The following is a 57,671-nucleotide window of genomic DNA, read 5'->3' as shown; positions in this document are numbered from 1 at the left end:
CCTTTAACGACTAAAACGAATACGGTCAGCCTGATGAGCTCGCTGACTTACCACTATTGAGCTGTGGACACCCGGCTGCATCCCGGTTTCATTGCAAGAGGTGGCGCTGCCTGCAACGAAATCCTGGCCCCAACTTTAGCGATTAAAACCGGTAACGAATGCCAGCTGAAAATCCATCCATATTGAACTTCAAGTTTTTTTCTTTGGCAGTGCCAAAATGTTCCAGCTCCAGCGTCAGATCAAGATTCTTGGTGAGCTTATAAGCAGTTCCTAAAGCGGCATATAAATCTGCCTTGTCAGGGGAACTACTCAGTGCACGCAATCCGCCAGTTCCTGCAAAGCTGGTATTGGTATGGGTTGCACCCAGCTTGCCAAACAAGGACCAGTCCTCGCTCAACAACACGCTGCCCTTGACTGCGGCATACCAGGCATTCGCATGGCTGGTCAAGGTAGTACCTGATCCGGGTATAGGATCTATCGTGGTCCTGCCAAAATTCTTATAACCGAGCTCCACACCCAGATTCTGGTTAGCATCATATCCAACAAAAATCTTCATGGGTATAGCCTTGTCTTTACTCTTGAAATCATATTGCTTGCCAGCGTCAGTGAAATTAAGATTGCTGGAATAGCTACTGCTGACGGTGGCACCGACATAAACATCCTGAGCATGGCTGGCATTGCTCAAGGCAGCAGCAAAAACCAGGGATAAGCAGAAAATACGTTTCATTGTTGAATCCTCTAAGATGAAAAAAAGATTTTCGCCACGCTGGCGAAAATTTCTCTCACCAGGCATGATTGCAAAAACCAGGCTAGCTTAGGGGATGGACTTTGATATCAACAGTGCCAGAAGTCATGGTTGGACTGGCTGCTGTGAAATTTGAAATATTGATTTGCCGGGATTTTTTTGTATGTGGAGGGAGATGGAAAAATGACCAAGACAGTGCATCAAATAAATGATGTAGGAGCGGCTTGAGCCGCCAATGCCTTGCACAAACGGAAATAAGCGCTACGGCAAAACGATCGCGGCTAAAGCCGCTCCTACAAAATGAAGGGATTTGCCCAAATCCCTTATTTGAAAATGATGATGCTCACTTAAGCAAAGATGAGCTGTCGACTAATTCCTGATCTCCAAAGCACGGTTCAGGCTCAGTGCTGCTATTGAGCAGGCTGCTCCGGATAACAGGTAGAGACTGACATACTCCAGCCCGAAATGTGAAGACAGCCCGAGCGCTACCAGAGGGGCAAAACCGGCTCCGACCAGCCATGCCAGATCAGATGTCAGGGCAGCGCCAGTGTAACGGTATTGGGGAGCGAAATTAGAAGTCACAGCACCCGATGCCTGCCCATAGGACAAACCCAGGATGCCAAAGCCCAGCAGAATAAAGATATCCTGTCCCAGCTCACCGCCATCGAGCAAGGCGGGCACGAATCCACTCAGCACAGCAATCATCAGCGCCAGTATGAATAGCATTTTGCGACGGCCTATGCGGTCAGCAACCAGCCCTGAAATAATAATCCCCAGTACCATGAATACAGCGCCAAGCATCTGTATTTCCAGGAACTCGGTCAGAGACCGTTTGGAGTAAATCGTGATCCATGACAATGGGAACACCGTGACCAGATGGAACAGTGCATAACTCGCCAAAGCGGCCAGCGCACCGATGAGCAGGTTACGGCCTTGTGAACGGGTCATTTCAATAATACTGGTTGGTTCCAGTTCACGTTCATCCAGCAAATGCTTGTATTCATTAGTAGAAACCAGGCGCAAGCGGGCAAACAAGGCCACTACGTTGATCGCGAACGCGACATAGAAGGGGTAACGCCAGCCCCATTCCAGAAAGTCTTCAGTCGACAAATTGGCAAGCATATAGGCAAACAGGCCCGCCGCGATCATGAAACCTACTGGCGCGCCCAGTTGACCCAACATGGCATACCAGCCACGCTTGTTTTCCGGTGCATTCAAAGCCAGCAAGGACGGCAGACCATCCCAGGAACCGCCCAGCGCAAAGCCCTGTCCTATGCGCAACAAGGACAATAAGATAATGGAAGTGACACCCAGATGCGAATAGGTTGGCAGGAATGCAATGCCAGCGGTAGATACACCCAATAAAACCAGGGCGATGGTGAGTTTGGCTTCACGTCCCAGGTGTTTCTGGATTTCCATAAAGGCCACTGTGCCAAACGGACGTGCCAGAAAAGCAAAGGAAAAAATCACGAAGGCATACAGCGTACCCTCTAATCTTTGTTCAAATGGAAAGAAAACCTGGGGGAAAACCAGCACTGAAGCCAATGCATAGACAAAAAAGTCGAAATATTCCGAGGCCCGTCCTATGACGACGCCTATGGCGATTTCGCCGGGGGCAATTGAGGAATGATCGGAATGATTGTTTTTGATATTCCTGATTGCAGGATCTGCCATAGATCTGGAGGGCAGTTGATTTTCACTGGTGCTGATGCTAGCCATGATGGTCCCTCATATTGTCTCAAAAATTATAGTCTGGCTCCTGTGCGATCGTCATCGATGATGCTTATTTGAAAACTAGGACAAAACGTCCAATCGCCAAGGCCTTTTTGTAAGGGTACATTAGCACAAATTTCTATATTCATTGACCTATCTCAATATGATTCCCTTATTTGCTCGACGCGGATTTGCTGTTTTTTCTGCAATTTTGTTGGCGGGTTGCAACACGGTGGTAATGAATCCATCAGGCGATATCGCCTCCCAGCAAAGCCATTTGATCTGGGTATCTACCTTGCTCATGCTGCTGATCATCGTACCAGTGATCTTTCTGACCATACTGTTTGCCTGGCGTTACAGAAAAAACAACACCTCAGCAAAGTATGAACCAGACTGGGACCACTCCACTCAACTGGAGCTGGTGATCTGGGGTGCACCCTTGCTGATTATCATTGCTCTGGGCCTGATCACCTGGATCAGCACGCATACGCTGGACCCTTATCGCAAACTGTCACGCCTGGATGAAAACCGCCCTCTTCCTGCCGATGCGAAGGTCCTCAACGTCGAGGTTATAGCGCTGGACTGGAAATGGCTGTTCATCTATCCCGACCTTGGCATCGCCACGGTCAATGAGCTGGCAGCACCCGTCGATGTGCCTGTGCGCTTCAAGATTACGGCATCAAATGTCATGAATTCCTTCTTCATTCCTGCACTGGCTGGCCAGATCTATGCAATGCCAGGCATGCAGACGACGCTCAATGCCGTGATTAACAAGCCAGGTGAATTCGATGGCTTCTCTGCCAACTACAGTGGTGCCGGTTTCTCTGACATGCACTTTAAATTCCATGGCATGAGCACGCAGAATTTTGAACAATGGGTACAAGCTGCCAAAGCAAAAAACCAGACATTGGACCGCAAGACTTATCAGCAATTGGAAAAGCCCAGCCAGCGTGACCCGGTACGTCACTACGCCAGTGTCGATGCAGATTTATATCATGCCATCCTGAATCGTTGTGTAGCTGCTGGCGAAGTCTGTATGGACAAGATGATGATGAGCGATGCCAAGGCAAATGCCAGAGCCTATGCCGCATCTGAAGCAAAACGGGATTTCACCAATTTATTCACGCAACGCCTGGCACAAGACAACGCAGCACGCATAGCACGCTTGTCCGCCGCTCTGGACGCTGACATTTGCAAAACATCTCCAGAAGCATCTCCTCTTATCATCGGAAATAAATGATGCAAGACCATATCGATTTGACGAAGCTGATCTTCGGCCGTCTCTCATGGGAAGCGATTCCCTTTCATGAACCTATCCTGCTGGCGACCTTTGCCGCTGTCGCACTCGGTGGCATTGCGCTGCTTGGTGCACTGACGTATTTCCGTGTCTGGAGCACATTGTGGCGCGACTGGTTTACCAGTATCGATCACAAAAAGATAGGCATCATGTATGTGATTTTTGCCATAGTGATGTTGCTGCGCGGCTTTGCTGACGCCCTAATGATGCGACTGCAACAGGCATTGGCCTTTGGTGATGCAGCAGGTTTCTTGCCACCACATCACTATGACCAGATCTTTACCGCGCATGGCGTGATCATGATCTTTTTCGTGGCGATGCCGCTGGTGACTGGCTTGATGAACTACGTCGTACCTCTGCAAATCGGTGCACGCGACGTGGCTTTTCCTTTCCTGAATAATTTCAGCTTCTGGATGACTGCCTTTGGCGGCGGCCTGGTGATGGTCTCGCTGTTCGTGGGTGAATTTGCCCGTACTGGCTGGCTGGCATATCCACCGCTGTCTGGCATCATGTCCAGCCCGGATGTCGGGGTTGATTACTATATCTGGTCATTGCAGATCGCCGGTGTCGGTACCCTGCTATCGGGTATCAACCTGATCGCCACCATCATTAAAATGCGCGCGCCTGGCATGACGATGATGAAGATGCCAGTGTTTACCTGGACTGCACTGTGTACCAACGTACTCATCGTTGCGGCTTTCCCTGTCCTGACTGCGGTATTGGGCATGCTGTCACTCGATCGTATGTTTGGCACCAACTTCTTCACCAATGACCTGGGCGGCAACGCCATGATGTATGTGAACCTGATCTGGATCTGGGGTCATCCTGAAGTTTATATCCTGGTCTTGCCTGCGTTTGGTGTCTTCTCTGAAATCGTCTCGACTTTCTGTAGCAAGCGTTTGTTTGGCTACACCTCCATGGTATATGCAACCGTGGTGATCACGATTTTGTCTTACCTGGTATGGCTGCATCACTTCTTCACGATGGGGTCTGGCGCGAGTGTCAATTCCTTCTTCGGCATTACGACCATGATTATCTCCATCCCTACCGGAGCGAAGATATTCAACTGGCTGTTCACGATGTACCGTGGCCGTATCCGCTTTGAATTGCCGATGTTGTGGACCATAGGTTTCATGATCACTTTCGTCATCGGTGGTATGACAGGTGTCTTGCTGGCCGTGCCGCCTGCTGACTTCGTTTTGCATAACAGTTTGTTCCTGATTGCTCACTTCCATAACGTCATTATCGGTGGCGTGCTGTTCGGTATGTTCGCAGGTATCAACTACTGGTTCCCTAAAGCTTTTGGCTACAAGCTGGATGATTTCTGGGGCAAATGCTGCTTCTGGTTCTGGACCATAGGCTTCTATTTCGCTTTCATGCCTTTGTATGTTCTGGGCCTGATGGGTATCACAAGACGTTTGAGCCATTTTGAAGATCCATCCCTGCAGATCTGGTTCCAGATCGCGGCTTTCGGTGCCGTCCTGATTGCCCTGGGTATTGCTTCTTTCATCATCCAGTTATATGTCAGCTTCAAGCGCCGCGCATCCCTGCGTGACTTTACGGGTGACCCATGGGGTGGTCGTACGCTGGAATGGTCTACATCCTCGCCACCAGCGCCGTATAACTTTGCCTTTACACCCAAGGTGTATGACAACGATGCCTGGGCTGACATGAAGAGCAATCAATACGCCAGGCCAACGGATGGTTTTGTGCCTATACATATGCCCAAGAATACCGGTGCAGGCTTCATCATTGCCTTGCTGAGTGCGGCATGTGGCTTTGCCCTGATCTGGCAAATGTGGTTGCCAGCCATCCTCGGCTTTGTTGCCATGATGGCAGCCATCATCGTCCATACCTTTAATTACAAGCGCGATTACTACATCCCTGTTGCCGATGTGATCCGCACAGAAGATGAACGTACTCGCCTGCTAGGTGCCAGCCATGTCTAATACCGCAACTTTTCCCAACGAGGGCACGAACTTGAATACCAGTGCAGCTTCGCAGCCTGGCAAACTTGCCAGCAGCGATTTTTATGTCAAGGAACATCATCCGGAAAACGGCACCTTGCTCGGTTTCTGGCTCTACCTGATGAGCGACTGCCTGATCTTCGCCTGCCTGTTTGCCACCTATGCGGTACTGGGTCGCAACTATGCTGGTGGCCCTACAGGTGCAGAATTGTTTGACCTGCCGCTGGTTGCCATCAATACCTCCCTGCTGCTGTTATCTTCCATCACCTATGGCTTTGCCATGCTGGAAATGCAGCGCAAGCGCGTGAAAGCCACCTTGATCTGGCTGGCCATCACCGGCTTGCTGGGTGCCGGTTTTATCAGCCTGGAATTGTATGAATTTGCCCACCTGATACATGAAGGCGCGGGCCCACACCGCAGCGGCTTTTTGACCTCCTTCTTTGCGCTGGTTGGCACGCATGGTCTGCACGTGACTTTCGGTATTATCTGGCTGATTACCCTGATGTTCCAGATAGGCCGTCATGGCCTGACGCCTGAGAATGGCAGGCGACTGATGTGCCTGTCCATGTTCTGGCATTTCCTGGACGTGATCTGGATCGGTGTATTTACCTTTGTTTATTTGATGGGAGTCTTGCCATGAGCGCACACCAAGAACACATGGCGCATGGCCACCACGATGATCATCATGGCCACACACACGCCAATCATGGCAGCCTGAAAGACTATGCCACGGGATTTATCCTGGCTGTGATTTTGACCGCCATCCCCTTCTGGCTGGTGATGGACAAAGTCATGAACAAATCAAGTACCACAGGCATAGTCCTGCTGGTATTTGCAGCGATACAGATCGTCGTGCACATGGTGTATTTCCTGCACATGAACAGCAAATCAGAAGGTGGCTGGACCATGCTGGCCTTGCTGTTCACCGGCATGCTGGTATTTATCATGATGAGCGGATCATTGTGGGTGATGTATCACCTGAATCACAATATGATGCCTGGCATGATGCATGAGACGGAAACAAAGCCACAGTCCATCAATGCTGCGCCCATGTCTATGTCCAAGCCTGCCGCGCAATTGACGCCGGCAGCAACATCGGACGTAGTACCGGCAATAGCACCAGAGGTAGTACCAGCGTCCAGTCCCGCAGCGGACGCTAGCAAGCCCATGTCTTCCATGCAATGAATCAGCTGGAACCAGGAATGGCAAGCAAGGAGGCTGATCTGCCGTCAAACGCAGCTCAGCCTGAACACCCTTCTCGCCATTCCCGCTTATTCAGGCTAGCTTTCACTATCTGCATGCTGCTGATTTTTGCAGGTTTTATTTCACTGGGCACCTGGCAAGTAATACGGCTTCAGTGGAAGCTCGATTTGATAGAGCGGGTTGATCAGCGTGTGCACACAACGCCAGTGCCTGCGCCCGGCTTTCCAGCATGGTCACACATCACTGCAAGCACGGACGAGTATCGCCATGTACAGGCTAGCGGCGTTTTTTTGCATGAGAAAACTGTACTGGTACTAGCATCCACAGAATTGGGTGGCGGCTTTTGGGTCATAACGCCCCTGGCGCTAGCAGACCAGACGGTCATCCTGGTCAACCGTGGTTTTATCCCGGAAAAAATGGCGGCATCTTACAGAGCATCATCAGAAAAAGATCGCGCCCCATCCGACACCAGCACCATCCAGGTCACTGGCCTGTTGCGTATGACAGAGCCTGGTGGAGGGTTTTTGAGGAAAAATGATGCAGCTGGCAATCGCTGGTATTCACGCGATGTGAACGCCATTGCAACCGCAACTGGCTTGGCCAGGTCAGCTCCCTTCTTTATCGATGCTGATGCAAACCCGGCAAATAATCAAGCCCATGCGCAGCAAAATGAAGCTTCAGCCAGCTCGCCCGTTGCAGGCCTGACCGTGATTCATTTTCACAACAACCATTTAATTTATGCCCTGGTCTGGTTCTCGCTGGCAGCCATGACGGCAGCAGCCTGGGCCTATGTCATGCGGGATAGAAAGAATGTCAGCGCAGCCAATACAGGAAACACCGCATAAACCAGGCTGGAATTGCCAATTTAACATATAGCCCATGATCTGTTAGCATGCACTAAAAAGCACAATAACGGGACATGGCAAGCATGATAAGAAAAATACTTCTTCATCGTATCGGGCAAGGAATAGTGGCAAAAACCGCAACAAAAACACCAGAAAAACAGTCTGCCATTGCGATAGAGTATGAAAACTCAGCAGGCCACAAGAATATGCTGCAACTCATACAATTGCGCTGGCTCGCTGTGTTTGGTCAGTTATCCACCATACTCATCGTCATGTTTGGATTTGGCATACACCTGCCCTTATTCAAAATGCTGGTGGTGTTGATCTGTCTGATCGCTTTTAATATTGCCAGCCATTTACGCTGGCATGAGCGCGTCTATGTGACCAATGGCGAGCTGGTTTTTGCCTTGCTGATCGACGTATTCAGCCTGACCGCACAATTGTATTTCGGTGGCGGCACATCGAATCCCTTTGCTTTTCTGTATCTCCTGCAAGTGATCTTAAGCGCAGTCTTGCTGGAAACCTGGTCTACCTGGATCATCGTCATCATCACCAGTATCTGCCTGGCTGGACTATCACTGTTTTCTGAGCCTTTGCCGCTGCCACCTGGTGAAAACGGCGGGCTATCGCGTTTATATGTCAGTGGCTTTGTGATTTGCTTCATGCTCAATGCCGCACTGCTGGTTTTCTTTATCACCCGCATAGGTCACAACCTGCATGCACGGGATGCCCAACTGGCCGATCTGCACCAGCGCTCAGTCGAAGAAGATCATATCGTGCGCATGGGTTTGCTGGCTTCTGGCGCAGCGCATGAATTAGGTACGCCGTTAGCGACACTCTCGGTCATCCTGGGTGACTGGCGACGCATGCCTGAGTTCAAGAAAAACCCCGAGCTATTGGAAGAAATCAGCGAAATGGAAACGCAGTTGCAACGCTGTAAAAGCATAGTCAGCGGCATACTGCTATCTGCCGGTGAAGCACGTGGCGAATCTGCAGTCAAAACCACGATCAATACCTTCCTGAATGATCTGACCAAAGAATTCATGTCTACCCGAACCATCGTGTTCTTTGCTTTCGATAATCTGATCAAAGAAGATATTCCCATCGTCTTCGATACCGCGCTCAAGCAAATGGTCTGCAACGTACTTGATAATGCCCTGGAAGCCTCTCCGGACTGGCTGAGCATGGAAGCCCGGCATCAAGGCGAGTCATTGATATTTACCATCATCGATCGCGGGCCGGGCTTCGATCCAGACATCCTGGCGCGCATGGGAGAACCTTATCAGTCAACCAAGGGCCGGCCTGGCAGCGGACTGGGCTTGTTTTTTGTCGTCAACGTGGCACGCAAACTGGGTGGTCATATCACAGTATCCAATCGCGATGAGGGCGGGGCCATCGTTCAATTGAGCCTGCCACTGTCGGCGATCATGCTTTAGGAAGCTCTGATCAAGCTATGCGCGCCGCTATCTTGGACCTGCGATGCTCCTTGTACAGTCGTAGCAAGCGCGTCCGGGTTATCAATGCGTCAAACTAACAAAGACTTTACAATGTCACAAGAGCTATACAAAAGCTGCATAAGAGTTGAAATAGCAGCTCTGCTGCACCTCATCGAAATACAGTGTTAACTTCAGGAATTTGTTCACTATGCCAGAAAGTCGTCTGCTACTCATTATCGAAGACGATACTGCTTTTGCCCGTACGCTGGGCCGCTCGTTTGAGCGGCGCGGTTATACTGTCTTGCATGCAAGCAGCAAGGAAGATGCTGAAAAACTATTAGCAGATCATATGCCCGCTTACGCTGTGGTTGATTTGAAATTGAATGGCCACTCCTCCGGTCTGGCTTGCGTGCAGCTTTTACATCAGCACAATCCCGACATGCTGATCGTGGTACTCACAGGATTTGCCAGTATTGCAACTGCCGTGGAAGCGGTCAAACTGGGCGCTTGCCAATACTTGTCCAAACCGTCCAACACCGATGATATCGAAACCGCCTTTGGCCATATCGCCGGCACGGCAGATGTCGAAATCACCAATCGCTCCACTTCCATCAAAAATCTGGAATGGGAAAGAATCCACGAAGTACTGGCTGAAACCGACTTTAATATTTCCGAAACAGCACGCAGATTAGGCATGCATAGACGCACGCTGGCACGCAAGCTGGAGAAACAAAGAATTAAATAAATTACTGATCTGTTATTTTTGAGCAAAAAACAGTAAATACCAGCCTGAAGTAAATACCGCCCTCAAAGGGATTACTCTATAATCCGCCCTTCAACTGAAAGGAAACACCATGAAAATGCGCATCAAAAGACGCCATCTGAATTTTGGACGCTTGTACAATCACCAACTGGCTGCTGTTCTTGAAGCTGCATTTGAAGAATTCAAAAGCAATTTCAGCGAGCAAGGCGCATCCATCACTGAGTCCATAGATTCATTGCAAGACCTGGGCGCCAGCTATCGTCATTTCAAGAAGTTTGCCCTGCGTTTTGCCAAGGCACATTAATCTTCGCAGTCTCTGTAGGAACGGCTTCAGCCACGAACAGCCCGCGCAATAAAGCCCGTTCGCAGCTGAAGCTGCTGCTCCCTCTTTGCCTGTTACGCAAAAATCTGTATCCCTGCCGCCGTGCGTTTTGACCGTACAATTTCCTTCCCAGGCACACACAGAGTTCTCTCCATGAAACTGTATCCCTTATTCCTGCTGATGGCCACAGCCACCGTATTGAGCCCCGGTCCTGGCGTGGTCATGACACTGACGAATGCCTTGCGTTATGGCATGCGCGGTACTTTTGGCGGCATTCTGGGTATCGCCTTTGGCGCCCTGATCGTCGCCGCAATTTCTGCCACCAGCGTGGGTGTCGTCCTGGCTGCATCGGCTACTGCATTTACCGTGCTCAAGCTGCTGGGTGCGGCTTACCTGATTTTCCTGGGTATCAAACTCTGGCGCGCTCCTGCTTTTCGTTTCACGGAAGGAGATGTCCATGAAGCAAGTTTCAAGAAGCGTTTCATGGAAGGCCTGTCTTTGCAGATGACCAACCCCAAAGCGATATTCTTTTTCCTGTCAGTATTTCCGCAATTCATAGACCCCGTCATGAGCTATGGCCTGCAGTTCACCGTACTGGTCATGACCTATAGCTGCCTGATCGTCATCATTCATAGCAGCTATGCGATTTTTGCAGGACGCGCCAAGACCTGGCTGACGTCAGAAAAAGGTGGTTCATCCATGAACAAAATAGGCGCTGCCACTTTTATATTTTTTGGCTGCGCCCTGGCGGGTGCCAAACGTACGACATAAGCACGGCATTATTCCCAGGAGCACCACATTTTCCCAGACGTTCACAAGTTCACTGTGCAGTACACTTGTGCAAGTTTAACGCTGCAAAGCAGCAACGGATTCATCCATTCTTGACATTTAATAACAAGTACGGACAAAGAATTCTGCTAGGATAAATGCGTATTCAGGGTGCTCCGACAAGCTTCATTCCCCGCATCATTCACCGTCCGAGGTGTACATGTCAACCAGACGCATAGGGATGTCTGACATAGTCATAGGGCAAGCCTTGCCTTGGGACGTGTATGGCAGTGATGGCAGCTTATTATTGCGCAAGGGTTTTATTGTCACCAGCACCAGTCAAGTGTCAGCCCTGATAGAACGCGGCCTGTTTGCTGATACCGGCAAATCTGAAGCTAGTCAGCGCGATGGCAAAACTGTAGAAAAAGCCAGCGAAGCCCCCTCTGTCGTGCGCACCATCAATACTGTGCGTGCAGAATTACGCAGGCTGGTCTATAACCTGAGTACAGAAGCAGATGTGCCAGCCCAATTGATCTCCTTGACCAAGAAAATGGGAGCTGCGGTTTTCATGGCACCGGATGTGGCCCTGGGTTGCATACTGTTGAACCAGGATGATAATTACGGCCCAAGGCATTCTGTCGATACTGCAGTCGTTTCCTTGCTTATCGCCCGCTCCCTCAAAAAACCTGCCGATGAAATGCTCTTGCTGGCCGCTGCCGCTTTGACCATGAATGTCGCCATGCTGAGACAGCAAGAGAAACTGCAAGAAAAAAGCGAAACCCTGAATGCAGCAGAACAGGAACTGATTTCCCAGCACCCAGAAGCAGGCGTCAGCATGCTGCGTGCTGCCGGAGTGGATAATGAAGACTGGCTGTCCTGGGTTTTGCATCATCATGAAAGCGAAGATGGCAGTGGCTATCCCGCCAGGAAAACCAGTGCCGATATTCCGCAAAATGCCAAGATCATTTCACTGGCCGACCGTTATTGCGCGCGCGTCTGTGCCCGCAGCTACCGCAAGTCCATGCTGCCCAATGCCGCCTTGCGCGATATCCTGGTAGAAGGCAAGACCAAGATAGATCCTATGCTGGTCACGGTCTTCATCAAGGAACTGGGTACTTATCCTATAGGCACTTTCGTCAGACTGGAGAGTGGCGAAACTGCTGTGGTCACGGGTAAAGGTGATACTACAACCACCCCGTATGTGCATGCCCTGCTAGGTCCACGTGGCACCCCTCTGTCCACGCCGCTCAAGCGCGACACCCAAAAACCCTTGATGGCCATACGCGAGGTCTTGCACCGTGAGCAGGTACCAGTCAAGTTCACCATGCGCCATTTATGGGGTGATATTGCCAGACTATGAAAAGCGGACTGGCACCAGCATGGCTGGCCAGTCTCTCACTCACCTGGAACAAATAGCGATCATCATGAACAACGATATCCCTGACTCTGTCGAAACCGGCAGCGATGAAAGTTTTGAAGATTTGAACAAATCCGACTATCGCAGCCTGGTCTATTTATATTTTTCCGATGCTGATGCAGCACTACAATTGGCCGCAACATTGGAAATGTATCATCACGAAGTAGTCTGTTTTGAAGAGGCAGATGAATTGCAATCTGCCATTTTGGTCAGAATACCGCAAGCCCTGGTCGTTGATGTCGATAGCCCTGCGGGCCAGGCTACGAGAAAGAAAATGGGTAAGCGCATCATCAGTAATTTTCCCATTATTTACGTTTCAGCCATTGATGATTTCATGCAAAGGCTGGCGGCGGTCAGGGAAGGTGCCGCAGCTTATTTTCTAAAACCCCTGGATGTCGAAGCCCTGAGTGCCAAGATAGATGAAAAAATCGCCAAGAATGAAGTGCTGGCCTACCGCATCCTGGTCGTCGATGATGATGAAATGCTGGCCAGTTATTATGATGCCATACTCAGCAGTGCAGGCATGCATGTGAAGGTGATCAATGACCCCAGCGAAATTCTTGATGCCCTGAAAAAATTCAAGCCTGAACTGGTGCTGACAGACTTGAATATGCCAGTCTGCAATGGACTGGAAATGGCGCAGATCATACGACAAAACAATCGCTACCTCGATATCCCCATCGTCTTTTTATCGACAGAAATAGAAAAAGAAATGGCTGCCATAGAAACTGGTGCAGATGACTTTCTAGGCAAACCCATAGACCCGGAAAAACTCATTTCGACGATAGCTGGCAGGGCAGAACGTTACCGCAACCTGCGCAAGAAAAGATAGCCAAGTTCAAATTCATCAGTCTATCGGCAGCCCACTGACAGGTTTGATTTCTTCCATGCATATCATGGACCGCAAAGAGGCAACGCCCGGCACCTGCATCAGAGTATCCGTCAAAAATTGCGACAGGCTTTTCAAATCACTGGCAACGACCTTGAGTATGTAATCAAAGTCGCCGGAGATGGTGTGGCATTCTATGATTTCAGGGAAAGCCTTCAATTGTCGCTCTACTTCACGCACATTGCGGAACTGTTCCCGGTCCAGTGACAAGTTGACAAAAGCCATCACCCCCAGGCCCAGGGCTTCTGGTGCGACCTGCGCTACATAGGCGCGTATCACCCCTTTTTCTTCCAGTGTCCTGACCCTGCGCAAGGTTTGCGGCGCCGATAAATGTATGCGCTCGGCCAGGCTCAGATTGCTCATGCGCCCGTCTTGTTGCAAATGACGCAAGATGCTGCGGTCATACACGTCCATTTTTCATCTCCCGAATTCATCCTGATTTTTAGGATATTTTATCATTTTCATTAAATAAGAAATTTAAAAACATAATTTAATTAAATATGAAACTTAATTTCTATTTACATGAAATTTACATAGAATTTAGCAATCTAATTCTTTGCCCGGCTGGCTACAATGGTTAACAGAATACATAGCACAACAGGTGCGCAAGAGCCTGATGCGAAATGGGTCTGGTGGATTTCAGCAAGCTTTGCCCTTCTTGCAAGGAGCAACTTAGAAGTCTCGCAACATCAGGAAAACCAGGGTGATTTCGCAATAGCCTCTCAAATGTGTTCCCGCAAGTCCTTTTGGACTTACGCAAAATCGTCACTACAACGTACTTTTGCGCCAGTCCAACTTTAAAAACATACGGAGAACAACATGGTGACCTTCATCGGCACAAAAGAGCTGCAAAATCACTTGAAAAAGACTCGACTGGAAGATGCCATTGTGCGTCTGGCGGGCATGATCAAGGAAGATTATTTGCGCTGGCAATCATTCGACAAGTCAGCGCGGGTAGCCAATCATTCAGACGTGGGCGTCATAGAACTGATGCCCATCTCTGATGGCAGCCAATACTCATTCAAATACGTCAATGGCCACCCAAAAAACACCCAGGCTGGTTTGTTGACGGTGACTGCCTTTGGTGTGCTGGCGGATGTAAATACTGGTTACCCTCGCCTGCTGTCAGAACTGACCCTGACAACCGCGATACGCACTGCCGCCACCTCCGCCCTGGCAGCGACTTACATGGCCAGGCCAGACAGCCGTGTCATGGCCCTGATAGGCAATGGGGCACAAAGTGAATTCCAGGCCGTGGCCTTCCATGCCATGCTGGGCATCAAGGAGTTGCGCGTCTATGACATAGATCCTGCAGCAACTGACAAATTAATTCATAATTTGCGTATGTATCCAGAATTACGTGTGGTACGTGCCAGTTCAACTGCCGAGGCAGTCAAGGGCGCGGACATCGTGACCACGGTGACAGCAGACAAAACCAATGCCATCATACTGACCCCGGACATGATAGAACCCGGCATGCATATCAATGGCGTAGGTGGCGATTGCCCAGGCAAGACAGAATTGCATGCGGATATTTTGAACAATGCCTATGTGGTAGTGGAATATGAGCCGCAATCCCGCATAGAAGGTGAATTGCAGCAAATGCCAGCGGACTTCAAGGTAACCGAGTTGTGGACTATCCTGGCAGGCAATGCCACAGGCCGCAGCCATGCTGAGCAAGTCACGGTATTTGATTCTGTAGGATTTGCGCTGGAAGATTTTTCTGCCATGCGTTATCTGGAAAAATATGTCATGCAGGCCAACTCACCGGTACTGGATCTGATCCCTGAAATGATGAACCCGAAAGACCTGTTTGGTATGGGAATGGCAGCAACAAGCAGCAATGTTGCCAGCCCTGCCCGTAGCAATACAGAATGTGCAGTACCAATAAACGCTTGAAGTCAATGTTGACCCAGGCATCACACTAGAAACGAATGAAAACCATTTCCTTAATTGGAGCGCCTACCGATGTAGGCGCAAGCGTCAGAGGCGCGGGCATGGGGCCCGACGCATTACGTGTGGCAGGCCTGAACGAGGCTTTGACGGCACGCGGCTTGAAAGTCATCGACCACGGCAATTTGCATGGTCCGGCCAATCCCTGGGAACAACCAGTGAATGGCCTGCGCCACCTGAAAGAGGCGATAGACTGGAACCAGGCCGTGTACGATGCCGTCGATAAAGCCTTGCAGGATGGCCACATGCCGATGATGCTCGGTGGTGATCATTGCCTGGCGATAGGATCCATCAGTGCGGTGGCAGCACATTGCCGCCGCGTTGGCAAGAAATTGCGCGTTTTATGGTTTGATGCTCATGCCGACAGCAATCTGTCGACCATCAGCCCTACCGGCAATATCCATGGCATGCCTGTCGCCTGCCTCATGGGTCACGGTCCTAAAGAGCTGATCAACTACAGCGGCCAGACTCCGGCCATACAACCGGCTGACATACGCCTGATAGGCATACGCAGTGTCGATGATGGCGAACGCAAGTTCATCCATGAAATGGGTATGCAGGTATTTGACATGCGTTATATCGATGAATACGGCATGCGCAATGTCATGTCTTCGGTCCTGGCCAATCTCGATAGCAATACCCATTTGCATGTGAGTTTTGATCTGGATTGCCTGGACCCCGGCATTGCTCCTGGCGTTGGTACTGCAGTACTTGGCGGCCCCAGCTATCGCGAAGCACAATTGTGCATGGAAATGGTGGCTGACACTGGCTTGATGGCTTCACTCGATGTAGTAGAACTGAATCCAGCACTGGACGTGCGCAATCAAACTGCCGTGCTGGCGGTTGATTTGATAGAAAGCCTGTTTGGCAAATCGACGCTGGTCAGGATGTAGCCTCCTCACACCTCACACTGGCCGCTTAAAACATGGTGCACGAATGGTCTACATTCTGTGCACCATTTTCTTTAATTTGACTTGCGGGTAGCCATGGGGCCGGATTGTTTTGCTAAAAATCCCATACGTGCCTCAAAGGCTTCTTGCTGCAAGCGGTCTTGTTCCATTTTCTTCGCAACAACCTCAGTGGCAATGTAGTTTTCGGTTGCCAGCTTCCATACCATTTGGCGTTTATTGACATCCAGCGCCAGTTGTCCGGTGTCTTCTGCAATCTGCTTATAACGTGCATCCATCAGTATAACTGCTTGAGCCATTTCCTGATCGTTCATCAATCCACCGATTTCCTTGGGTATAGTCGCTCCGGCAGGTAAAGAGGCATTGAAATGGGTCACAAAGCGGTTATAGCATGCCTGCCAGTTATTTGCGGCTTCAGTCAGCTTATAGATCTCAGCCTTGGTTTTGGATACAGCAGGAAATTCAGGCTGAAGACAATTATAATTAGCCAGGCTTACATCACGACCATCAAAACTCTGGGTATAGTAAGCAATGTCCGCAGCATGCAATTTACGCTGGGTGATTACCTCAGTAAATTGTCGTGCCTTGGTATTGCCGCCACTGGCAGCTTTTGCAAACCATTTCTCAGCAGTATCTATATCAATCGCAACACCATCACCAAACCAGTACATTTCACCCAACGTGGCTTGGGCCTCCACACTGCCAGCATTTGCCAGCTTGGTGAAAAGAGGCAGCGCCCGTACATAATCCTTGTTGGCATGTAAGCGATTGGCGTCGCTCATATCGTCAGCATAAACGTTACCGGTAAATGCCATGATTATCAGCAGTCCTAATATTTTTTTCATGGTGCGTCTCCAGAATAATGATTTGACTTGGTATGACAAACTGCCATAAAAATCAGCAGCGAAATGTATCCTTACATAAAAACTAGAATTGTTGCAATATATAACAAGGTATGTTTTTTACAAGTAAAAGTCAACTTCCTGCGCCTCCTTTGCTGTCTTGCACACAAAATTAGCACTATAAAAACAAAAACCGCTGATAAAATCAGCGGTTTTTGTTGGAAAAAAGACTTTTACTCGACAGCCTTCACCATATCTTCAATGACTTTCTTGGCATCGCCAAACACCATCATGGTTTTATCCATATAGAACAATTCATTGTCCAGGCCAGCATAACCAGAAGCCATGGAGCGCTTGTTGACGATGACGGTCTTGGCTTTGTAGGCTTCCAGGATAGGCATGCCAGCGATAGGTGATTTGGGGTCTTTGGCCGCAGGGTTGACCACGTCATTTGCACCCAATACCAATACCACGTCTGCCTGGCCAAATTCGCTGTTGATGTCTTCCATCTCGAATACCTGATCGTAAGGCACTTCAGCTTCTGCCAGCAAAACATTCATGTGGCCAGGCATGCGCCCTGCCACAGGGTGAATTGCGTACTTCACGGTAATACCTTTGTGCGTCAGTTTTTCTGTCAGTTCTTTCAGGGCATGCTGGGCGCGTGCTACCGCCAGGCCATAGCCAGGAACGATGATGACAGTCTCGGCATTACCGAGCAGGAAAGCGACGTCATCAGCGGAGCCGGATTTAACGGTACGCTGGGCCTGGTCACCACTGGCAGCAGTAGCAGCTTCGCCACCAAAACCACCCAGTATCACATTGAAGAAAGAACGATTCATCGCCTTGCACATGATGTAAGACAGGATGGCACCGGATGAACCCACCAGCGAACCGGCAATGATGAGCATGGAGTTATTCAGCGAAAAACCGATACCCGCTGCCGCCCAGCCAGAATAGCTGTTCAGCATCGATACCACCACCGGCATGTCAGCACCACCAATAGGGATGATGATGAGCACACCCAGCACGAAGGCCAGGGCAGTCATGATGATGAACGGTGTCCAGCTTTGCGTGACGCAGAAGGCTATACCACAACCCAGCATGGCAATTGCCAATACCAGGTTCAACTGATGTTGGCCACTGAAGCTGACTGGCGCGCCCTGGAACAAACGGAACTTGTACTTGCCCGACAATTTACCAAAGGCGATGACAGAACCAGAGAAAGTAATCGCACCAACAAAAGTACCGATAAACAATTCCAGACGGTTACCGAAAGGTATGGGCTGGTCTCTTGCGACGATATTGAATACCCATGGTTCAGACACAACAGCCACGGCGATACACACCGCGGCCAGACCGATCAATGAGTGCATCGCTGCGACCAGTTCCGGCATCTTGGTCATTTCTACGCGTTTGGCCAGCGTTGCACCTATGCCGCCACCAACGATGACGCCAATGGCAACCAGGCCGTAACCCAGACCTGCACCAGCACTTTCGTTTTTCAGCTTGACGATCAGGGCGATGGTAGTCGCGACTGCGATTGCCATGCCTATCATGCCAAAGCTGTTACCACGACGTGCGGTGGAAGGATGGGACAAACCTTTGAGGGCCTGGATAAAGCAAACGGATGCGATCAGATACAGCATCGTTACCAGATTCATGCTCATTATTTGCCCTCCTTGTCAGCATGGGCAATGACTTTAGGCTCTTTTTTCTTGAACATTTCCAGCATCCTCTGGGTGACCAGAAAACCGCCGAATACATTCACTGCCGCCAGTGCCACAGCTGCCGTGCCCATGACCTGGGCCAGCACGCCTTCGGTCAAACCGGCGGCCAGCATGGCACCGACGATGATGATGGCAGAAATGGCATTCGTCACTGCCATCAAAGGCGTGTGCAGGGCTGGTGTTACTGTCCACACCACATGGTAGCCGACATAAATTGCCAGCACGAAGATGATGAGATTGGTAAGGGTATGACTAACTTCCATGATGTCCTCTCTTTAATTGGATTGAGACATGCAAATCGAGACATGAGCAAGCCGGACTTTACATACTGCCTGCTCTGGCTAGGTTATTTATACTCTTTGATGCTGGTGATCTGATTCTTGCCATTCACGAAAACGACATTCGGTTTATACGCTTTTGCTTCTTCTTCTGTCATAGGCGCATAGGTACAGATAATCATCAGATCGCCCAGTTGTACGCGGCGGGCTGCAGCGCCATTGAGTGAAATTTCACCGCTGCCACGTTTACCCTTGATGGCATAAGTGGAGAAGCGTTCACCGTTATTGACGTTATACAGCTCTATCTGTTCGTTTTCGATGATGTTGGCAGCGTCGAGCAGATCTTCATCTATACCGCACGATCCTTCGTAGTGCAGGTCACACTGGGTTACAGTTGCGCGATGAATTTTGGCGCGGAGCATATTTCTTTGCATGGTCTTTCTACTTTCTGATACTTAAAAAAATCTTAAATCTACTTCTTTATTTCTTCAGGACTTCGCCAGCCGAGCACACCAGGGTGGCAGCGACGATTTCATCTTCACGGTTAATCGCCAGCGCTGCATCCTTGTCAATGATGAGCTTCAAAAAGTCCAGCACATTACGTGCATACAGGGCCGAGGCATCAGCCGCCACCAGGGTTGCCAGGTTAGGCTCACCGATGATGTGTACGCCGTATTTGGTGACGGTCTTGTTGAGTTCAGACAGAGGGCAATTGCCGCCCTGCTCCACCGCCATATCGACGATGACTGAGCCTGGCTTCATGGCTTTTACTGTCTCTTCCGAGATCAGGATAGGTGCCTTGCGTCCTGGGATCAGGGCTGTCGTGATGATGATGTCAGCCTGCTTGGCACGTTCATGCACGAGAGCGGCCTGTCTTTCCATCCACGCTGCGGGCATGGGGCGGGCGTAACCACCCACTCCTTTGGCAATCTCGCGCTCTTCATCGGTTTCATAAGGTACATCAATGAATTTCGCCCCCAGGGATTCAACCTGTTCCTTGACGGGTGGGCGTACGTCCGACGCTTCAATCACGGCACCGAGGCGCTTGGCTGTGGCAATGGCTTGCAGACCGGCCACGCCCACACCCATGATCAATACGCGCGCGGCCTTGACCGTGCCTGCCGCGGTCATCAGCATGGGCATGAAGCGCTGGTAGGTATTGGCGGCCAGCATGACGGCCTTGTAACCGGCGATATTGGCTTGCGAAGACAAGACGTCGAGCGACTGCGCACGGGTAATGCGCGGTGCAGCTTCAAGTGCAAATGCAGACAGGCCGTGTGTGGCCATAGCCGCAATATTATCTGCGTCAAAAGGATTGAGCATGCCTACCAGCACCGTGCTTGACTTCATCAGGGCACGTTCTTCTGCATTGGGGGCACGTACTTTCAAGACCAGTTCAGCGCCCAGTGCATCAGCGGCTGTGCCGATTTGCGCACCGGCAGCCTGGTAGGCCTCGTCAGTAATACTGGAAGCCACGCCAGCACCAGACTGCACGATCACCTGGTGTTTGGCTGCAACATATTTTTTTATCGTTTCTGGGGTTGCCGCAACACGCGTCTCCCCCGGCCGTGACTCGGCGGGTATGCCGATTTTCATAGATTTGCTCCCTTTTTAGTGTGAATACTGGTGTAACAATTTCGCGCTGTCGCGGCCAAGGGTAAGCTCTGGCCGCTCCATTATTTTTTGCTGATACAGGTAAATCACTTTCTTACCCGAATCTTACATTTGATATTCGACAACGATATTACACGCAAAATGTTTTTTAGCACAACCGTTCACTTTTTTATGTTTTATGCAAATATCTGTGCGAAAATCAGCTTCACATACCCTGCACCCGCTTTAAAAAGTAAATTATTTCCTTTAAAAACAAATACTTGAAAATAAAGTCAGCATTCGCGCCAGTTTGGTGCAAATTAAAAATAGCAGGCATTCTCTAAAATTAGCAGGCATAGATAAATTACGCATTAGCTAATTCGCTCTCAAATTTGCTGGTTTGCCACACAAAATTTGACGGCAAAGTAAAATGTCGGACTTACTGAGAGAAGCCATGTCTGCCATTTGGAAACCATCCGTCACTGTAGCTGCAATCATAGAGCGCGACCAACAGTTTTTCATGATAGAAGAAGAAACTATTGAGGGCGTACGCATCAACCAGCCCGCCGGTCATCTGGACCCGGACGAAAGCCTGCTGCAAGCCGTCATCCGTGAAACCCTGGAAGAAACTGCCCACGACTTCACGCCAAGCGCATTAATAGGCACTTATCTGTCCCGTTTTATTTCACCCAAGACGGGTGAAGCAGTCACTTATCTGCGCTTTGCCTTTACTGGCGAACTGGGCCAGGCTTACGACCGTGCCCTTGACACCGGCATACTGCGTACAGTGTGGATGAGCTATGACGAACTCGTGGCAAGCCAGGACAGGCATCGTAGCCCTCTGGTCATGCAATGCATAGAAGATTATTTGCAGGGCAAGCGCGCGCCGCTGTCCCTGCTGTTTACCCATCCAAGCGCACTTGGAAACTTGGAACCGCAAAAATGAGCAAGAAAAAAGTAGTGATAGGCATGTCTGGTGGAGTTGACTCCTCTGTCTCAGCATGGCTACTGAAAGAACAGGGCTATGAAGTCATAGGCCTGTTCATGAAAAACTGGGAAGATGACGACGATTCAGAATACTGCTCTACCCGTGAAGACTGGATAGATGCGGTCAGCGTCGCCGATGTTGTCGGTGTTGATATCGAAGCCGTCAATTTCGCCAATGAATACAAGGACCGTGTCTTTGCCGAATTCCTGCGCGAATACCAGGCTGGCCGCACACCCAACCCGGATGTGCTGTGCAATGCTGAAATCAAATTCAAGGCCTTTCTTGATCACGCCATGAAGCTGGGTGCCGATTACATCGCCACTGGCCATTATGCCCGCGTGCGCGAAATGAATGGCCAGTTCCAGTTGATGAAGGCTATCGATGCCAGCAAGGACCAAAGCTATTTCCTGCACAGGCTGAACCAGAAACAACTGGCGAATACTTTGTTCCCGCTCGGTGAAATTCAGAAAACGGAAGTGCGCAAGATCGCCGAGCAATTGCAACTCCCGAATGCCAAGAAAAAAGATTCGACTGGCATCTGCTTTATTGGTGAGCGCCCTTTCCGTGAGTTCCTGAACCGTTACCTGTCGTATAAGCCAGGTAATATCCAGACGCCTGAAGGTGAAATCATAGGCCAGCACGTGGGCCTGAGTTTTTATACCCTGGGACAACGTAAGGGTATAGGCATAGGCGGTATCAAGTCGCACCAGAACGCCGATGGCAGCAGTGATGCCTGGTATGTCGCAAAAAAAGATGTAGAAGCCAATACCCTGTACGCCGTGCAAGGCCATGACCACCCCTGGTTATTATCTGCTGGTCTGGAAGCCGGCCAAGTCAGCTGGGTCGCGGGTGAAGCGCCGCAAGCCGGTGAGCTGTCTGCCAAGACCCGTTACCGCCAGCCTGACGTGGCTTGTCATTTCAGCGGCGATAACGAGCGTTTTCAACTGGACTTCCCGCAGGCGCAATGGGCAGTCACACCTGGCCAGTCTGCTGTCTTGTACGATGGCGATGTTTGCCTGGGTGGCGGGATTATCGACCTTGCCAGCCGCTCAGCCAGCTAAACTGGTCTGCTGAACTACTATCTACCTGGGAAACGGTATTTCCCTCAAATGCCCACAATGTTGTGGGCATTTTTATTTTGCAAACGGACAAGCGAGCGACCGCAGTGCACCTCGCAATTCATTTAATTTTAGCAATATTTCTTTAAGTGCATTCATTCACAAGCGTAAATCAAGGTAAATTCAAAACAAAATTTGATGTATTTTGTTTATTCTGACAAATCTCCCGAATAGACCAAATAGACCAAATTATCCAAAAATATGTACGGAGAGAGACATTCATCGATTTGACACGATTCATTTCTTTACAATTTAAATCGATGAAATTATATTTACATTTCTATTTCACCGGAAAAGCCAGTCGATATGAATCGTCCTGATACGCAATCCCTGGGTGGTACTGTCAATGCACGCATAGGCAAGGTCTATATGAACTTGTCCAAAGCGCACAGAAAAGCAGCAGATTATGTGCTGTCGAATGTATTTCGATCGGCAACCATGTCTATTGATGAGCTGGCCAATGCCGTTGGCATCTCGGTCGCCACGGCAAATCGCTTTGCCCGGGCACTGGGTTTTGAAGGTTACCCGCAATTCCGAGCTGAACTGGTGTATGGCTTTGAAGCCATGCTGGCACCAATAGATAATTTGCGCAGCGAAATCCAGCGCCCTGCCACCAGCACCGAAATCATTTCCGGCTCGCTCAATGAAGACATGGCCAATCTGGAAGCCACCCGTCGCGGACTATCTCCCGACTTGTGCAACCAGGCAGTCCGTCAAATCCTGAATGCAGAGAGAATTTACATCGTTGGCTATGGTGCCAGTGCCTTTCTGGCAGGCCTGATGGCGCATAGCCTGGACCCGTTTTGCAATACCGTGCAATCTACCCTGGGCTCAGGTGGCCCATCCAATGTTGCCAGACAGTTGTTCAAATACACAGAACGTGATCTGGTCATCGGTATCTCCTTCCCGCGTTATGCGGAAGATGTAGTGACTATTTTACAACAGTTGCGTGACAAGGATGTGCCCATACTGGCACTGACGGATGCACCCAGCTCCCCCCTGGCATCGCTGGCCAGCATCACCCTGTATGCGCAAACACGGCGCAATTTCTCCCCCAACTCCGAAGGTGCTGCACTGTGCCTGATAGAAGCCATTTGCAGTGCGGTCGCACACCAGGCAAAAGCGCCAGTACATGCAGCGTCTGAAATGACCAAGTTCATGTTGCCCTGGCTGTATCAGGAACCCAATGCCACCACTCGCAAGCACCAGGCGGCAGCAGCCAACAAGATCATCGACATGGACAGGCCAGCATAAGATGGGCGCACCTGCCGCTATCGCCATCCACGGTGGTGCTGGCACGATCTTACGCAGCAGCCTGACTGCTGAACAGGAAGCGCGCTATCTGGATGAGTTGCGGTCTGTCGTCACTGCAGGCAATGAAGTATTGGCACAAGGTGGTAGCGCGCTGGATGCTGTGAGTCTGGCCGTCAGCCTGCTGGAAGATTGCCCACTTTTCAACGCAGGCAAAGGTGCCGTATTCACCAACGCAGGCACGATGGAAATGGATGCATCCATCATGGATGGCAAAACCCGTCGTGCAGGTGGCGTGGCTTGTATACAGTATGTGCGCAATCCCGTTCGCGCTGCCAGAGCAGTCATGGAGCACAGCCCGCATGTCTTGATGGTAGGCAAAGGTGCAGAAGAATTCCTGCGCCAGCATGGCTTGGCATTTGAAGACAGCACTTACTTTTATACCGAAGAGCGTCATGCACAATTGCTGCGCGTACAGCAAGAATCCGGCATGTTGCTGGATCATGATGCAGCGAATTTGCTGACCATGGCATCAGAACAAGCAGCAGAACCTGCGCCACTTGATCCTGACAAAAAATTTGGCACAGTAGGAGCCGTAGCGCTGGATTTGCATGGCAACCTGGCTGCAGCCACCTCCACCGGTGGCATGACCAATAAACTGCCTGGTCGCGTGGGTGATACACCCATGCTTGGTGCTGGCTGCTATGCCGACAACCAGACTGCGGCCCTGTCTGCCACAGGAACGGGTGAAGCCTTCATGCGTAGCCTGGCACTACATGATATCGCTGCGCAGATGCAATATCTGGGGCTCAGCCTGGAACAAGCCGCCAGCAATGTTGTCACGAATAAACTGCCCTTGTATGAAGGCCAGGGAGGCATCATAGGCATAGACGCATCCGGCAATATCGTGCTGCCCTTCAATACCGAAGGCATGTACCGCGCGTATCAGCGTGTTGGTGAAGCTGCATTTGCAGCAATTTATGCAAGCTGAGTCTACGCAAAATAAGTGGTAGTTTTACCCTCCGATTACCGGGAATACTTACATAAAAAACACCTATACTGCGGGTGTTTTCATTCCCGGAGTTAAAAAATCATGCGTAATTTTCTCCCCAAATTTGCGGTCGGCCTGATCGTCTTGCTGGTCCTGTTCATCCTCAGTCCCTTTGCTACCATTCCCGCCGGTCATCGAGGCGTATTGACGACGTTTGGCAAACCCTCGGATGAGGTCTACAGTGAAGGCATACACTGGGTCTGGCCCATCGCCCAAAAAATGCAGAAAGTTTCCGTCGCCATACAAAAAGGCGAAGGTGACGGTGATGCTGCTTCCAAGGACTTACAAACCGTGCACACCAAGATCGCCATTAACTATCACGTCAGGCCAGATGCAGTAGTCTCGATCTTCCGCGATCTTGGCAACGAGCCTGGCGAGCGCATCATCATCCCCAGTGTGCAAGAAGCGGTCAAGGCCGTGACTGCCCGCTTCACAGCCGAAGAATTGATTTCGCGCCGCTCACAAGTACGCGATGAAATCATCCTGGCCCTGAAAGAACGCATGGCCAGACATGGCCTGGTGGTCGATGAGTTTTCCATCGTCAATTTCAACTTCAGCCGCACCTTCAATGAAGCGATTGAAGCCAAGACCACAGCAGATCAATTGAAGATGAAGGCTGAGCGTGACCTGCAAAGGATAGAAGTCGAAGCCAAGCAAAAAGTATCCCGCGCCCGCGCAGAAGCCGAGGCACTGGCCCTGCAAAGACAGCAAGTCACACCGGAACTGTTGCGTCTGCGTGAAACCGAGAACCAGGCCAAGGCCATAGAAAAATGGGATGGCCGCCTGCCAACCACGACTGGCGGCGCTATCCCTTTCATCAATGTCGGTAAATAATCAGCAACAAGCCAAGGATAAGCCAGCCATGTCAGATAAAAAAACATCCGCCCGCTTTACCGCGTTTTGCATACTCTTGCTAGTCATCTGGTATGTCATGGACAGCCCAGTCGATTTAAACCTGGACTGGAGTCCAGATGACTTTGACATCTTTTCTGACGCAGGCTTTACATTCGGTGGCATTGCAGTGGCGCTACTCGCCATCGTCTTCGCCATGGTCATGGCGGGCTTGGTAATTGCTGGCGTGTCATTCTTGCTGGTGGGTTTTGCGGTACTGATAGGTGGTTTGTTTTTGATGATTTTCTCGCCGTTTTTATTGCCTGTCTTACTATTGATTGTGGTGCTGGGAATTTTTAAGAGGAAGTCGCGGTAGGGATTTTAGTAATTTGAAATGTGGTTGAACTGGGGTTGGGGTGGTTGCTGTTGGGTCTGACTTTGGGTCTGACTTTGGGTTTGACTTTGGGTTTGTTTTTGACTTTTGCAGTTCCCATGTGTCGACGCCATTTGTGCAGTACAGAAAATGGAAAGAGAAGGACCGCTGTCTGAGCGTAGCGAGTTTCGGGACTTCCCATTTTTTGTACTGCACAAATGGGAACCCCGCAGGGGCGGCGATGCCTGGGTCGCCTTTCTTTGGCGACGCAAAGAAAGAATTTCGGCCGCCGGGCCGAGACCCGGCCTGGCTCTACGAAGGGCAATCGTTTTAATCAAAGTACGGCAATGCAACGAACGCCACTAGAGCTCCGGCTCAGCGCTCTCCAGCTTTCATATTAACGAATACGTGCTTGATAAGCCCAGTGTTGGGCTGATAAAGCGTAGCCCAACCTACGTGACGAGTTTGTGATTGCCGCTAATCGACAGAACCCCATCCTCATCCCAAGCTTCTCCACCGCATCGCTTGCAAGCGACTTAGAGATTCGTGGCACCAAGCTGCGCTTGGCGAATTCCTACGAATCTCCTTGAAGGAGAAGGGACCAAAAACGACCACCACCACTTGCACGCGACTTGAAAACTTTACACAGTCTCAGCAGAAATAACCTGCGCCGCCGCATTCACAACCGCCGCAATACGGCCAACATCGCGCAATTGCGTTGCCGACATGCCTTCCTTCTTCAGCAACTCAAAATGTGATTTCACACAGAAATGGCATTTACCGATGATGGAAGCCGATAAGGCGTACATCTCGAAACGGCGCTTATCCACACCACCATTGGTCGCATAGGCATTCATGCGCAACTGGGCCCCCTGGCTTTTCAGGTCAGCGTCGTCGGCCATTTCCACATACGGGTACCAGACATTGTTCATACCCATCAAAGCCGCTGCTGTCAGCGCTGCATTGATTTCTTCCGGCGTGATTGCGCCACTGGATTTGATGGCTTCAATGATTACCGTGCTTTTTGCTGCGAAGGCAGCAGCCAGTGCCACGCCTACCGCGTCATTGCCTTCCAGGCTGGAGCGGGCGATCGTGCCATCGATATTCAGACGGATATCCTTGGCGTAATCAGGAATACGACTTTTAATTAAATTCAAGAATTCCATAGTATTTACCTATCAAATAGTGGTTTTAAAACCCGCCGTAGCGGGTTTATTCTACATCTACAGCTATGCCTCTGAATTACAGAGTTGCGCCGCCTACTGTACGGTTGCATGGGCACAGTTCGTCTGTTTGCAGACCATCCAGAATACGTAGGATTTCTGTAGGGTTGCGGCCAACGTTGAGGTTGTTGACAGAAACGTGTTGGATGACGTTGTCTGGATCAACAATAAAAGTCGCGCGCAGTGCAACGCCAGCGCTAACATCACGTACGCCCAGCATGTCGACCAAAGAGCCTGTTGCATCGCCGAACGCATAGTGGTTCAGTTTGTCCAGGTCTTTGTGCTCACGACGCCATGCCAGTTTGCAGAATTCGTTATCGGTAGAACCACCCAACAAGATTGCATCGCGGTCAGCGAAGTCGTTAGTCAGTTTGGCAAATTCAACGATTTCAGTTGGGCATACAAATGTGAAATCTTTTGGATAGAAATAAATGATTTTCCATTTACCTGGGAAAGAAGCTTCGGTGATGTCTTCAAATGCGGAGACGCCGTTTTCTTCATGATGATTGAAGCCTGGCTTGGCTGCTGGAACTTTGAATGCGTCGAGTTTTTGACCTACAGTTTTCATTAAATTCTCCTGATGACGTAACAAGGTGGGCAATCTGCCCACAACGAAGCGAAGCATATCACTATGAATTTTAAATATCCAATAGATTTTAACTACCAAATACTTAGTTAAAAACTAGGCTCATGGGTCAGCCTGATCGTAAAAATTTATCGTAAGAATTCATAGTAAAAAGGCGACGTTGATAAGTGGCCAGTAGGCATGCTGGCAGTCTTAAGTTACCCTGTCATTACGCCGGTGCACGGCGGCCATGAGGGTAAACCAAAATGTGCTGCCCTTGCCTTCTTCGGTTTCAAAGCCTATCTCACCACCCATTTTTTCGACGAAGGTCTTGGTGATGTTCAGGCCCAGGCCTGTGCCACCTTGTTGCCGGGTATTAGTACCATCTGCCTGGGCAAATTTCTTGAAAATCTGCTCCCTGAAAGCCAGGGGTATGCCCTGGCCTTTGTCTTCCACTTCTATTTTGTAGATGCCGGAAATTTCAGTAATCCTGATTTGTACCTCTGCCCCATTCGGCGAAAACTTGGCGGCATTCGATAGCAGGTTGGCAAACACTTGCATGACACGCACGCTGTCACCCATAGCCCAGGCTTGCTCAGGATGACAGCTGATGCGATAACGCACATTTAATGCCTGGGCATAGCCGGCATTGGCTTCTATCGCCTGCCGGGTCACGGCCACCAGATCAAAACGTTCTATATTGATGACCATCTTGCCGGAAGCCAGTTTTTCCATGTCCAATATGTCATTCACCAGAACCCCCAGGCGCTGGCAATTCTTGTGCGCGACCTTGATCAGTTGCATGACCTTGGGTGCCAGCTCACCGACTACACCACTTTCCAGCAAGCCCAGGGCGCCGCGTATTGAGGTCAGAGGCGTGCGCAATTCATGACTGACGACAGAGATGAATTCCGACTTGATGCGGTCAGCCTTGCGCTGCTCGGTCAAGTCCAGTACGAAACCCACCCATTCGTCAAAAGAGCCCTCCAGTTGAGCCAGGCCGACCATGACGGGGATGTGAGCACCATCCTTGCGTATCAGTTCACCTTCATAAGGCTTGGCTTGTCCATGCCAGCGCAATTCTTCCATGGCATTCTGGTGAGCAGCATGGCTTTCTGCTGAAGTTCGTTCCAGCCAGCTCATGCCAAATTCAGCAAATTCCAGTCTCTGCACGCCAGCCAGTTGTAGCAAGACATCATTGGCTTCAGTCAGCTTACCGCTCAAATTGCCTTGCATGATGCCAATAAGGCTGGAATTGACCAGGCGGCGCAAGCGCGACTCACTGACCATCAAGGCTTCTACCATGCGAGACTTTTCCTTGCTGGCCTGTTCAGCCGCATCCTTAGCCGCCACCAGGCTGCATTCAGCTTCTTTCATCTGGGTGATATCGCGCACGCTAAACACGCGGCCTACCCTTCTGTCACGCAAGAATTCCGGTTTGGACACACAAACAAAATAACGCCCGTCTTTCAGCGTCATCAAGTCTTCTGTTTCCCGGTTAGGGTCATCACGGATTTTTTCCAGGCTGGCAAAAAAATCCTCGGCATCTTGCAGGGCATCCCGCAGATGGGAAAACATTTTTGTCTCACTCCTGGAAGCCAGCAATTCATCCGTCAAATGCCACATGGATGAAAAGCGCTGATTGATATTGATGACATTCCCGCTCAAGTCTATCGATAGTATGCCTTCTGCTGTGGCATCCAGCGAGCTTTGCAATTGCGCTACCAGATGTACCTGGCCTTCGACCAGTTCACGCCTGTGGGTAATGTCTTCGGCATGGATGATAAAAAATTCGCTGCCGTTTTCTATAAAAGTGGATACCCGTTTTTCTACTGGAAATGACAGCCCATGGCGGCTGATCCATTCGCTCTCGGCAATGGCCTTGCCTTCTGCCTGGGCATCAGCCCGCAAGGCTTCCCAGAAAAAAACATCCTGTAGCGAGCACTCTATATTGGCCAACGGCAACCCCAGCAACTCTTCCTTGCCATAGAACAGCATCTGGCAAGCCAGCAGATTGGCATCAACCACCAGCATATGCTGGATATCAACGACCAGGATCGCATCACGGCTATGCTCTATGATATGGCGCAGCAATCCCTGGCTCAGTGAGGCAGGCAAAGCGGAAGCGGACTGTGACATGCTGGTGTCGCTCATTTCTGCTAGCTTTGGCCGGGTAAAGGGCCGCCCTGTGTTTTCTTCGATTGAGAATCAAAATAATAATTGACCCTCTTGCGCGGATTCAGGTAATTGAAAATTGCCCTGGGCAATAATCCTGGCCTGATGCTGGCGCTGATGGATAATTCCTTATTCTCTTCGGCCAGGTCCAGAATGATGGCATCTTCCTTGGGTATTTCGGCATCATATACCAGCACGCGCGGACGCAAGGGTTTGCCCACATTCACATTCATGACCAGGCCTATGGCTTCATTCGACAACCTGACCAAAGTACCAGGTGGATACACGCCCAGGCTCTTGACCAGGGTCGCCATGATGGCTGGATCAAACTGCGTGCGCCTGTGCGCATACATGGTTGACAAGGCTTCATGTGGGGTCAGTGACTGGCGGGGATCGTTGTGATTACATAAATTATCGTACACATTGGCGATAGTCACAATACGCGTAGGCATGCTGATCGCATTTCCCTTGAGTTTATGTGGGTAACCCGTGCCATCCATGTATTCATGATGCTGGGCAATAACATCCAGCACTACAGGTGGCAAACCCGCCTTTTTGCCGACGGCCACGCCATACTCGGGATGCATTTCAAAAAAATGCTGCTCGGGCTTGCTCAGGGGCTCGGTCTTATTGATTATATGCTCGGGCACATCGACCTTGCCCAGGTCGTGGAATAGCGCTGCAATACCGATTTCCTTGATCTGTGCATCGCTGCATTTCATCTCATGCGCCAGCATCATGGCCAGCACAGAAACATTCAGGGTATGGAAATACATTTCTTCACTACCCGCCGTCTGCTGTATCAGGTGCATAACCGTATCACTACCGCTGAGGAAGACCTCGGCCATACTGTCGACCAGCTTACCTGCCTCTATGATGGTTTCTTTGGGTTTGGAGAAAATCAGTTTGTTGATGCTCTTGACGACGCTGGCAGCACGGACGAATTTTTCTTCGCAGCGGGCGATTTCGTCACGCTGTTTTTGCAGTTTCTCGAAACGTGCCCGTTTTGCATCAATAATGTTGGCATACACCTTTGCTGAACCCAAGGTACTCACTGGCGCAGCAGGAGCAGCAACGACAGGCTTGCTGGCGGGCGGATTGACTGCCGCCGGATCAGACTTGGATGGAATATAGCGCACATGCTTGAGCTTGAGCGCTACCAGATCGTCGATTTGCTGCTGACTTGTGATCTTGAACGAGTTCATCGGGAAAGAATGCTCAAACCAACTCAGATCGAGTTTGATGAACATTCCGATCCTGAGCTGATCAATCACAATTAACTGGCTATCATCAGACATGTGGACGCAATAGTAGATATTTACTCTGACGATAGCATACGCCCCCTGCATTTGCAAAACCTTAACCCCTGAGAAAGACTTTCTGGCGACAAATGCAAAGCCGCAAGGAAAATCCTGCATTTCCACCAGCCGACGTTATAATCCCTGTCCTGTACATTTTGAAGGTTACTCACCGTGTCCGATCGCCTTGCCGTCCTGCCCCAATATTTGATGCCTAAACAGGCGCTGACTGTGCTTTTTGGCAAATTCGCCAATGCTAAAGCAGGCAAGTTCACGACCAGCCTCATCAATTGGTTCGTCGGCAAGTACCAGGTGAATATGCAGGAAGCTGCCAATCCAGATATCAGCAGCTATGCCAGCTTCAATGAATTCTTTACCCGTCCTTTGCGCGCTGATGCGCGCCCGCTGGCCAATAGCGATTTGCTGAGTCCGGTAGATGGTGCCATCAGCCAGTTTGGCCCCATTACAAAAGATCAGATCTACCAGGCCAAGGGGCATAGCTATAGCACCACCGCCCTGGTTGGCGGTGACAGCCAGCTGGCGTCCTTGTTCGAAGATGGCAGCTTTGCCACGCTCTACCTGAGCCCGCGCGACTATCACCGTATCCATATGCCTTGCGATGGCCGCCTGACACGCATGATCTATGTGCCTGGTGCGCTTTTTTCTGTCAACCCGACGACAGCACGCGGTGTGCCTGGCTTGTTTGCCCGTAATGAGCGCGTGGTGTGCGTATTTGAATCTGCAAATGGACCGTTTGTATTAACACTGGTGGGTGCCACCATCGTTGGCAGTATGGCGACCACCTGGCATGGCATAGTCAATCCGCCACGTAGCGCCGAAGTCCGCGAATGGCGTTATGAAGACCAGAATATCAACCTGAAAAAAGGGGAAGAAATGGGCCGTTTCTTGCTGGGCTCCACAGTTGTCATGCTATTCCCGAAAAACACCCTGGAATTCAATCCTGCCTGGACACCAGCAAAAGCCATTTGCATGGGCGAAACCATGGGCATGTATCCAGCTAAATAATTTCGCCACAGTCAGCAATATAGAAAAGTCCGGGTATTTGCACCTGATAAATACCCGGAAAAAGCCTGGATCAGGCTTCTCCCTCCGCTCCCCCCGACAGACTATCTGCACTCCCTTCCTGATTACCTGATAATTTTGCAAAAAAGGCAAAATTCCTTCACTTTGCATCTGCCACTTTCTTCAGCAAAGCCTGCTCACGCCCTGAACTAAAGAATATCCATAAAAAACGCTTGCCAAACAGTTCCGAATATTCAATAATCTAAATAAGAATTGTTATCGTTTAGATTTGCAAGGTAAAATATGACTACAAATGGTGCTATTCAGGAGGCTGCTGAGCTGCTTAACAAAGCGGCTGCAGTAACAGTAAATCATGCTCAGCAAGACATCCCCCGCATTAAAAGCGGTGATTTGATGCAGCAAAAGCGTGAATTGGAAATTGATCATGCGGGTCGTATTTACAGACTGCGCATTACGCAACTGAACAAGCTGATATTGACAGCCTGAAACGCTGATCATACTTGGAGGCCAGACATGCCAGGTGGAACGCTGATGAATGAAGAATTATCGGGTCTGGCTGCCTCATCCAAGCAGCCTGAATTATTGGTTTCTGCAGTATTGCACCTGATGTCGCATTACACGGTCAACAATACGAATAATGTGACACGAGAAGAAGCTGAGCAAGCAAATACCAAGCTGGCTTCAGTCATAGAAAGACATTTGAAAGTACTGGCAAATTTGCCGGATCTGGCTCCGGTGCTGCAAGCCACTTGCCAGCAATTATCCGAGCAATGGGCCGGTCTGGTAGAAAAGAAAACAGCGCAACAGACCAAGCTGCGCAAATTGGGTTGGCTGCTGGCCTTCACTGGTAAAAAATCTGCATTAATGGAGTAGCTTCATGATTGTATGTGTTTGCAATAATGTGTCGGAAAAGAAAATTCATCAGGCTGTCGCCATGGGTGCCAGCACGATGGCTGATCTGCGCGAGCAACTTGATGTCGGTACTTGCTGCGGTAAATGCGCAGGCTGCGCACGTAAAGTCATGCGCCAATGCCTGACTGAGCAAGGCAGCAACACATCCAGCTTCCAGAATTTCATTCAACAACTACACTTCCAGCCCAGCGTCGTGACCGCTTGAGGTTCGCCATGTCTACACTCACTTTACAGCAAATCCCGCAGGATTTTACCGCCCCCAAATCCCGCATCCTGTCCCTGGCCGTCATCATCATCGCACACATGGTGTTGTTTTATGCCCTGCAACACGGCCTGCTCACGCATGCTGTGCAGATACTGCCTAAAGAAGTCGTCATGACCTTTGTCGAGCCACCAGCGGTAAAATCAGAACCACCGCCCAAACCCGTCCCCATGAAAAAACTGACGGCGGTGCAAATACCCGCACCTGTCATTCCGCATATCACGCCAGCAGTAGAAATTCCGGCTGACGTGCACCAGATTACGACCCAGGCAGCACCACCCTCTCCTCAACCAGCAGTTGTGGCAGCAAAAGTCGAAACCGCTCCGGCACCAGCCGTGCCAGCCCAGCCAAAACAAATCAGTGCCGTCGAGTATGTACGTGCACCTCAGGCTGACTATCCACCCATGTCCAAGCGCATGGGTGAAGAAGGCAAGGTGACTTTGCGAGTACTGGTCAATGAAAGAGGTGTAGCAGAAAAAGTCGACATCCAAAAGTCTTCAGGCTCGAATCGCCTGGATGAAGCTGCCAAAGTCGCCATCTTGCGCGCTATTTTCAAACCCTATCTTGAAGATGGGAAGGCTCTGACAGTGATCGCCACAGCCACGATCAGCTTCTCGCTGAGCAGCTAAAACCATTACCCTCCCCCGGGAAAGGCCAGATTGCAGCAATTGCGTAATCTGGCTTTTTTTATTCTTACCCTTTTCCGGTAGGAGCGGCTTCAGCCGCGAACATCAATCCATACGAGCGATACTTACGCTCATTTCCTGTTTGAATTCTGTTCTTTGCTTAAACCATTCGCTGCTAAAGCTGCTTCTGCAAGAAAGCGTAGCCTGGGGGCGGCTCAGCTATCGCGCTGAACGACATCAACGACTAAGATGGAAACACAGTTGTGCTTCACCTTCTCCATGCTTTCGCCGTTAAAGGAAATCTGTAAATCAATATTATCGCGTGAGAAATTCCAATAAATGAGTCGATTATGTTCGCCATAATAAGCTTCTGATTGAAAGCCAAGTTCCGTCAGCCTTTTTTTATAAGCATCCAGATCGACTTGGCAGACAGGGGTCATGTCGGCGTAATTATGGGTTTGGTCATCGAAGGAAAATATCAGGCGACCACGTTTGCTGTCTTCCTTGCTCAAGATCACGCTAATATTAAAGAACCAGGTATCGGTAATTTTTGCGCCGACCCCATATTTCCTGAGATTTTTATCGTCAAAGTAAACCTTGAGGCCCATGGCGATCTCCAGCTTTTTAGCAGAAAAATCCTCGGCCGTTTTGATATTGCCAATCAGGTCCAGCATGCGCCTGCTGGCTTCCTCTGCAGTCATTGTCGGAAAATCCAGCGCTGCATTTTGAAGTGTATTTTCCATAGACTTATTGTTTGCGATAGAAGAGGAGGAAGACACCGTAACCGAAGAGTTTTTTTCATGCGTCAATGGATTAACGCTTTGCGCGCAAGAAGCCGTCAGAAAACCAGCAAGTGCCGTAGAAATAATCACGCGGATAAGTTTGATACGACTATGCTTTACCTGCTCATAGCTGGGAGCAGGTAAAGACGATGAAGCAAAGGCTTGGAATTGCATAAGCTGACTCTTTCAAACTATCCACAAGCAGAGAATACCGGGTACCTGATTCAGGAGCACACAATATCTTTGCTCTGGGTCCGCCTCCTCAAAAGCACATTTAAGCATGATCACCAAATTTGAGGCAAACCTGACTTCCCCCTCATTGATGAAATGAGTCATGATTACACTGCAAGGTCTTGCCGCTTTTTAGATTAGCAGAAAACTAAATGAGAATAATTGCGTTTCAATAGTTCTGTCAATTTCAAACATCTTGTCACCTGAAGCACTGAATCCGGCGATGTAAATCATCTTCATTTTGCAACTGCCACTGAATGCTCTATGATGTGATAAAAACCCGCATGCAAACCTGCATCAGCAATCACATCACTCACAGTATCAATAGACACAGGAAGGAAAGCCATGAAAGGCGATGCGAAAGTCATCAAACTGCTTAATGCGCAACTCACCAATGAACTGAGCGCCATCAACCAATACTTTTTGCATGCACGCATGTATAAACATTGGGGCTTTGAAAAAATAGCCAAGAAGGAATATGAAGAATCCATAGGCGAAATGAAGCATGCCGACAAGCTCATCGATCGCATCTTGATGCTGGGTGGCTTGCCTAATCTGCAAGCTCTGCACAAGCTCATGATAGGAGAAGACACCCAGGAAATGCTGCAGTGTGACTTGAAGCTGGAAGTTGCTGCACAAAAAACCGTCAAGGAAGGTGTCGCTACTTGTGAAGTAGTTGGCGACTATGTTTCACGTGATCTGTTCCAGCTTATCCTGGAAGATACTGAAGAACATATAGACTGGCTGGAAACCCAGCTGGAATTGATAGAAAAAATCGGTATCCAGAATTATCTGCAATCACAAATGTCGACAGAAGAATGATGACAGCCTGACTGTTGCAAATAAAAAAGGGATGTAGCTCACGCTACATCCCTTTTGTGTTTTTTCAGTTCGACTTATTGTGGCACAGTGTCTTTGAAAGAAGCACGTTCCGACAATTTATCCAATAGTTTAGCCAGATTAGGGTAGTCGCCACGCCAGTCTATCTCCGGGAAACGGAAGCTCAACCAAGCCAGGGCACAACCCACGCTGATATCAGCCAGGGTCAAATGCGTGCCTGTACAATATGCTGTATCACCAAGGCCACTGGACATGGATTTCAAGCCTGCATGGACCTTGCTCATTTGTCGGTCTATCCACTCCTGGCTTTGCTGTTCCGCAGGGCGCAAGGTTTTTTCCAGACGCACCAGAATGGCGGCATCCATGATGCCATCTGCCAGGGCTTCCCAGCATTTGACTTCAACACGTTCGCGGCCCTGGGCCGGGATCAGCTTGCCCACTGGTGTCAATGTATCGATATACTCAACGATGACACGCGAATCAAACATGGCACCGCCGTCTTCCATCAAAAGACAAGGCACTTTCCCCAAGGGGTTGGATTGCTGTATGGTGGTGTCTGCTGCCCACACGTTTTCTTGAATAAAAACGTAATCAAGTTTCTTCTCCGCCATGACAACGCGGACTTTTCTGACAAAAGGACTAGTGATGGAGCCAATAAGTTTCATAGGAATCTGGTAGTAGGTTTAGGCCGGATTATAGCATCGCCTGCCTGCAAATCCGTGCTGTCAGGGCTGGCGTGCAGAGCAGCAACATCATCATGATTCTGTAGTTTGAACGCATTCAAATGGTAAAATCGCATATTCAGTGCAAAAAAACTGTCTTCACACAACAATTGTGAATTTTTGCTAAATATAAACTATTTGCAAAATTTACACTTATGTTGTTTTTTGAGCAAGGCTTTCTGTCTTTCCATCTCTATAGTCCATCATGTCTCTATCCTCACTTTCTGCTCTCTCTGCCCTTTCACCGCTTGACGGTCGTTATGCAAGTAAAGTTGACGCTTTGCGTGCCACTTTGTCTGAAGCTGGCTTCATGTATCATCGTGTCAAAGTTGAAGTGTCCTGGCTGCAAGCCCTGTCACAAGCTGGTTTCGATGAGATCAAGGCGTTTTCTCCGGCGGCGAATGCCTTGCTCGATAAAATCCTCACTGAATTTTCTGAAGCCGATGCACAACGCATCAAGGAAATCGAAGCCGTGACCAATCACGATGTCAAAGCCGTGGAATATTGGTTGAAAGAGCAAGTCAAGGATGTGCCTGAACTGGTTGCCGCCAGTGAATTCATCCACTTTGCCTGCACATCTGAAGATATCAACAACACTTCACACGGCATGATGTTGAAGACGGCCCGCAATGATGTGATGTTGCCAGCCTTGCGCAATGTCATCGCCAGGCTGACTGAACTGGCCCACCTGAATGCCGATGTACCCATGCTGTCGCGTACCCATGGCCAGGCTGCCAGCCCGACTACCCTGGGCAAGGAAATGGCCAACGTCGTCGCCCGCCTGCAGCGCGCTATCAAGCGTATAGAACAGGTAGAAATCCTCGGCAAGATGAATGGTGCCGTTGGCAATTACAATGCGCATTTGTCGGCCTACCCTGGCTATGACTGGGAAAATTTTTCCAAAAACGTCATCGAACAACGCCTGGGTCTGACCTACAATCCCTACACCATACAAATCGAACCGCATGATTACATGGCTGAAATGTTTGATGCATTCGCCCGCGTCAACACTATCCTGCTCGATTTGAACCGCGACATCTGGGGTTATATCTCAGTTGGTTATTTCAAGCAAAAAACCAAGGCTGGCGAAATCGGTTCATCCACAATGCCACATAAAGTCAATCCTATCGACTTTGAAAATTCTGAAGGCAATCTGGGCCTGGCTAACTCCCTGCTGCGCCATCTGTCAGAAAAATTGCCAGTATCCCGCTGGCAGCGCGACCTGACTGACTCTACAGTCTTGCGTAATATCGGTGTGGCTTTTGGTTATACCCTGCTGGCCTATGACAGCTGCCTGCGCGGCCTCAATAAACTGGAAACCAATCCTGAACGCCTGGCGGCTGACCTGGATGCCACCTGGGAAGTATTGGCTGAGCCGGTACAAACCGTGATGCGTCGTTATGCAGTTGAAAACGCTTATGAGCAATTGAAAGAATTGACACGCGGCAAAGGCATCACCAAAGCAGCCTTGCAAGAGTTTGTCGAAGGCTTGGCCATCCCGCGCGAAGCCAAGGATTTGCTGCTGGCAATGACACCGGCGAATTACACTGGTATCGCAGCGAAACTGGCAAAGGCGATTTAAACGCAGTTTTAAAAACTGGTTTTTAGAAGCGCCAAACAAAACAGGCAGATCAAATGATCTGCCTGTTTTTATTGTTACTCGTTATTTCTGCGAACGGAACGGGAACATCAGTTGTTTCACGAAGCCGTCTGGCATATAGTCGCCCTGCACACCATATTTCTCAGGGAAACCTTTTTGACCCTTGATCGCGGTACCAAACAAATGATCAAGGAAGGCATAGTGGGCGGCATAGTTTCTGTCGATTGCCACATCATCTGATGAATGGTGCCAGTGGTGAAAGTCTGGCGTGACGATCAGGTACTTGATTGGTCCCCAGGGCAAATGCACATTGGCGTGGTTAAACACAGCCTGGAAACCAACCACGATGATGTAGACGTCCATCACTGTCTTTTCAAAACCCAGTACATACAAGGCACCCAGCACACCGACACGGGTGCAGATCAACTCCAGGATATGCTGGCGTGAACCGGCCAGCCAGTCCATGGTCTTGGCGGAATGATGAACAGCGTGGAAGCGCCATAAAAATGGGATTTCATGATAGGCACGATGCGTCCAGTACTGCACCATATCTGCCGCCAGGATACACAACAACAGTTGTGGAATAAACGCGATGGACTGCACAAAATCACGCACACTGTCATGCGCCATCCAGCCGAACAAGCGATGAATGGCAAAGTTGACGGTCAACAAGGCCAGGCCAACGATGAAGTGATTGACGGCAAAATGCACCATGTCAGTTTGCCACTCGCGACGGAAAATCAATTGCCCCTTGTAGAGCGGGAAGATTTTTTCTATGACCACAAAAATAATCGTCGACCCCAGCAAATCGAGGATGAACCAGTCCAGTCCTATATAAGGTGTATGGTCAGGAAAGTCTGCCACAGGCACATGCGAGCCACCAAAAGCCACGGCTGCAATCACCAGGGCAGCCGCCACGGCATTCAAGCCACGACGGCGATTGAACAAGACATTGAGCAGGCTGATCACGCCAGACAGCACCAGGGCAGCAAACAAGATATGGCGTATCAAGTCTGGCGAATAATTCTTGCGCAACTCAGGCGTGGTCAGGTATTGCGGGAAGTGGAAGGCAACCACCCCCAATAGACAAAGAAAGGCCAGGGTCAGGGCCAGCACACCACTGGCCAGTCCAGTGCCAGGCTTCAAGGGCCCGCTTTGATCCAGCAGATCTGTGGTTTCACTGACTGCACCGGCAACATTGCCAAGTACAGCCTTGGCCGGGGCGCTTATTTTTTTTCCTAAGGATTTTTCTGGAATTTCTGGTTTCATTATGACTATGATGAGTGGCAAGATGGCCCATTGAGATGAATCGCTCAGACACCAGCGCTAAAACCTGAGCTTAGCCGGATAAGCGCGACAATACCCGAAAAAAGTATATCCGCCTACTCATTTCAAAAGACTGTCTGTAGCAGACGCTTACACTTTCTTTGCATAAAAATTTGGCGGTGTTCAGCAGACTTTCTTTTTTTTTGCTATATTAGTTCTACTTCGAACTAATTATCTCTTTCATCAGAGGAGCCAGCATGGCAGCCACTCAAAGATATTCCAATTTCAGCATAGCCTTGCACTGGTTGATTGCCGTTCTCATCGTTATTGCCTTTATTTTAGGCAATATCATGGTAGATATGAGAATCAGCCCTAGCAAGTTGCAGTATTTCTCCTACCACAAATGGCTAGGGGTCACGGTACTGGGCTTTGTCGCTATCCGCCTGATCAGCCGCTTGCTGAGTAAAGCCCCTCCTTATCCCACGAATATGGGTAAAACCCAGCTGCTTGCTGCCAATGGCACGCACATCCTGCTGTATGTACTGATGTTTGCCGTACCCTTGTCTGGTTATTTTTACACCCTGGCAGCGGGCTATCCGGTAGTCTACTTGGGATTATTCGAATTACCAGTATTAATAGCTCCCAACCCGGAACTCAAGGGGACTTTGAAAGAATTGCATGAAATTTTAAACAAAGTCATGCTGGTTCTGGTCTTACTGCATGTTGCTGCGGCGCTCAAGCATCACTTCTACGATAAAGACGGGCTGCTGAACCGCATGCGCCCAGGTCGTTAACTTTTTAAACAGGTAAATTATGTCCGATTTCTCCATCAAAAAAATTGCTCTCGCTACTGCATTGACACTGGCAATCTCAGTCCCGGCTATCGCTGCCCTTGTCAAAGTCGATAATGCCAAGAGTGCAGTCAATATTGTCTTTAAGCAAATGAATGTGCCTGTCGATGCCAAATTCAAAAAATTCGCAGCCAACATAGACTATGACAGTGCCAAGCCTGAATCATCCAAGGCAACGGTAGACATTGATGTTGCCAGCTTTGATCTGGGCGATGCCGAGTACAACAAGGAAGTCTTGAAGAAGGAATGGTTTAACGCCGCCACCTTCCCCAAGGCCAGTTTTGTTTCCACTTCCATGAAGGCGGGTGCGGCAGGCAAGCTCGATGTCAGCGGCAAGCTCAGTATCAAGGGCAAGACTGTAGATGTCAGTTTTCCTTTAACGGTCAAGAAAGAAGGTAATAGCCAGATTTTTGACGGTGTCCTGCCGATCAAGCGTCTCACTTTCAATATCGGTGAAGGTGAATGGAAAGATACCGGCATGGTCGCCGATGAAGTACAGATCAAGTTTCACGTAGTCACCAACCCGTAATACTGAGTAACACCAGTTTTGCAATCAAACTAATTTTTCTACCTCCAGGAGTAATACATGAAAATCGCCAAACTTATCGCCGCCGCCCTGCTGATCAGCACTGCACCTGCATTTGCTCAAACCTATAATATTGAATCCAACCACACCTACCCCAGCTTTGAAGCTGACCATATGGGTATCTCAGTATGGCGTGGCAAATTCAATAAAACTTCGGGCAAGATCGTGCTGGACCGCGCTGCGAAAACTGGCACTGTCGATATCACTATCGATGCCAATTCCCTGGATTTTGGTCATGAAAAAATGAATGAGCATGCGAAGTCCAAAGACATGTTCAATGTAGCGCAATTCCCTACTGCAACTTACAAAGGTACATCCATCAAGTTTGATGGCGATACGCCTGTTGCCGTCATCGGTGAATTGACTTTGCTGGGCGTAACCAAGCCTGTTACTTTGACGATCAATAAATTCAAATGTATACAGCATCCCATGTTCAAGAAAGAAGCTTGCGGTGCAGATGCCACGGCAGAATTCAAACGTACTGATTTTGGCCTGAGCTACGGTACGCCACGTTTTGCACCAGAAGTGAAACTGGCTATCCAGGTAGAAGCGATCAAGGCTGACTAATTTTTGAATTAGTTGCCGTCCCTGGTTTGGTCCGCTAACACTAATTGCGGATCAGACCATAACCTTAACAATTTATTTTATGGGTGAACGTTACCTGCGCAGCATACGATTACTGTCGGAGTGCATGCAATTATTTGAACAGGCTTCTGCCAGGAATGTGCGCAAGCTGGGTTTTACCCATTCGCAATTCGATATCATTGCCACACTGGGCAATACACCAGGCATGACTTGCAAGGAGCTGGGTGAAAAAACACTGATCACCAAGGGCACGCTGACTGGTGTGCTCGACAGGCTGGAGTATAAAGGTTTGATACAGCGTGAACGCGGCAATGATGACAGACGCCAGTTGTTCGTCAAACTGACACCAGTTGGTGAAGCCACTTTCGATGACATCTTTCCCAAGGTAGTACAGTCTGGCAAGCAACGCTTCAAGACCTACACAGAAGATGACTACCTGAACCTGGAAACCAGCTTACTCAAACTCAGGCAGCATTTGCAGGAAGACGGCAATTGATATCCGGGTTCCTCTATTGCCCTTGCCAGCCATTCTTCCACCTCCCAGATTCTCCTTCAGCATACATAACCAGCAAACCACAATCCTGCTGTTTTTTTTAAAAAAATAGCAGATAATCATGTAAGAAACTGTCGCAAGAGCCAGGTGTGAACGGGGCCAAGATTGCTGTTGATAAATGGCGCCCCTCTTTGAAGTTGCAGCCCAAGTGGCAATACAGAGCCCTCCGTCAGTCAATGGACACCGTCCCCACCTATTCCTCTCAAGGCATAAATGGAAAACAAGATATACATGGGTCATTTCATCGTTTCCATAATCGCGGACAGAACGGAGGACGGGAAAAAAGAGCGTTTCATGACCCTGGTTGGCAATGAGGTGCAATTGCACACCGAGCGTAGCAGGGCGATGCTGATACGCCTCTATACAACAAACTATAGTGTTGTATTGGCTAGTACACCAACAACAATTGGGGGTTATGAGCGTGAATTCTATTTGCACTTTGCTTTCAGTGGTGGTGCAGATACAGGGCATGCGAACCTTGTTTTCCCCGCATACGCTGTTCACGATATTTATTCTAAAGAAAAAATCGGACCTGAAGGTGGGGAGACCATCATTATGCGTGATGGCTCCTTATTGTGTTGTTCTGCAGGGCATGACCAGACCCCTCACTTATTCCGCCTGCACCCCGAAAGAATTCCCACGTCCAGACCCAATCCCTGGAAATTTGAACCTGCACCGGTTCCCTCATTTGCGGGTGGGGACTTGCGATTCGTCAATTTTCAAAACGACAGGTTTATCTTAAATGCGCCGGGCGCTAATTTGTCTCACTCAAGTCTGTATGGTGCCCGCTTGTGCGGATCAACCCTGAATAATGTGAATTTCGACCATTCCAACAATTCCGACACGGCGTATGGCGAAGGTGACATAGGTTCAACACTGGATGATTCAACCTGGAACCACGCTGGCTGCTTGGAAACCATATTCAGAAAATGCTCTCTTCAAAGAGCAGATTTTTCCAAAGCCGAATTCAGCTCGTCAAAAATTCTTCCCAGGGATGCGTATAAGCATGCCATTAGAAACGGCCCACCCAAATTTATCAAGGCCGACTTGCAAGATGCCGACTTCAGTACCAGCGACCTGCGCGGCGTGGATTTCACTTCTGCAGATTTGCGCGGTGCCAAACTCAAGGGTGCCCTGATGGATAAATGCATACTCACAGGGGCAGACTTGTCGGGCGCAGATTTGTCCGATACTGATTTGAGGAATGTCATATTCGATGACAAGCGGCCGCGCCTGAGTCCTGAGAAAATCTCATCTGGTGATCGCAGGACCATTTTGCGGAATACTCAATTGAAAGCCAGTTTGTTAGGCTTAAACTGGAACAATCTGGACCTGACCAGCGCCACTATCTATGACATACCAACAGACTTATCTGAGCTGAAAGCGAAGCAGGCAAATCTGACGAATATTGATTTTACCGGGTGTAAGTTAACAGACGCAGACTTCCGTTTAAGCGCGCTTAGTAAAGTCGACTTCACTTCTGCTGATCTCAGTAATGCCAACTTTTCCGATCTCGACTTGAGAAACGTAACTCTGACTTGCGCGACCGTCAGCAATGTTCAAGTCGATGGTACCGACCTTTCCGGACTGGATTTGAGGACAGTGAAAATTAGCAAGCCCATCATAGGGTCGGTCGATACGAAACGCCGCACCAAATTATGCAAGACAAAACTGAACGCCAATTTATTCGGTAAAGTCTGGACCGCGCTGGACTTGACTGATGCGAGCATAGCAAAACTGACTACCACCGACTTAACCGGTATGCAAGCCGACGATGCCTTACTAACAGGTGTCACCCTGTCTGATGCGAACTTTAATTCGAACGACAGCGATACTACCAAGATAGTAAGCAGCTTTCGTCGAGCCTTGTTTCATGGTGCCGACCTGCAGCGCACGCAATTCAAAAACGCCATACTGGAAGGTGCGCAATTTGGTGCCTACCGCCCGGTATTTCGCATGTCTGCAGATGAGGCGGACCGACAAGGCTTGCCTGCATTTTGGGCACAGCGACTAAACTTGGCGACACTTCACGCTGAAGAGCCTCTACGACACCTCGATGCAAATAACAACAACCCCGCGCTCTTGCACAGGTATGAGTCACGTGCCAATGGTGAGCGAGAACTATTGCTATTGACCACAGCAGTTCCGGCCAATCTGTCCAACGCCTACCTGGCAGGTGCCAACCTGACAAATGCCAATCTGGAAGAGGTCACCGCCAATGGCGTACACATCTATGGTGGAGAGGATGGCAGGTCACAACTGGCGGGCGCTGTCATGACCCGCATCAAGCTGGTCGGCGCCAATCTGGGTTCTGCGGATTTGACCAAGGCCCAATTGCAGGGGGCCAACCTGAATGGTGCCAATCTTGTCGGTGCGAAACTGGATGGCGCAGACCTGTCGCCTGCCAAGAGCGGCACAACATCTCTCACAGACTTGACAGGGGCCTATCTGGCTGGCGCGTCCTTCGACAACACCAAACTCAATGGCGCAATACTCACCGGTGCTGCCGTCCCAGGAAGAAATGGGGTTTACCTGTTCACCCTGAGCAATGCTCAGGCAATAACAGAGATCCGGGCATCCAAATTCAAGAACCTGAGGTTCAAGGATTATCGATCAGATTTATCCAAACTGAACCTGGATGAGTTAAGCAAAAAATTAATCAAAGAGGGCTTTAGTATCAATGCAGGAGCCAAGCTAAGTCTGGTCGCGTCCGATCCCGTCAAATGGGAAATCATCATGGACAATCTGACTTACCGGCTTGATCTGCTTGTCGAAGAGAGCCCGGTAAAACTCACCGTCAATGATGACAAGCAGCTCAACACCACGTTCCTGAGCAATCATCTGGCCGCACTGCAGAATAATCAACTCGATGTGCTCATCCTTGCCTTCAAGGAAATTGGTATTAGCTTGACTGCAAACGCCAAAATCGTCGCAAAAGATCCTCAACGTCCCAGCAACTGGAAGATACACAATAACAGCCCGGATCCTGATCTTCTATTGTCTACCGGACTCTACAAGACCGGGAAAAATGACTTGTATGTCGGTACACCATGGGATCTTGCACGCAATGAATTCAAAATCCAAAAAATGGGCTTGCAGGCAGGTGCCAAACTGAAGACAGGAGATAAAGACCAATGGCTGCTCAGCAATGAAATAGCTGACCTTAACGGTATTCATACCGGTTACGTCGAATTTCGCCTGATAGCAGAAGAAACAGGTAGCATCGCCGTTTTTGGTACTACATTGCAAGTCGTCAGGCTGACTGCAGAAAATAAATTACAGGTATTCCCAACCGTATTGCTGCCTCCAAAAGGTTTTGACCAACACATTATGGATGGTGAAACATATTGCCCGAATGGCCAGCGCCTGCAAGACCTCGGTGTCGGTACATGGGATGAGAAATGGTTGCGCACCAATGCATCGCCCAAACCGCCAACGTGTGTACCCAGCAAGGATGGCTGGTGCCCTATAGATATTCCCAAAATAGACAGTTCGATCAGATAAAAAACACCACGGCATGCACGGCAAGACATCCTGGTCTGACTGCCTCTACAGGCTGTCACTCACGATAAACTCTCTGCCGCTGAAACGATTAAGCGCCAGATAAATGCTGAAGCAAAAAGCCTTGATATAACCTGAAAGAGGCAATGATGGCAGATACCAGTTGCTCATCAAACTGACGCTTGTGGGCAAAGTCACTTTTGATAATATCTTTACCAAGGTGGTACAGCCTGGCAAACAACATGTATAGGAAGATGGTAGTTAATAACGAGGCTGGACGGTCACCCTGATCTGTCCCTTTACCACGGCTCATCACCCTCCACTCTTCTCTCGTCTGATCTGCGTCCGGCATACGGCAAAAAATCTTGCTGTTTTTTTAAGAAAAATAGCAGATAATCATGTATCCCCCTCACCCTAAGGAGTCCTCATGTCCAGTCATGCAAATTTTCTTGGTACCTTGCATCTTAGCTTGCCAACCAATAATAATGATGATGACGGTCCTCTGACCCTCCATGCCATGGGCAAGCAATATGCCATAGAGCAACATTCTCCTGTCACCCTGAAGGCACATCAGGAATCGAACCCGGCGCTGGCAGCGATACCGGCCTCACACCTTAGCCACATCACCCATTTCGTAGAAGGAGTAGAGCTACCCGGCAATGCTGTCGGCCTGTACTACGCTACCAAGGCTTCACGCGATCCTGATGCCTTGATGGGTGAAATTGTGGCGACCAGTATCCATGTCCCGCATGAGGCACGCCTTATCGCTGCGCGCCGCCGCCAGCGTGCCAAGCTCAAGCTGCGTGTGCCTGGCATGTTGCGTCAGTTGAATGCACCTACTGACCTGTTAAAGGCCAGTAACACTGATCAAAATGAACTCTTGCAGGCAGCTGCCCTGATACTCAGTCCGTATGAGACAGCCAAGGCGATCTTGTTCCAGCATCCCGAGATTGCCTCCATCAATCCGGAAATTGCGGCTGACATGATTGATTACTACATAGAAGAGGCACTGGACCGCCATCCCGAATTATGGCAATACCTCTCCACCCATCCTTCCGGCAGCAAAGACCCCTGGCAACACAATACATTCGCAAAAAATACAGATGGCAGCACCTTTGAGCCACCTTCTGACCTGGTAGGCAAAGATGGTGTGACAGTAAAATGGCCCACAGGCCCCAACGGCAAACCGGCCATTCCACAATCAGAACTGTCTGATGGCACACTCGCCGCTGCCAAACTGGCCCTTGATTACGTGCTCAGTAAAACCAAGGATGCCCCCAGCCTGCATGGAGTGGTGTGGCAACGCACGCAAGGCATCCCGTCCACACAAGACAAGCAAGGGGTAACCGTTTCTGCAGCTTCATTATTGTCCAGCAATGAAACTGGCGAGGTTGGAGAGAATGGAGTCAGTAGCAACGCATTTCCAGCTTATCGCTGGTCGCTGGCCAATCCCGGCTCAGCCTGGGGCCTGGAAGTGTATGACCGTGAAATCAAGTACGACAGTGCCACGCAATACATGCACATCAAGATAAAGAACAAGGCCAACCGTTGCCTGGGTGCGTATGTGCAGTTTCTCGACAGTCAGGATAAACCTATCGTGCCGGTAGGTTGGAAAGACAGAATGAAACACAAATCCTATCAACCCAGCGATACCAAAAAATATCTTGAATTCATACGCCCGGCCGACTGCATCATGGGCATACCACTGGGCGGCAATGTCACAACATTGTCATTTCCATTTTATCCGCAAGCGGTCAAAGCACGCATATTGTTGGGTGGCATGGGGACTGGTGAAGGTGATCCTGATGTTACGCACCTGGGCCGCAACAGTACAGCAATACTCAACTACGCATTGCCGGGCATGATGATCAGCTTTGGCGTGGGCATGGATTCAAGCGCGTGGTTTTATTCGATATTCACCAACCCCATCGTATTGGAATTGCTGCTAGGCGTACTCAACGAAGACGGTGATACCTGGCGCAAGACCATGACTTCGGAATTCTTTTTGCGCAAGGCTGTCGGTTCCGTCTGTACCATTATCTTCAACAAAGCATTGATCGCCTTCATAGCCAAGCCTCTCGTAGCACGCGTAGCTGGCCAGCAGGTAGCACAGTCAGCACCTGTAGCTGGCTGGGTCATGAAGATCATGTGTCTCACTGCGGCAAGCGGGATGATTATTTCAACCACGGTCGCAGCACAAAATGCGCCCAGTCTCTACAAACTGCAACTGAATCGCGCCATCGATGTTCACGTGAATTTGTTGCCAGACCCAGCCCATGGAGGCAAAGATGCAGTCTGGCCTCTGAATTTTGATCACTACACCCTGACCCTGATACATCAAAGCGGCGCAAGCCAAAAACTGGGACCTTTCCCCAGGAAAGATGCCAGTTCACCGATAAAACATCATTTTGGTAATGTTCCAGCTGGTGAGCTTGAAAATATACAAGTCACGGCAAACCTGTATTCCAAGAACGAATGGTTATGCGGTGCCTGGGTCAGCGACTGGATGAAAGCTGTTTCTCCTGACGGCTCCAGCATTCTCAAGCTGACAGGTACTATAGTCGAGCGCCTGGTGCCACTGGCCAGCGACACCAGCTATTTGCACAAGAAAAAACTGGCCTTTCAAAACGGCAAGCGCATCTGGCAAGAAACAGTGTCAGCACCAACTGAAGTATGGGACACGCCCAAGAAAGACCCCGATCACCAAGTCAGCAAACTGGTCAACCTGACCTCGAATAACCATGCTTACCGTATCGGCTATACCTGGATGGCGAATGGCATGGGTCTGCCTTTGGACAATGATATGACGCCAGTCAATTCACAAATGTATACTTTCCAGTGCATCAGCACACTGGCAGACCCGGAAAAAGGCAGCAAGCTGGCCGGGCGAGGGTTTTCAGTACAACCAACTGTGGCATTTGATCAATTCGGGCCACAGGCATTGCTGACACTGCCGCTGACCATGATGAACGAACTCGACTCATCTACCACTGCTGTCAGTGCAGAAATTCGTAACAGCTTTACGAATGCAGGTAAGCCCTTACCGCAAAAAGCATATAAAAAACAGCTGACCAAAACACTGGAATGGTGGATAGGTGAAGAAGGTAAAACAGACTACCTGTATGTCTTGAAGCGCAGGCCTGCATCCATTGATGTCTACGCTTACCCTAATCCTGAGTTCAGTTCACGCAATTTCTATCTTGATCCGCGTAGTTCACAGGACAGTAAATTACACTTGCGGCACATTGATCTGACCGACAGCAGCAAGGAATTCAATTACGAGAGCAATCAAAGCTGGGGGGTTTTTAATCAAAGCAACCTGGATGCCGTCATCATTCATCCACGTGGCTATGCCATAGGCGTCAGTTTTCAAAACCATAAAATAGAAATCCTGGAACTGCCTGACAAAGCCAGCAATGATGCTGCGGCACCACTTGCTACTCCCATGTCTGGCAAAGGAAGGCAGGAAGGATTATTGAATGGCCCCAAGGCTATGGCAGTGACCGCCGATGGCCGCATCCTGATACTTGAGCAAACCAATACCAGGATTCAGGCCTTCGATACCACAGGCAACCCGGTACAGTGTTTTGCTGGTAGCTTAAAATTCACTCTTGATGCCGGCTTCATCGACACGCTGGACAAGCACGTCATATCGACCGCACTGACAGCGGCTTTGCAAAAGGCAAGCAAACCAGAACTCGCGCCCAAATTATATTTGCGACCACAGTTCCAGAACGACCTGAATGCAGGGCGCCTGACTGAAGCAATTCATCAGGCATTCAAGAGGAAGGGCATGCCATTGGCTGCCAGCGCTACTGTCAGCACGATTGCTGAGAGTGAAACCTGGCTGGTGCATGATCCGGAATCTACCCTGAGCTTCGATATCCGTGCCGATGACGATGAAATGCCCGTCCGCAGTGCGGCCACCTATACCATCGAAGTGCAAAATGCTGGCACCCGCTGGTTAATACGTGACACGACCAATGTGCAAACCTTCCTGGTCCAAAAAAATGCCAGCGGCAGCCTGGAAAGCCAGCAATTAATCGCGACCATGGCACTGAAGAAAGAGGCGGACGAGAATCTCGAATACCTGGACATCGCCTGCGAGCCTGAAGGCTTTATTTATGTGCTGTCCTTTCTGCGCCCGGGCAGCACAGCTAAAGCCTATCGACTCGACATTTATAATCCGGATGGCAGTCACCTGGCGCGCACCCCCAAAAACCCGAATGAACCGGGCGTGAACGCTGCCAAGATTGCTGTTGATCACTGGCGTACCCTGTTTACACTGAATTACGAGTCTTATAGCGGCCCTGGCGGCCGTACCGAGCCGTCCATCAGTCAATGGGCACCGTCGCCACCTACTCCCCCCAAGGCATAAATGGACAGCCATATCTACTCTGGTTATTTCATCGTCTCGATCCAGGCCGAACGCGGTGTACGTTACATGACCCTGGTTGGTAATCAGGTGCAATTACACACTGATCGCAACAAGGCAATGCTGATACGCCTGTATTCCCGTCCTTATGGCGGGATACTGGCCAGCGCACCATTGACCCTGAATGGCAAAGAGGGGGAATATCATTTAGATCTGGTTTTCAATGGCGATATAGGCCAGGGCAATCTCATCGCACGGGATGGTTCCGGACGCAGGATCGATTTTCGCCAACAGATCGGACCTGAAGGGGGGCAGACCATCATCATGCTTGGTGGTTCCTTGCTGGGTTGTTCTGCGGGACATAACCAGGCATCTCACCTGTTCCGCCTGTCTCCGGAAAATAATGGCATGTTCAGGCCTCATCCCTGGACATTCCAGCCTGCATCTGTCGCTTCATTTGCTGATGGGGACTTGCGTTTCCTGAATGTGGAAAGAGACAATTTTTCTCTAAATGCGCCACGCTCAAACTTGTCCGGTGCAGCATTGTCTGAAGCACGCCTGTGCGGATCAATTTTGAACAATGTGAAATTCAATAACACCGTGAATTACAAAACGGTGTTCGGTGAAATCAACCAGGGCTCAAAACTGGATGATACCACCTGGAATGAAGCTAGCTGCCTAAATGCTAACTTCAGCAAATGTTCGCTTCAAAGGGCCAATTTTTCCGGTGCCGAGTTCAGCATGTCCAAAGATAAGGCCATGTTTCCATTTCCTGGAGTTGTTCCGCCCAAGTTTATCAATGCCGACTTGCGGGATGCCGATTTCAAGACTTGCGACTTGCGCGGCGTGGATTTCACCAATGCAGATTTGCGTGGCGCCAAACTCAATGGTGCCCTGATGGATAAATGTATACTGACAGGAGCAGATTTGTCAGGCGCAGACCTGTCCAATACCAATTTGAAAAGCGTCATATTTGCTGACAAGCGGCCACGCCTGAGTCCGGAAAAACTCTCAACCAGTGATCGCAAGACCATTTTGCGCAGTACCCAATTGAAAGCCAGTTTGCTAGGCTTGGTCTGGAACAACCTGGACCTCACAAATGCCACTATCTCCGACATACCAACCGATTTATCGACACTGAAAGCGACCCAGTCAAACCTGAAAAGTGTCGATTTTACCAAACGGAAACTGACAGGCGCCGACTTCCGTTCCAGTACACTTGACGATATCAATTTCGACTCCGCCGATCTGAGCAATGCTGACTTGTCCAATCTGGATTTAAAAAAAGTCAGCATGAAAAACACTACTCTCAGCGCAGCAAAAGTTGATGGTGCAGACCTTTCCGGACTGGACCTGACGTCCGTGGAGATCAGCAGTCCGATCACGGGGTCAACCGATCCCAAACGCCGTACCAAGTTACGCAAAACAAAACTGAATGCCGATTTATTCGGCAAAGTCTGGACAGCGCTGGATATGGCTGATGCAATCATAACAAAACTGGCCACTACCGATTTGACCGGCATGCAAGCAAGCGATGTCATACTGACGGATGTTACCCTGAATGGTGCGAATTTCAATTCCATCAAAAGTGACAGTACCTCAATAATAACAAGTTTTCTTCGTGCCTCGTTTCATGGTGCCAATTTGCAGCGCACGCAATTCAAGAACGCGATACTGGAAGGTGCACAGTTTGGTGCCTACCGCCCGGTATTTCGCATGCTGGCAAGCGATGCTGAAGCACTGCCCGCCTTATTGGCGCAACAGCTGAACTCAGTTGCAACACAGACCGAAGGGCATCTGTTGCGTGCTGAGACAAGCAGCGGCGACCCAGCGCTCTTGCTCAGGTATGAAACACGCGCCAATGGTGAGCAGGAACTGCTGATGCTGGCTGCCGCAGTTCCGGCCAATCTGTCCAATGCCTATCTGGCAGGTGCCAACCTGAAAAATGCCAATCTGGAAGGAGTCATCGCCAATGGCGTGCACATCTATGGTGGAGAGGGTGGCAGATCACAACTAGAGGGCGCTATGATGTCGCGCATCAATCTGGTCGGTGCCAATCTGGGTTCTGCGGATTTGACCAAGGCCCAATTGCAGGGTGCTAACCTCAATGGCGCCAATCTTGTCGGTGCAAAACTGGATCATGCCGACCTGTCCCCTGCCAAGAACGGCCAGGATGTTCTCCTCACAGACCTGACAGGAGCCTATCTGGCTGGCGCATCCTTCGAGAACGCAAAACTCAACGGCGCCATCTTCACTGGCGCAGCCATTCCCAGCGAAAAAGGGGTGTACCTATTCACCCTGGACAATGTTCAAGCAATTAAAGAGATCAAGACGTCAAAGTCAGAGAATCTGTCATTCAAGGATTATCGTTCAGATCTGAACAAGTTGAATCTGGGAGAGTTAAGCAAAAAATTAAAAGCAAAGGATTTTAGTATCAATGAAGGAGCCAAGCTAAGCAAGGTCGCATCCGACCCCGTCAAATGGGAAATCGTGACGGACAATGCGACTTACCGGCTTGACCTGGTGACAGAAGATGGTTCAAAACTAACCGTGAATGATGACAAGCAACTCGACAGCAAACTACTGAGTAATCACCTGGCAGCACTCCACAATAATCAACTCGATGTGCTCATCCCTGCCTTTAAGGAAATTGGCATTACCTTGACTGAAAGTACCAAAATCGTCGCAAAAGATCCGCAACGCCCGTCTGGCTGGAAGATCAGCAATAACAGCCCGGACCCTGATCTTTTATTATCGACAGAATTCTACAAAACGGGAAAAAATTATTTATACATTAACACCCAAAGGGATCTGATTCTGGTACGCAACGAATTCAAGATCAAAAAAATGGGCTTGCAAGCAGGCGCAAAACTGCAGGCAGAGGGCAAAGATCAATGGCTGCTCAGTAATGAAATAGCTGACCTTGACGGTATCCATACCGGTTATGTCGAATTTCGCCTGGTTGCGGAAGAAATTGACAGTGTCGCCGTTTTTGGCACCAAATTACAAGTGGTCAGGCTGGGTGAACAAGACAGGCAACAGGTATTCCCTACCGTATTGAAGAAGCCCGATGGCTTCGACAACAAGATCATGGATGGCGAAACATATTGCCCGAATGGCGAGCGCCTGAAAGATCTCGGCGTCGATAATTGGAATGAGAAATGGTTGCGCACTAATGCCGCACCCAAACCACCAAAGTGTATCCCCACCAAGAATGGCTGGTGCCCCATAGAATAAGATTGGAATAAGAAAGGACCTAATTCCCCTCAAAAACACCAGGGCGACTATCAGGATACCCTGGTTTATCGGCAATCACTAAGGTGACTAACGTTTACAAACTGTCACCGACAATAGGTCCTTTACCGCTGAAACGGTCCAGTGCAAGATAAATCACTGGCGTAATGAACAGGGTAATTGCCTGTGAAAAAATCAAACCACCGACGACCGCTAGCCCCAGGGGCTGGCGCAATTCTGCGCCCGCACCCAGACCGAGGGCAATTGGCAAGGCACCTACCAGCGCTGCCAGCGTCGTCATCATGATGGGACGGAAGCGTTGTATGCAGGCTTCACGTATGGCTTCTGGCGGCGTCATATTTTGATGTCTTTGCGCATCGAGCGCAAAATCGATCATCATAATGGCGTTTTTCTTGACGATACCTATCAAGAGCAAGATACCTATCGTGGCAATCAGGGTCAGGTCTTCGCCAAACATTTGCAAGGTCAGCAAGGCACCTACGGCTGCCGAAGGCAAGCCAGCCAGAATGGTGATGGGGTGGATATAACTTTCATACAAAACACCCAGCAAGACATAGATGACCAGCAAGGCCGCAACAATCAATACTACCTGGCCAGATTGCGAATCCTTGAACACCGCTGCATCGCCACCATAAGAAGTGATGATGGAAGCTGGCAATTTGATTTCATCGCGATATTTTTCTATACGATTGGTCGCTTCACCCAGGGCTGTGCCGGGTGCCAGATTGAAGGAAACCGTCACCGCCTGCAATTGCCCTACGTGATTGATCGCCGTCGGGCCGACCGTACGTTTGACCGTTGCCACGCTGGACAAAGGAACCAGGGCACCGGTATTACTGCGCAGGTAAATGCCTTTGATCGCATCCTCATCTTTTTTGGCATCAGCCGTTACTTCCATGATGACTTGATAGCTATCGACATTGGTGTACATGGTCGATATCTGGCGTTCACCAAAGGCGCTATACAGGGCAGAACGTATGCTATCCATGTTCACGCCCAGGGCATTGGCGCGATCACGGTCTATGTCTATACTGGCTTGCAAGCCCTTCAATTGCGAATCTGTGGTCACATCCTTGAAGCCTGTGTCAGTACGCAATTTTTCTTGCAGCTTGATAGCCCAGTCACTCAAAGAACCGGCTTCTACACTTTGCAGTATGTATTGGTATTGGCTCTTGCTGGGACGACCGCCGAGTTGCAAGTTCTGCGTAGGGCGCAGGAAAACCGCGATGCCTGGTACTTCATTGAGTTTCTTGCGCAAGCCATCCACCACATCCTTCATGGGTTTGCGCTGATCGCGTGGTTTCAGGTTGATGAACATGCGCCCGGTATTTTGTGAGCCGCCACCACCATTGAAAGAGGTCGCCGTTGCCACATTAGGATCGTCGCGTATGATCTTGGCGACCTTATCCTGCAAAATCACCATGGCAGGGAAGGAGGTTTCTTCCGCCGCTTCAGTAGACACATTGATCTGGCCTATGTCTTCTTGCGGGAAAAAGCCCTTGGGTATGACATTGAACAAATAGGCCGTAGCGGCAAAAGTCGCGAATGCAATCAGCAACACCAGTTTGCGATGGCGCAATGCCATGTCCAGGCCACGCGTATACGAACGCAGGGAGGCATTAAAACTGTTTTCAAACACATGCAGCATGGCTGCTACCACTTTGGGTGGTTCTTTCAACTCATGTTCGCTTTTCAGGAAGCGGCTGGCCAGCATGGGGACCAGGGTCAGTGAGACAAAGGCAGAGGCAACGATGGCCAGACTGACGATGACCGCAAATTCATGGAATAACTGTCCTATCACGCCAGGCATGAAGAAGATGGGAATAAATACCGCCACCAGCGAAGTGGAAATCGAAATGATGGTAAAACCCACTTCACGCGAACCCTGTAGCGCTGCCTTGAAAGGCGGCTCGCCATGCTCGACATGGCGCATGATGTTTTCCAGCATGACGATAGCATCGTCGACCACCAGGCCAACGGCCAGCGTCAAACCCAGCAGCGAAACATTATCCAGCGTATATCCAAAACCCCACAAAAGGCTGATCGCCCCTATCAGGGATACTGGCAAGGACAAAGTAGGAATGACCGTCGCCACCATGCGACGCAAGAACAGGAAGATAACGATCACCACCAAAAAGATCGTTAGCAAAAGTGTCAGGTTGACGTCATGCAAGGCATCTCGGATAGATACCGAGCGGTCATTCACCAGATTCATTCTGACGGAAGCGGGCAATTGCGACTTGAAGCCAGGCAAGGCAGCCTTGATAGAGTCAACCACCTTGACGGTATTGGCATCAGTCTGCCTTTGTATTGCCAGTGTGATAGAGCTTTCGCCATTGAAATTGGCGGCTGTCTTAACCTGTTCATAACTGTCTTCGACTTGGGCAACATCGCGCAGGCGCACGACTTGCCCGCCTTTATTGCTGACTACCAGATCGGCAAATTCTGCCGCACTCTGCAATTGCTTGTTGGCCAGCAGGGTCAGGGTTTGCTTGTCACCTTCCAATGTACCGACAGGGGTATTGGCGTTTGAGGTACGTATGGCGGCAGACAATTCGTCCAGCGTCAGATTGCGGGCCTGCAATGCGTCTGGTTGTACGCGTATGCGTACTGCATAGCGTTTGATACCAAAAATATTAACCTGGGCTACGCCTTCCAGTGTAGACAAGCTTGGTGAAATCAAATGCTCGGCATAACTGGTCAATTCTGACAAGCTCAGGGATGGCGAAGTCAGGGCGATGAAGAGCACCGGCGCATCAGCCGGGTTGACCTTGCGATAAGAAGGCGGTGAAGTCATATCCACCGGCAAAGAGCGCTGGGCGCGCAGCAATGCCGCCTGCACATCCACAGCAGCGGCATCGATATTACGATTTTGATCAAATTCCAGCGTGAGCGAAGTCGAGCCCAGGGTATTGCTGGAACTGATGATAGATAAACCAGGTATGGTGGCAAATTGCTTTTCCAGCGGCAAAGCCACTGAAGTCGCCATAGTCTCGGGGCTGGCACCTGGCAAATTGGCACCTACACTGATGACCGGCGTGTTATAGCTGGGTAAAGCCGCGATCGGAATATAACGGTAGGCCAGGATGCCGGCGACGACAATCGACAAATTCAACAATACCGTCATCACCGGACGGCGTATGAATAATTCTGACAAATTCATGATGCACTCGCTGCGGAAGCTGCGGGCGAGGACTTGGATGCAGCACTGCTGGCAGCCCCAGACTTATCCGTGCCCTTGGCCTGATCTTCTTTGCCTCCCTTGCCCTCTTTACCATCGCCATTACGCTCCTTGACGGTGGCACCAGGGCGCAAGTTTTGCTTACCATCCAGCACGACTTTGGCACCTGCGGTTATACCCTTGACTACGGCATCCGTACCAAAACTATCAGTGACAACAACGGGCTTCATGATGGCCTTGCCTTCTTCGTCAACGATATACACAGACTTGCCGCGCGGACCAACAATCACTGCATCCTGCGGCACCACGACCACATCCTTTAAGGTTTGCACGCTGAGCTCCAGATTGGCATAAGCGCCTGGCCAGAGTTTCAATTCTTTATTGTCAAACACGGCCTTGACCTTGATCGTGCCGGAAGCGGCATCGACGGCGTTGTCAACAAACTGTAGCTTGCCCTTGAACTTGATGGCGGTGTCAGGCAAGTTGGCCATGACATAGCTGTCACTACGCCTCAGGCTTTCCAGCGCATCTGGCAAATTGCGTTGTGGCAGCGGGAAAGTAATCGTCACCGGGTCCATCTGGGTGATACTGACCATGGGCACGGTCGTCGCATTTGGTTGCACCAGCGAACCTGGGAAAACGCTGATGATGCCGGTACGGCCAGCCGATGGTGCAACAATGCGGTTATAGCTGAGGGCGACGCGGGCTGCATTCACGGCAGCCTTGTCTGAAGCTATCACGGCTTGCTGGGTATCGACCAGGGTCTGACTGCTATCAACGGCACTTTGAGCAACAAATTTTTTGGCGAACAAGTCCTTGCTGCGCACCAGTTGCCGCTGATTATCTGCCAGCGTTGCCAAATCCTTATCGAGCTGTGCCTGCGCCTTGGCCAGATTGACTTCATCTGCGCGGCTATCCAGTGTGAACAAGAGATCACCAGCTTTGACGAACTGCCCTTCC

Annotated in this window: 52 protein-coding genes (2 of these 52 only partly in view); 34 read left to right on the top strand and 18 right to left on the bottom strand. The window is 49.9% G+C overall.

Annotation, left to right across the window (positions count from 1 at the left end; all coding sequences use genetic code 11):
• Positions 1–60: the final stretch of a MipA/OmpV family protein gene (locus ACO0LC_RS07710; protein WP_423002054.1), read on the top strand. The gene continues 696 nt to the left of window position 1, outside the view; only the last 60 of its 756 coding nucleotides appear in the window; the start codon falls outside the window, past its left edge; its stop codon occupies positions 58–60.
• An 82-nt stretch (positions 61–142) separates the two neighbouring features.
• On the opposite strand, the gene ACO0LC_RS07705 is transcribed toward ACO0LC_RS07710, so the two are convergent.
• Together ACO0LC_RS07705 and ACO0LC_RS07700 are read right to left on the bottom strand one after the other, a co-directional pair.
• Entirely contained in the window at positions 143–727 is a 585-nt protein-coding gene (locus ACO0LC_RS07705; protein WP_423002053.1) for an outer membrane beta-barrel protein, read from the bottom strand.
• Positions 728–1,114: 387 nt separating this feature from the next.
• Positions 1,115–2,419 (bottom strand): MFS transporter, encoded by a 1,305-nt coding sequence (locus ACO0LC_RS07700; protein WP_423002145.1) that lies wholly within the window; start codon positions 2,417–2,419, stop codon positions 1,115–1,117.
• A gap of 202 nt (positions 2,420–2,621) precedes the next feature.
• Between ACO0LC_RS07700 and cyoA the strand changes: the two genes are divergently transcribed.
• From cyoA to ACO0LC_RS07645, 11 genes are all read left to right on the top strand, one after another.
• Positions 2,622–3,698, top strand: coding sequence for a ubiquinol oxidase subunit II (gene cyoA / locus ACO0LC_RS07695; RefSeq protein WP_423002052.1), 1,077 nt, complete (start codon positions 2,622–2,624; stop codon positions 3,696–3,698).
• Complete coding sequence (gene cyoB, locus ACO0LC_RS07690; RefSeq protein WP_423002051.1) at positions 3,698–5,704, top strand: cytochrome o ubiquinol oxidase subunit I; 2,007 nt, start codon at positions 3,698–3,700, stop codon at positions 5,702–5,704. Before cyoA ends, cyoB begins: the two co-directional genes overlap by 1 nt.
• Positions 5,697–6,362 carry a cytochrome o ubiquinol oxidase subunit III gene (gene cyoC, locus ACO0LC_RS07685; protein ID WP_423002050.1) on the top strand — a complete coding sequence of 222 codons (666 nt, stop codon included), beginning with the start codon at positions 5,697–5,699 and terminating at the stop codon, positions 6,360–6,362. The genes cyoB and cyoC overlap by 8 nt, the downstream gene beginning before the upstream one ends.
• A complete protein-coding gene (gene cyoD, locus ACO0LC_RS07680; RefSeq protein WP_423002049.1) occupies positions 6,359–6,907 on the top strand; it encodes a cytochrome o ubiquinol oxidase subunit IV in 549 nt (182 codons plus the stop codon). The genes cyoC and cyoD overlap by 4 nt, the downstream gene beginning before the upstream one ends.
• Before the next feature lie 113 nt (positions 6,908–7,020).
• Entirely contained in the window at positions 7,021–7,770 is a 750-nt protein-coding gene (locus tag ACO0LC_RS07675; RefSeq protein WP_423002048.1) for an SURF1 family protein, read from the top strand.
• A gap of 122 nt (positions 7,771–7,892) precedes the next feature.
• A complete protein-coding gene (locus tag ACO0LC_RS07670) occupies positions 7,893–9,206 on the top strand; it encodes an ATP-binding protein (protein ID WP_423002144.1) in 1,314 nt (437 codons plus the stop codon).
• A gap of 208 nt (positions 9,207–9,414) precedes the next feature.
• Positions 9,415–9,951, top strand: a complete 537-nt coding sequence (locus ACO0LC_RS07665; protein ID WP_423002047.1) for a response regulator transcription factor — start codon at positions 9,415–9,417, stop codon at positions 9,949–9,951.
• A gap of 109 nt (positions 9,952–10,060) precedes the next feature.
• Positions 10,061–10,273 carry a hypothetical protein gene (locus ACO0LC_RS07660; RefSeq protein ID WP_422949406.1) on the top strand — a complete coding sequence of 71 codons (213 nt, stop codon included), beginning with the start codon at positions 10,061–10,063 and terminating at the stop codon, positions 10,271–10,273.
• A 171-nt stretch (positions 10,274–10,444) separates the two neighbouring features.
• Positions 10,445–11,062 (top strand): LysE family translocator, encoded by a 618-nt coding sequence (locus ACO0LC_RS07655; RefSeq protein ID WP_423002046.1) that lies wholly within the window; start codon positions 10,445–10,447, stop codon positions 11,060–11,062.
• Positions 11,063–11,279: 217 nt separating this feature from the next.
• Positions 11,280–12,419, top strand: coding sequence for an HD-GYP domain-containing protein (locus tag ACO0LC_RS07650; RefSeq protein WP_423002045.1), 1,140 nt, complete (start codon positions 11,280–11,282; stop codon positions 12,417–12,419).
• A complete protein-coding gene (locus tag ACO0LC_RS07645; protein WP_423002044.1) occupies positions 12,406–13,308 on the top strand; it encodes a response regulator in 903 nt (300 codons plus the stop codon). Before ACO0LC_RS07650 ends, ACO0LC_RS07645 begins: the two co-directional genes overlap by 14 nt.
• Before the next feature lie 15 nt (positions 13,309–13,323).
• On the opposite strand, the gene ACO0LC_RS07640 is transcribed toward ACO0LC_RS07645, so the two are convergent.
• Entirely contained in the window at positions 13,324–13,779 is a 456-nt protein-coding gene (locus ACO0LC_RS07640) for an Lrp/AsnC family transcriptional regulator (RefSeq protein ID WP_162057814.1), read from the bottom strand.
• Between the two features lie 405 nt (positions 13,780–14,184).
• On the opposite strand from ACO0LC_RS07640, the gene ACO0LC_RS07635 reads away from it, so the two are divergent.
• Together ACO0LC_RS07635 and rocF are read left to right on the top strand one after the other, a co-directional pair.
• Complete coding sequence (locus ACO0LC_RS07635) at positions 14,185–15,264, top strand: ornithine cyclodeaminase (protein WP_423002043.1); 1,080 nt, start codon at positions 14,185–14,187, stop codon at positions 15,262–15,264.
• Between the two features lie 35 nt (positions 15,265–15,299).
• On the top strand, positions 15,300–16,211 hold the full coding sequence (rocF, locus tag ACO0LC_RS07630) for an arginase (protein ID WP_423002042.1): 912 nt from the start codon (positions 15,300–15,302) through the stop codon (positions 16,209–16,211).
• A gap of 71 nt (positions 16,212–16,282) precedes the next feature.
• Here rocF and ACO0LC_RS07625 read toward each other — a convergent pair whose 3' ends face one another.
• The 5 genes from ACO0LC_RS07625 to ACO0LC_RS07605 form a co-directional block, all read right to left on the bottom strand.
• Positions 16,283–17,071, bottom strand: a complete 789-nt coding sequence (locus tag ACO0LC_RS07625) for a tetratricopeptide repeat protein (protein WP_423002041.1) — start codon at positions 17,069–17,071, stop codon at positions 16,283–16,285.
• Between the two features lie 230 nt (positions 17,072–17,301).
• Positions 17,302–18,735 carry an NAD(P)(+) transhydrogenase (Re/Si-specific) subunit beta gene (locus tag ACO0LC_RS07620; RefSeq protein ID WP_423002040.1) on the bottom strand — a complete coding sequence of 478 codons (1,434 nt, stop codon included), beginning with the start codon at positions 18,733–18,735 and terminating at the stop codon, positions 17,302–17,304.
• The gene (locus ACO0LC_RS07615; protein ID WP_423002039.1) at positions 18,735–19,058 is read right to left on the bottom strand and encodes an NAD(P) transhydrogenase subunit alpha; all 324 of its coding nucleotides are present in this window, start codon (positions 19,056–19,058) and stop codon (positions 18,735–18,737) included. Before ACO0LC_RS07615 ends, ACO0LC_RS07620 begins: the two co-directional genes overlap by 1 nt.
• An 83-nt stretch (positions 19,059–19,141) precedes the next feature.
• A complete protein-coding gene (panD, locus tag ACO0LC_RS07610; protein ID WP_110255112.1) occupies positions 19,142–19,507 on the bottom strand; it encodes an aspartate 1-decarboxylase in 366 nt (121 codons plus the stop codon).
• Between the two features lie 46 nt (positions 19,508–19,553).
• Complete coding sequence (locus ACO0LC_RS07605) at positions 19,554–20,669, bottom strand: Re/Si-specific NAD(P)(+) transhydrogenase subunit alpha (protein WP_423002038.1); 1,116 nt, start codon at positions 20,667–20,669, stop codon at positions 19,554–19,556.
• Between the two features lie 451 nt (positions 20,670–21,120).
• On the opposite strand from ACO0LC_RS07605, the gene ACO0LC_RS07600 reads away from it, so the two are divergent.
• The 6 genes from ACO0LC_RS07600 (at position 21,121) to ACO0LC_RS07575 (ending at position 26,281) form a co-directional block, all read left to right on the top strand.
• Complete coding sequence (locus tag ACO0LC_RS07600) at positions 21,121–21,612, top strand: NUDIX hydrolase (RefSeq protein WP_423002037.1); 492 nt, start codon at positions 21,121–21,123, stop codon at positions 21,610–21,612.
• A complete protein-coding gene (gene mnmA / locus ACO0LC_RS07595) occupies positions 21,609–22,715 on the top strand; it encodes a tRNA 2-thiouridine(34) synthase MnmA (protein WP_423002036.1) in 1,107 nt (368 codons plus the stop codon). Before ACO0LC_RS07600 ends, mnmA begins: the two co-directional genes overlap by 4 nt.
• 363 nt (positions 22,716–23,078) lie before the next feature.
• On the top strand, positions 23,079–24,026 hold the full coding sequence (locus ACO0LC_RS07590; RefSeq protein WP_423002035.1) for a MurR/RpiR family transcriptional regulator: 948 nt from the start codon (positions 23,079–23,081) through the stop codon (positions 24,024–24,026).
• A 1-nt stretch (position 24,027) separates the two neighbouring features.
• The gene (locus tag ACO0LC_RS07585) at positions 24,028–25,014 is read left to right on the top strand and encodes an isoaspartyl peptidase/L-asparaginase family protein (protein ID WP_423002143.1); all 987 of its coding nucleotides are present in this window, start codon (positions 24,028–24,030) and stop codon (positions 25,012–25,014) included.
• Between the two features lie 102 nt (positions 25,015–25,116).
• Entirely contained in the window at positions 25,117–25,908 is a 792-nt protein-coding gene (locus ACO0LC_RS07580; RefSeq protein ID WP_423002034.1) for a prohibitin family protein, read from the top strand.
• A 28-nt stretch (positions 25,909–25,936) separates the two neighbouring features.
• Positions 25,937–26,281: a hypothetical protein gene (locus ACO0LC_RS07575; RefSeq protein WP_423002033.1), complete on the top strand. Its 345-nt coding sequence runs from the start codon at positions 25,937–25,939 to the stop codon at positions 26,279–26,281.
• Between the two features lie 638 nt (positions 26,282–26,919).
• On the opposite strand, the gene ACO0LC_RS07570 is transcribed toward ACO0LC_RS07575, so the two are convergent.
• The 4 genes from ACO0LC_RS07570 to ACO0LC_RS07555 form a co-directional block, all read right to left on the bottom strand.
• Positions 26,920–27,444, bottom strand: coding sequence for a carboxymuconolactone decarboxylase family protein (locus tag ACO0LC_RS07570; RefSeq protein WP_423002032.1), 525 nt, complete (start codon positions 27,442–27,444; stop codon positions 26,920–26,922).
• A 76-nt stretch (positions 27,445–27,520) separates the two neighbouring features.
• Positions 27,521–28,069: a peroxiredoxin gene (locus ACO0LC_RS07565; protein ID WP_423002031.1), complete on the bottom strand. Its 549-nt coding sequence runs from the start codon at positions 28,067–28,069 to the stop codon at positions 27,521–27,523.
• Between the two features lie 210 nt (positions 28,070–28,279).
• A complete protein-coding gene (locus ACO0LC_RS07560; RefSeq protein WP_423002030.1) occupies positions 28,280–30,205 on the bottom strand; it encodes a PAS domain-containing sensor histidine kinase in 1,926 nt (641 codons plus the stop codon).
• Between the two features lie 20 nt (positions 30,206–30,225).
• The gene (locus ACO0LC_RS07555) at positions 30,226–31,539 is read right to left on the bottom strand and encodes an HD-GYP domain-containing protein (RefSeq protein WP_423002029.1); all 1,314 of its coding nucleotides are present in this window, start codon (positions 31,537–31,539) and stop codon (positions 30,226–30,228) included.
• 174 nt (positions 31,540–31,713) lie between these two features.
• On the opposite strand from ACO0LC_RS07555, the gene asd reads away from it, so the two are divergent.
• From asd to ACO0LC_RS07530, 5 genes are all read left to right on the top strand, one after another.
• On the top strand, positions 31,714–32,565 hold the full coding sequence (gene asd, locus ACO0LC_RS07550) for an archaetidylserine decarboxylase (protein ID WP_423002028.1): 852 nt from the start codon (positions 31,714–31,716) through the stop codon (positions 32,563–32,565).
• A 300-nt stretch (positions 32,566–32,865) separates the two neighbouring features.
• Positions 32,866–33,069, top strand: a complete 204-nt coding sequence (hemP, locus tag ACO0LC_RS07545) for a hemin uptake protein HemP (protein WP_423002027.1) — start codon at positions 32,866–32,868, stop codon at positions 33,067–33,069.
• 27 nt (positions 33,070–33,096) lie between these two features.
• On the top strand, positions 33,097–33,456 hold the full coding sequence (locus tag ACO0LC_RS07540; RefSeq protein ID WP_423002026.1) for a hypothetical protein: 360 nt from the start codon (positions 33,097–33,099) through the stop codon (positions 33,454–33,456).
• Between the two features lie 4 nt (positions 33,457–33,460).
• Positions 33,461–33,700: a (2Fe-2S)-binding protein gene (locus tag ACO0LC_RS07535; RefSeq protein WP_423002025.1), complete on the top strand. Its 240-nt coding sequence runs from the start codon at positions 33,461–33,463 to the stop codon at positions 33,698–33,700.
• An 8-nt stretch (positions 33,701–33,708) separates the two neighbouring features.
• Positions 33,709–34,386 (top strand): energy transducer TonB, encoded by a 678-nt coding sequence (locus tag ACO0LC_RS07530; RefSeq protein ID WP_423002024.1) that lies wholly within the window; start codon positions 33,709–33,711, stop codon positions 34,384–34,386.
• A gap of 212 nt (positions 34,387–34,598) precedes the next feature.
• Here ACO0LC_RS07530 and ACO0LC_RS07525 read toward each other — a convergent pair whose 3' ends face one another.
• Positions 34,599–35,339 carry a hypothetical protein gene (locus tag ACO0LC_RS07525; protein WP_423002023.1) on the bottom strand — a complete coding sequence of 247 codons (741 nt, stop codon included), beginning with the start codon at positions 35,337–35,339 and terminating at the stop codon, positions 34,599–34,601.
• Positions 35,340–35,741: 402 nt separating this feature from the next.
• Here ACO0LC_RS07525 and bfr point away from each other — a divergent pair, with 402 nt between their 5' ends.
• On the top strand, positions 35,742–36,218 hold the full coding sequence (gene bfr, locus ACO0LC_RS07520) for a bacterioferritin (RefSeq protein WP_423002022.1): 477 nt from the start codon (positions 35,742–35,744) through the stop codon (positions 36,216–36,218).
• Positions 36,219–36,292: 74 nt separating this feature from the next.
• Here bfr and ACO0LC_RS07515 read toward each other — a convergent pair whose 3' ends face one another.
• On the bottom strand, positions 36,293–36,901 hold the full coding sequence (locus ACO0LC_RS07515) for a glutathione S-transferase (RefSeq protein ID WP_423002021.1): 609 nt from the start codon (positions 36,899–36,901) through the stop codon (positions 36,293–36,295).
• A 262-nt stretch (positions 36,902–37,163) separates the two neighbouring features.
• Between ACO0LC_RS07515 and purB the strand changes: the two genes are divergently transcribed.
• The gene (gene purB, locus ACO0LC_RS07510) at positions 37,164–38,540 is read left to right on the top strand and encodes an adenylosuccinate lyase (protein WP_423002020.1); all 1,377 of its coding nucleotides are present in this window, start codon (positions 37,164–37,166) and stop codon (positions 38,538–38,540) included.
• Positions 38,541–38,621: 81 nt separating this feature from the next.
• On the opposite strand, the gene ACO0LC_RS07505 is transcribed toward purB, so the two are convergent.
• Positions 38,622–39,827, bottom strand: a complete 1,206-nt coding sequence (locus tag ACO0LC_RS07505; RefSeq protein WP_423002019.1) for a sterol desaturase family protein — start codon at positions 39,825–39,827, stop codon at positions 38,622–38,624.
• 254 nt (positions 39,828–40,081) lie between these two features.
• Between ACO0LC_RS07505 and ACO0LC_RS07500 the strand changes: the two genes are divergently transcribed.
• The 5 genes from ACO0LC_RS07500 (at position 40,082) to ACO0LC_RS07480 (ending at position 45,903) form a co-directional block, all read left to right on the top strand.
• Positions 40,082–40,618, top strand: coding sequence for a cytochrome b (locus tag ACO0LC_RS07500; RefSeq protein ID WP_423002018.1), 537 nt, complete (start codon positions 40,082–40,084; stop codon positions 40,616–40,618).
• Between the two features lie 19 nt (positions 40,619–40,637).
• Entirely contained in the window at positions 40,638–41,204 is a 567-nt protein-coding gene (locus tag ACO0LC_RS07495; RefSeq protein WP_423002017.1) for a YceI family protein, read from the top strand.
• Positions 41,205–41,261: 57 nt separating this feature from the next.
• Positions 41,262–41,828 carry a YceI family protein gene (locus tag ACO0LC_RS07490; RefSeq protein ID WP_423002016.1) on the top strand — a complete coding sequence of 189 codons (567 nt, stop codon included), beginning with the start codon at positions 41,262–41,264 and terminating at the stop codon, positions 41,826–41,828.
• Positions 41,829–41,907: 79 nt separating this feature from the next.
• On the top strand, positions 41,908–42,342 hold the full coding sequence (locus ACO0LC_RS07485) for a MarR family winged helix-turn-helix transcriptional regulator (protein ID WP_423002015.1): 435 nt from the start codon (positions 41,908–41,910) through the stop codon (positions 42,340–42,342).
• Between the two features lie 270 nt (positions 42,343–42,612).
• Complete coding sequence (locus tag ACO0LC_RS07480) at positions 42,613–45,903, top strand: pentapeptide repeat-containing protein (RefSeq protein WP_423002014.1); 3,291 nt, start codon at positions 42,613–42,615, stop codon at positions 45,901–45,903.
• Between the two features lie 88 nt (positions 45,904–45,991).
• Here the strand turns inward: ACO0LC_RS07480 and ACO0LC_RS07475 are convergent, their stop codons facing one another.
• Positions 45,992–46,213 (bottom strand): hypothetical protein, encoded by a 222-nt coding sequence (locus ACO0LC_RS07475; RefSeq protein ID WP_423002013.1) that lies wholly within the window; start codon positions 46,211–46,213, stop codon positions 45,992–45,994.
• Between the two features lie 114 nt (positions 46,214–46,327).
• Between ACO0LC_RS07475 and ACO0LC_RS07470 the strand changes: the two genes are divergently transcribed.
• Positions 46,328–50,278, top strand: a complete 3,951-nt coding sequence (locus ACO0LC_RS07470) for a hypothetical protein (protein WP_423002012.1) — start codon at positions 46,328–46,330, stop codon at positions 50,276–50,278.
• A complete protein-coding gene (locus ACO0LC_RS07465; protein ID WP_423002011.1) occupies positions 50,279–53,512 on the top strand; it encodes a pentapeptide repeat-containing protein in 3,234 nt (1,077 codons plus the stop codon).
• A 94-nt stretch (positions 53,513–53,606) separates the two neighbouring features.
• On the opposite strand, the gene ACO0LC_RS07460 is transcribed toward ACO0LC_RS07465, so the two are convergent.
• Together ACO0LC_RS07460 and ACO0LC_RS07455 are read right to left on the bottom strand one after the other, a co-directional pair.
• Positions 53,607–56,693, bottom strand: a complete 3,087-nt coding sequence (locus ACO0LC_RS07460; RefSeq protein ID WP_423002010.1) for an efflux RND transporter permease subunit — start codon at positions 56,691–56,693, stop codon at positions 53,607–53,609.
• On the bottom strand, positions 56,690–57,671 hold the 3' portion of the coding sequence (locus tag ACO0LC_RS07455; protein ID WP_423002009.1) for an efflux RND transporter periplasmic adaptor subunit. It continues 284 nt past the right edge of the window; only the last 982 of its 1,266 coding nucleotides appear in the window; the start codon falls outside the window, past its right edge — the gene reads right to left on this strand; the stop codon is at positions 56,690–56,692. The genes ACO0LC_RS07460 and ACO0LC_RS07455 overlap by 4 nt, the downstream gene beginning before the upstream one ends.

The sequence above is a fragment of the Undibacterium sp. JH2W genome (assembly GCF_049340425.1).
Classification (GTDB): domain Bacteria; phylum Pseudomonadota; class Gammaproteobacteria; order Burkholderiales; family Burkholderiaceae_D; genus Undibacterium.
The sequence above is the reverse complement of the archived record's forward strand: the minus strand, read 5'-3'. Positions and strand labels throughout refer to the sequence as shown.

What these genes read in the sequence shown, in the direction of transcription:
- ACO0LC_RS07585 (WP_423002143.1), top strand. Translation starts at nt 24,028, where the DNA reads ATGGGCGCACCTGCCGCTATCGCCATCCACGGTGGTGCTGGCACGATC.
- hemP (WP_423002027.1), top strand. Translation starts at nt 32,866, where the DNA reads ATGACTACAAATGGTGCTATTCAGGAGGCTGCTGAGCTGCTTAACAAA.
- ACO0LC_RS07460 (WP_423002010.1), bottom strand. Translation starts at nt 56,693, where the DNA reads ATGAATTTGTCAGAATTATTCATACGCCGTCCGGTGATGACGGTATTG.
- ACO0LC_RS07500 (WP_423002018.1), top strand. Translation starts at nt 40,082, where the DNA reads ATGGCAGCCACTCAAAGATATTCCAATTTCAGCATAGCCTTGCACTGG.
- ACO0LC_RS07535 (WP_423002025.1), top strand. Translation starts at nt 33,461, where the DNA reads ATGATTGTATGTGTTTGCAATAATGTGTCGGAAAAGAAAATTCATCAG.
- bfr (WP_423002022.1), top strand. Translation starts at nt 35,742, where the DNA reads ATGAAAGGCGATGCGAAAGTCATCAAACTGCTTAATGCGCAACTCACC.
- ACO0LC_RS07480 (WP_423002014.1), top strand. Translation starts at nt 42,613, where the DNA reads ATGGAAAACAAGATATACATGGGTCATTTCATCGTTTCCATAATCGCG.
- ACO0LC_RS07565 (WP_423002031.1), bottom strand. Translation starts at nt 28,069, where the DNA reads ATGAAAACTGTAGGTCAAAAACTCGACGCATTCAAAGTTCCAGCAGCC.
- ACO0LC_RS07495 (WP_423002017.1), top strand. Translation starts at nt 40,638, where the DNA reads ATGTCCGATTTCTCCATCAAAAAAATTGCTCTCGCTACTGCATTGACA.
- ACO0LC_RS07540 (WP_423002026.1), top strand. Translation starts at nt 33,097, where the DNA reads ATGCCAGGTGGAACGCTGATGAATGAAGAATTATCGGGTCTGGCTGCC.
- purB (WP_423002020.1), top strand. Translation starts at nt 37,164, where the DNA reads ATGTCTCTATCCTCACTTTCTGCTCTCTCTGCCCTTTCACCGCTTGAC.
- ACO0LC_RS07515 (WP_423002021.1), bottom strand. Translation starts at nt 36,901, where the DNA reads ATGAAACTTATTGGCTCCATCACTAGTCCTTTTGTCAGAAAAGTCCGC.
- rocF (WP_423002042.1), top strand. Translation starts at nt 15,300, where the DNA reads ATGAAAACCATTTCCTTAATTGGAGCGCCTACCGATGTAGGCGCAAGC.
- ACO0LC_RS07485 (WP_423002015.1), top strand. Translation starts at nt 41,908, where the DNA reads ATGGGTGAACGTTACCTGCGCAGCATACGATTACTGTCGGAGTGCATG.
- ACO0LC_RS07490 (WP_423002016.1), top strand. Translation starts at nt 41,262, where the DNA reads ATGAAAATCGCCAAACTTATCGCCGCCGCCCTGCTGATCAGCACTGCA.
- ACO0LC_RS07625 (WP_423002041.1), bottom strand. Translation starts at nt 17,071, where the DNA reads ATGAAAAAAATATTAGGACTGCTGATAATCATGGCATTTACCGGTAAC.
- ACO0LC_RS07555 (WP_423002029.1), bottom strand. Translation starts at nt 31,539, where the DNA reads ATGTCTGATGATAGCCAGTTAATTGTGATTGATCAGCTCAGGATCGGA.
- ACO0LC_RS07655 (WP_423002046.1), top strand. Translation starts at nt 10,445, where the DNA reads ATGAAACTGTATCCCTTATTCCTGCTGATGGCCACAGCCACCGTATTG.
- ACO0LC_RS07660 (WP_422949406.1), top strand. Translation starts at nt 10,061, where the DNA reads ATGAAAATGCGCATCAAAAGACGCCATCTGAATTTTGGACGCTTGTAC.
- ACO0LC_RS07560 (WP_423002030.1), bottom strand. Translation starts at nt 30,205, where the DNA reads ATGTCACAGTCCGCTTCCGCTTTGCCTGCCTCACTGAGCCAGGGATTG.
- cyoD (WP_423002049.1), top strand. Translation starts at nt 6,359, where the DNA reads ATGAGCGCACACCAAGAACACATGGCGCATGGCCACCACGATGATCAT.
- ACO0LC_RS07525 (WP_423002023.1), bottom strand. Translation starts at nt 35,339, where the DNA reads ATGCAATTCCAAGCCTTTGCTTCATCGTCTTTACCTGCTCCCAGCTAT.
- ACO0LC_RS07675 (WP_423002048.1), top strand. Translation starts at nt 7,021, where the DNA reads ATGCTGCTGATTTTTGCAGGTTTTATTTCACTGGGCACCTGGCAAGTA.
- ACO0LC_RS07590 (WP_423002035.1), top strand. Translation starts at nt 23,079, where the DNA reads ATGAATCGTCCTGATACGCAATCCCTGGGTGGTACTGTCAATGCACGC.
- ACO0LC_RS07465 (WP_423002011.1), top strand. Translation starts at nt 50,279, where the DNA reads ATGGACAGCCATATCTACTCTGGTTATTTCATCGTCTCGATCCAGGCC.
- cyoC (WP_423002050.1), top strand. Translation starts at nt 5,697, where the DNA reads ATGTCTAATACCGCAACTTTTCCCAACGAGGGCACGAACTTGAATACC.
- ACO0LC_RS07665 (WP_423002047.1), top strand. Translation starts at nt 9,415, where the DNA reads ATGCCAGAAAGTCGTCTGCTACTCATTATCGAAGACGATACTGCTTTT.
- mnmA (WP_423002036.1), top strand. Translation starts at nt 21,609, where the DNA reads ATGAGCAAGAAAAAAGTAGTGATAGGCATGTCTGGTGGAGTTGACTCC.
- ACO0LC_RS07475 (WP_423002013.1), bottom strand. Translation starts at nt 46,213, where the DNA reads ATGAGCCGTGGTAAAGGGACAGATCAGGGTGACCGTCCAGCCTCGTTA.
- ACO0LC_RS07635 (WP_423002043.1), top strand. Translation starts at nt 14,185, where the DNA reads ATGGTGACCTTCATCGGCACAAAAGAGCTGCAAAATCACTTGAAAAAG.
- ACO0LC_RS07505 (WP_423002019.1), bottom strand. Translation starts at nt 39,827, where the DNA reads ATGAAACCAGAAATTCCAGAAAAATCCTTAGGAAAAAAAATAAGCGCC.
- ACO0LC_RS07705 (WP_423002053.1), bottom strand. Translation starts at nt 727, where the DNA reads ATGAAACGTATTTTCTGCTTATCCCTGGTTTTTGCTGCTGCCTTGAGC.
- cyoB (WP_423002051.1), top strand. Translation starts at nt 3,698, where the DNA reads ATGCAAGACCATATCGATTTGACGAAGCTGATCTTCGGCCGTCTCTCA.
- ACO0LC_RS07650 (WP_423002045.1), top strand. Translation starts at nt 11,280, where the DNA reads ATGTCAACCAGACGCATAGGGATGTCTGACATAGTCATAGGGCAAGCC.
- ACO0LC_RS07620 (WP_423002040.1), bottom strand. Translation starts at nt 18,735, where the DNA reads ATGAGCATGAATCTGGTAACGATGCTGTATCTGATCGCATCCGTTTGC.
- ACO0LC_RS07575 (WP_423002033.1), top strand. Translation starts at nt 25,937, where the DNA reads ATGTCAGATAAAAAAACATCCGCCCGCTTTACCGCGTTTTGCATACTC.
- ACO0LC_RS07580 (WP_423002034.1), top strand. Translation starts at nt 25,117, where the DNA reads ATGCGTAATTTTCTCCCCAAATTTGCGGTCGGCCTGATCGTCTTGCTG.
- ACO0LC_RS07700 (WP_423002145.1), bottom strand. Translation starts at nt 2,419, where the DNA reads ATGGCAGATCCTGCAATCAGGAATATCAAAAACAATCATTCCGATCAT.
- ACO0LC_RS07640 (WP_162057814.1), bottom strand. Translation starts at nt 13,779, where the DNA reads ATGGACGTGTATGACCGCAGCATCTTGCGTCATTTGCAACAAGACGGG.
- ACO0LC_RS07605 (WP_423002038.1), bottom strand. Translation starts at nt 20,669, where the DNA reads ATGAAAATCGGCATACCCGCCGAGTCACGGCCGGGGGAGACGCGTGTT.
- ACO0LC_RS07600 (WP_423002037.1), top strand. Translation starts at nt 21,121, where the DNA reads ATGTCTGCCATTTGGAAACCATCCGTCACTGTAGCTGCAATCATAGAG.
- cyoA (WP_423002052.1), top strand. Translation starts at nt 2,622, where the DNA reads ATGATTCCCTTATTTGCTCGACGCGGATTTGCTGTTTTTTCTGCAATT.
- ACO0LC_RS07530 (WP_423002024.1), top strand. Translation starts at nt 33,709, where the DNA reads ATGTCTACACTCACTTTACAGCAAATCCCGCAGGATTTTACCGCCCCC.
- ACO0LC_RS07470 (WP_423002012.1), top strand. Translation starts at nt 46,328, where the DNA reads ATGTCCAGTCATGCAAATTTTCTTGGTACCTTGCATCTTAGCTTGCCA.
- panD (WP_110255112.1), bottom strand. Translation starts at nt 19,507, where the DNA reads ATGCAAAGAAATATGCTCCGCGCCAAAATTCATCGCGCAACTGTAACC.
- ACO0LC_RS07570 (WP_423002032.1), bottom strand. Translation starts at nt 27,444, where the DNA reads ATGGAATTCTTGAATTTAATTAAAAGTCGTATTCCTGATTACGCCAAG.
- ACO0LC_RS07615 (WP_423002039.1), bottom strand. Translation starts at nt 19,058, where the DNA reads ATGGAAGTTAGTCATACCCTTACCAATCTCATCATCTTCGTGCTGGCA.